We start from the raw sequence: 57,671 nt of genomic DNA, 5'->3' as shown, positions 1-57,671 counted from the left end.
ATGATGCTCACACTCCTTACCTGGACTCTGGGACTGTTCGTAGATATCATGGTATCTCTTATCTACTCCCAGTCGTTCTTCCTGCTCCACGATTTTCCTGATCGTTCGGCAAAAGAGCTACTGGCTACCAGCAGGCGTCTCATGAGAGGCAACAAGTTCAGACTCTTTTACCTGAATGTCTCTTTTATCCCGCTTTACATCTTTGGCGCCATCGCACTGTTCGTGCCCATTCTCTGGGTCAGCGTTTACAGATACGCCTCAACCTGCGCATTCTATCAGGATCTTATTGCCGGCGCAGGCCAGAGTGGCGATACAGAGTAAATTCTTTTTTGGAGAGGTTTATCTATGGACCTGATTGATGCAATCAAAAGTATCGACAAGCCCCACGAGGACGACGTCTTAAACAGGCTCTTTACCCCATGGGGTGAAAACCTTGATAAGGACAATGTTCTAACAGAATATCCGCGCCCTCAGTTCGTAAGGGACAGCTACGTCAACCTTAACGGCTACTGGGATTACTGCATCATAGACAAGCCCTCGGACTTTAAAAACGACCAGCTAAACGCTGCTTTTTCTGATGAGATCCCCGCCCAGATGGACGGCCAGATCCTTGTGCCCTTCTCTCCGGAAGCCATGCTCTCAGGGGTTGAGAAGCGCCTTAATCCAGACCAGTTTCTCTGGTACAAAAGAGATCTTCCCGAATTCAACAGAACTTCCGATACCTCAAGGATCCTCCTGCACTTTGGCGCAGTGGATCAGTTTGCGGACGTCTATATAAATGGCAAATTCATCGGCTCCCACAGCGGCGGATACCTGCCTTTTACTTTTGATATCACCGATTACCTTGAGCTTTCAGATGACAAAAGAGCTTTCGGCAAAAACACACTGTCCATCCGCGTGGCAGACACCAGTGACTCAAGCTACCACTCAAGAGGCAAACAGACCTTAAGACGAGGCGGAATGTACTACACCTGCCAGAGCGGGATCTGGCAGACCGTGTGGTTTGAGGAAGTTCCTGAAATCTATGTAAGACAGGTTCGCATCACTCCAGGAAGCGACTTAAAGAGCCTGTCCATCCTTGTTTCCACCAACAAACCAACTCAGGTGTCCGTCAAGTTCCCTGGACATGAGATGATGAAATCACCAGATGCAGAGGCTCCTTCCGAAAAAGAACAGCTAATTGACAGCTCTTTTTCCTCAGACACATACCCTACAGCAGGCGGAAATGATGGAGAGCCATGCTACTACCACTTCGAGTTCACCATCGACGAGCCACATCTGTGGAGCCCAGAGGATCCGTACCTGTATCCCCTTAGGATCAACGCCGGGGATGACCATGTGCAGTCCTACTTCGCCATGAGGTACTATTCCGTGGAGCCTGACGATGCGGGCATTTACAGGTTCTGCCTGAACCACAAGCCTTACTTTTTGATGGGAGTTCTGGACCAGGGCTACTGGCCAGATGGGCTCTACACCGCCCCTTCCGACGAGGCACTTATTTTTGATATCACGGAGATGAAGCGTCTCCATTACAATATGATGCGCAAGCACATCAAGGTCGAGGCCGCTAGGTGGTACTATCACTGCGACCGCCTTGGCATGATCGTTTGGCAGGACATGGTAAGCGGCGGCTCGTCCTACGCCAAGCCAGTGGTGTCTTACCTGCCCACTCTTTTCCCAAAGGTGTTTGGAAGGATGTCCGATGGACCTTCCCACTACAAGACCTTCTCCCGCGGGGATTCGGAAGGCCGCAGCGAGTGGCTTACAGAGATGAAGAACACCATCCACTACCTCTACAACGTGCCAAGTATCGCAACATGGTGTCTGTTCAACGAGGGATGGGGGCAGTTCAATGCCGCAGGTGCTACGATCCTGGCAAAAGAGCTTGATCCTACCCGTCCAATTGACCAGGCCAGCGGCTGGTTTGATGAAGGAAGCGGACATTTCAGAAGCGTCCACAACTACTTCAGACCACTGTCAGTTGAAGTAAACAGCCACAACAGAGCTTTCGTGATCTCTGAGTACGGCGGACTTGCGTGCCACATCGATGGTCACAGCAGCGTGGACAGGATCTATGGATATAAAAAATACGACACCCTTGATGAACTGGGCGTCGCATATTTCAATCTTATAAATGGTGACATGAAGCCTCTTATCGCCAAAGGCTTATCTGGTGCGGTCTACACCCAGGTCAGCGACGTGGAGGAAGAGGTCAACGGCCTTATGACCTACGACCGCAAGATCACCAAGATCAGTACTGCTCTACCTGTCCGCTAAAGATTCTCTTAAGCTTGTTCTTAACTGAGATGTAGGCAGGTATCAGGAAGGCGTCTGCCAGGATCCAGGCGATGGGGCTTGCAAAGCAGATAGCAGGGAATCCAAATATCGGAACCAAAACCACTGCAACCAGGGTCCTTCCTATCATCTCCATGACTCCTGCAAGGACTGCAAACATGGAAAACCCCATACCCTGAATAAGGAATCTTACTATGTTAACCAACGCCAGCGGAATGTAGAAGGCTGCGTTGATCGTAAGGTAGAGATGAGCGTTATCAAGGCAGGCTGTATCTCCGGAATCAAGGAATATAAGCGCGAAGGTCCTTCCAAAGAAATACAGGACAACGAAAGCTGCTATGGCATATCCGCAGCCAAGTTTGACGGCTGCAACAAGGCCCTGCTGAAGGTGCTCGATCTTTTTTGCCCCAACGTTCTGTCCGCCGTAGGTAGCCATGGTGGAACCAAGAGCGTCAAATGGAATGCAGAAGAACATGCCAACTTTCTGTGCTGTTGTTACAGCTGCTGCCGCATCGGTACCAAGGCTGTTGATAGCGATCTGCAGGATAACACTTCCGATAGCTGTGATTGAATACTGAAGTCCCATGGGAACACCCATGTTCATCAGGATGTGGAAGTGAGAACGATCCAGCTCCCAGTCTTCTTTCTGGAGGTGCAAAAGCTCAATCTTTTTAATGATAAACACAAGGCACATGATGCCAGAAATTGCCTGAGAAACCACGGTTGCAAGGGCTGCACCTGTAATTCCCATGTGGAATGGGATTATAAAGAGAAGGTCCAGACCGATGTTGATGATTGATGCGATTATAAGGAACTGCACAGGATGCTTGCTGTCTCCAAGGGCCCTGATGATACCTGACAGAAGGTTATACATGTAGGTTACAGGGATTCCAAGAAAGATGACGATTATGTATCTGTAGGCGTATTCAAATACGTCCTCTGGTGTATGCATGAAAGTCAGGATCTGTCTGCAGAAAACGCTGACGAGAAACGTCATGACTACAGCAAAGATACAGCAAAGGATAATGGCATGGGATACGAATTTTCTCATGCTCTTATAGTCTCTTGCGCCAAATCTCTGGGCTACAGGGATCGCAAAACCGTTGCAGACACCCATACAGAATCCCATGATAAGGAAGTTTATGGCTCCAGTAGTTCCAACGCCGGTGTAAGCCTCTTTTCCAATAAACCAGGAAACAATGGCTGTATCTATGATGTTATAGAGCTGCTGAAAGAGCATTCCCCAGAATAGGGAAAGGGCAAAGCCCAAAATAAGGGACATTGGATTGCCAACTGTTAAGTCTTTGATTGTTGAAGATTTCTTCATAATATTCCATTCTTTCTTCCAAAAAGCCTGCAATTGCGGTAAAATAGCTATATCTACCAAATCTAACTAATACGGAAGGCAGGCAAAAATGGAAAACGTAAAAGCAGTAGTTTCACTTGGCCACGAGGCCCTTGGCGTTACTACCAATGAACAGATGAATGCCACAAAAGTTACTGCCAAAGCTCTGGCGGATCTTGTTGAAGCTGGTTACCAGCTCATCATCACCCACAGCAATGGCCCTCAGGTCAGCATGATCCACAAGGCCATGACAGAGCTCCACAGAATATATATTGATTATACTCCAGCGCCTATGTGTGTATGCAGTGCCATGAGCCAGGGATATGTCGGCTACGACATCCAGAACTCACTTAAGACTGAGCTCACAAGTCGCGGAATATCTACCCCTGTAAGTACTATTTTAACACAGGTTACTGTAGACCCATACGATGAAGCTTTCTATGCACCAACCAAGGCCATCGGAAGGAACATGTCCAAGGAAGACGCTGATACCGAGGTCAAGAAGGGCAACTTCGTAAAAGAAGAGCCAGGAAACGGCTACCGCAGGATCATCGCAGCTCCCAAGCCAATCGACATCGTTGAGATTGATGCCATCAGGGCACTTGTTGATGCAGGACAGGAAGTCATCGCCTGTGGCGGCGGCGGAATCCCTGTAATCGAGCAGGGTCACGTCCTCAAGGGAGCATCTGCTGTCATCGAAAAAGATGCCATCGCAGGTAAGCTTGCTGCAGACCTTAAGTCTGACAGACTCATTATCTTAACATCAGTTCCTTATGTTTACAAGAACTTTGAAACTCCAGAAGAGGAGCCAATCCTCAAGATGACTGTGGCTGAAGCCCGCCAGTACATTGAGGAAGGCGAGTTCGGAGAAGTTGATATGCTTCCTAAGATCGAAGCTGCCATCGAGTTTCTTGAGAGCAACCACGACGGATCAGTTCTCATCACATCAATCAGCTCCGTTGGCGACGCGCTTAAGGGCAAGGCAGGAACATTCATCACATACGCATGATTCCAAAGAAACAGACCAGTTGTCATCCAACTGGTCTTATTTTTTGCCTTAAATGCCTGTCGCATATTTAGTTTTATCAAACGCTGGTTGCCTGCTCTGTGTTGAACTTAGGGAGCTTTGGAACATTGTCACCTCTGATCTCGATAAGAGGTGAAGCCTTGCCCTCTATGTAATCCCTGGTGATGGTCACCTTTCCGATGTTCTCATCCTTGGGGATCTCATACATGATATCCAGCATGAACTCTTCGATAATGGCGCGAAGAGCTCTGGCTCCAGTCTCTTTTTCCATGGCCTTCTCAGCGATGGCTTCAAGAGCTGTATCGTCAAACTCAAGATCAACCTCATCAAGAGCAAGGAGCTTCTGGTACTGCTTTAAGATGGCGTTCTTGGGTTCCTTTAATATCTTCACCAGCATCTCTTTTGTCAGAGCCTGAAGTGTACAGATGATAGGGAGTCTTCCCAAAAACTCAGGGATCATTCCAAACTTCTTGAGGTCCTCGATGGTGACGTTGGTAAGAAGATTTGGATCATTCTCATACTTGTCCTTGAGGTCCGCATCGAAACCTATGGAAGTCTGCTTGTTGAGCCTCTGGGTGATGATCTCTTCAAGGTCAGGGAAAGCTCCGCCGCAGATAAAGAGAATGTTCCTGGTATTTACTGTTGCCAGCGGAACCATGGCATTTTTGCTGCCGGCGCCAACTGGAACTTCTACATTTGAACCCTCAAGGAGCTTGAGCATTCCCTGCTGAACGGACTCGCCGCTGACATCTCTTGAGGTTGTGTTTTTCTTTTTCGCGATCTTGTCGATCTCGTCGATGAAGATGATTCCGTGCTCGGTCTTCTCAACGTCATTGCCTGCTGCCGCAAGGAGCTTACTTACTACGCTCTCGATATCATCGCCGATGTATCCAGCCTCTGTAAGGGATGTGGCATCAGCAATTGCAAGAGGCACATCAAGGAGCCTTGCCAGGGTCTTAACAAGATATGTCTTACCACTTCCTGTTGGTCCCAGCAAAAGAATATTTGACTTCTCGATCTCTATCTCATCCATTGTGTCTGTTGCAACCCTCTTGTAGTGGTTGTAAACAGCAACGGACATAACCTTCTTGGCCTGATCCTGGCCGATTACGTACTCGTCGAGCTTGGCCTTGATCTTGTGAGGTGATGGAATGTTCTTGATGTCAAAGGCTGGCTTTTCAGGCTTCTCACTCTTTTTCTTGATCTTCTGTGAGTTGGGGATTCCACCCATGTTCATGCCGCCAAGGTTCATTCCGCCGTCATTCTTGCCATCCATTCCAAAGAATCCAAATCCAGGGAATCCGCCTGTATTCTTGTTAAGCTCATTCATCAGGTTTGGATTGTTGAGCAGGTTCTGGTAATCGAACTGGCTCACTGCATCCATGGTCTTGTGCATACAGTCATCGCAGATGCAGATGTTGTTTGGAAGATGGAACATCTTCCCAGCCTTGCTCTCTGGGCGTCTGCACACAAAGCACACATCCTCGTAGTCCTCACGGCGAGCGCTGCTGATGTTGGGATTATCGTCTTTCTTTTCTTCTTTTTTGTCGTCTTTCTTTTCGTCTTTTATATCTACGGACTCGTCGTCAGTGACTTCCCTGAAGTCCATATCGTCTCTGTTATCTGTCATGTGTTTCTCCGATCTTTAAGTAATAACCACACCACTTTCAGACTATTATATTCACTAATTCCATTGTATACAAGTTAATTCTTTATAAAGTCAATCCATGCTCTCGAGGACCAGCCCTACCAGTCCCAAGCCATCATCACTTCTTAACATAAGTAATAAAGTGATTACCATTCTCCTCAAAGAGCTTCTCAGTATCATTCATACCGTACTTATAAACCTGTCCGTTCTGAGGATTCATGAGCACAGTGTTCTGCTGGTTAAATCCAATGAGCAGTACAGAAGATCCGTCGTTAAGCATCACGAGAACAGGAAGATCCTGGTTTACGTAGTAGAGCATAGCCTGCATCGGGCATCCGTCCAGTTCAAGGATCTGAGCCTCTGGCAGAGACTGCTTAAGGATACTTGTTACGCTCTGTCCGCCGTCGCGAAGGGCCTGCACATTTCTGTTGACGCCCTCAAATCTCAGCATCAGGTCAAGACAGACAACCGTAGGATCAATAGTTGTGATGTCTTCATAGCTCTCTGCGGTTCTGGTGATTGACATAATCTGATTGGAATTTAAGAGATTTCCCTTGATCCAGATGTAATCATTGTCATCTCCGATAACCACGCCAGGCTTGTTATAAGCTGTGGATACAGCGTCCGCAGGATGTGTGTAGATATCCACACTTCCGTCAAGCCCATATACGTAATAGAACGGCTTCTCTTTTACATCTCTCTCAATATCAGGCACGATATTCCTTGTGCCCTCAAACAGGGTCTGATTAGGTGTAAGGACCCTGAGCTGCTTGGACTTAATGTCGTTCTTGGTGGTGATCTGAACGATCTTCTCAAACACTTCAACGGAGAGGATCGACAATGTATTGCTGCCAGCCTCAGCCTTCAGTGTGCTGATGATCTGATCGTCGTAAGTAGCCTCAAAGTTCTGGCTCTCCTCGTTCTTAACAACTCTGGTGAGCTTTAGCTGATTGCCGTTTATGGTAACTCCGGTTACGTAAACGCCGTCAGGATGGTAGTTCTCAAGGGTATTACCATCAAGGTCCTCGATCCTGATGTTGTACATTGCGTAGATCGGATTACCAATATTGTCTATTCCAACATCCGCGGAGTGGCAAAGACCGTAAACCAGGTCCTCTCCCATAAATCCCAGAAGGATTATGTAGTCTCCGTTTTCCGCCTTGATATCTGACTTAGCCTTGTTGTTAAGGTTCATAAGGCTAAGGCTCTGAAGGTCACTCTGCCATGCGATGGTGCTCTCCGCCTCAGAGATCTTGTACTCTCCTGCGCCGATATTATCAACCACGGAGCTTGCTGTCTTGGCCCCAAGGTCAATTGCGTAGATATCCTGATCAAGCATGCAGTAAAAGACATCACTGCTGCTAAGGTACGCTATGGAACCAACGTAGCTTGTGAGGATCTCTGCAGACTGCTTGCTCTCAACAAAAGCCTGCTCCTCCACCGCATTGATGGCGGTGTTGTAGTCGTATACTGCAATTCCAACGCAGCCCTCGTGGATACCGCGGTTCATGTAGCCCGCAACGGCAAACTTAACATTGCCCGCCTCATCCACCTTAAGGATCTTGATGGAATGGTTGTCCCATCTGGTCCTTGGGTCATCGTTGTCAACGTCGTAAAATCCAAAGAGATATGCCAGCTTGTTCTCAGTTCCGTTGAACATATAGAGCCTGTTCTCACTGACAAAAGCAAAGGCACTACCGCCGCTGCTCTCCACCAGCTGAAGCTCCGGATCAGAGATGCTAAGAGCGATCGTGTTAGCTCCCACCGCATAAGATGTGGAGTCAAAGATATAATTCATGGTCCTGTCAAAGTTCAGAAGATAGATCCTGTCTGTGGTGTACCTTACGCGGTAGCTCTCAGTTACGTTGTAGAGCCTTGACACCGTTCCATCCTTGACCGTCACTCTGTAAACCAGCCTGTAGCTGCCAGTCTGCCCGTGAAGGTCCGTAACATAAACGTCAGGAGTCGTATGCTTGGTGATATTCATGTCACCCCAGGTCACCTGGTTAAAGCTGCTGTGGATGTTCACCCTGTTAAATGTGGTATTGTCGCCCTCTGAATTGGACTCCAGATACCTGGTGTAATTCTCCTGCATCTCAGTCTTATTGAATGTGGACTCAGAGAACGCCAGCACAAAATCAAGCTCATCTTTCATGTGGCAGAGCTTGTCGTCCTCAGTCCATACAAATCTTGTATAGTATCTTGCCCTTCCAACCTCAGTATCCATCAGCATTACAAGCATGTACTCAGTGCCCGGGGTGATAAGGTCTTTTAGCTGAAAAGAGCCTTCGATATAGTCACTGTTTTCCTTGTAATCCGTGATCAGTGTGTTCTCAACCAGACTGCTGCCATTGATGGTCCTGACTTCAAAGGCAATATCCCAGACCCTGTTTCCAAAGGTGTTGATCTTGTAGGAAACCTCCCTGCCAGCGCCAACAGGCATGATAGTTCCGCGCAGGTAATTAAGGTCCACATCGCTGATATAACCGTGAAGGGGGTTTATCTCTTTTCCATCAGAAACAAGAGTAACGACAGGGAGAGAGGCCTTGGCCATGGGTGCAGACATGTCCGCATTGTCCCCATTCGAGAACCTGCTCACTACCAAAAGAGCTATGATCAGAACTACTACAAAGTAGATGATTTTTAATATTGTTAGTCTAATTGGCTTTTCTCTCATAATTGACTTTCAATTCTCACAAGAGTATTATTTTCGTATGAATAGTCTAACTTTACTTCGAAAACGCTTCATACCGGATGAATGCGTCGAATTAAAAGACGATGTCATTCTTAAACGCACCGATACCATGATTGTGACCAAATGGAAGACCATTAGGGATCGGTGTGATCTTTCAAGCGGTTATTCCTGCTACTATCTCGACAGAGGCTACAAGATCAGCAAGTTTATTAAAAGTGATGGGTCGCTCCTTTGCTGGTACTGCGACATCATTACCTATGAGTACGACGAGGAAAAGAACTCTCTCCTGGTCATAGATCTTCTTGCTGACGTTAAGATATACCCCGACGGCAGGATCCGTGTTGTTGACCTGGACGAGCTGTCCGAGGCCTTTGAGAAGCGCCTCATTGATGAGACTCTTCTTAAAAAGAGCCTGCTCTCCCTGAACAGGCTCCTGGGTGAAATCTATTCCGATGGCATCGAGCCACTGGCTGCTCCTATCGAGGAGCTGATAGCTGCTGGTCCAAACGCCTGACCATAAGCCCTATCAATCAGTAGAATACATGTCCGCCAATATTGATACCGGAAAGTCCCGGTACTGGCGTTCTGAAATATACACAGTTTCCTACATTCGAATAGCCTTTCATAGCTTCATCGGCAGCCTGGTAACAGGCTGCTGTTGCTTTGTCACTGGATAGTGCCAATGCAAGCCTTCCGCTGGCTACTGGAGAAAACTGCTTGTTCTGGTAAATTACTCCCACAACAGTATCTGGATAAACAGAGCTCAGCACTCTGTTGATAACTACAGCACCTACCGCAACCTTGCCCTCGTAGGGCTCAGATCCGGCTTCACAGTAAATAAGGTTTGCAAGAAGAGCTCTGTCTCCGTCTGCAAAATGAACCTCAGAGATGTTTCTCCAGGTGGATGACTTGGCCAGCTTTGACAGCCTCATCTCTTCAGCAAGCTTAGCTTCAAGCTGCTTGATATCTGCCTCCTGGGCCTTGATCTGGTCCTCTAAGGCCTTGGCCTTGGACTCAGCTTCTGAGATATCATTGGCGTACTGCTTGATGGATCCTGAGGTCTGGTTCACAAGGCCTGACACCCTGCTCTGCTCAGCCTGCTCTTTTACCTTGTACTCCTCGAGCTGCTCCCTCTCCTCTTCGAGAGTGGCCTCTTTCTCCTCAATGTACTGCCTGGTCTGCATATATTCGTTGAACATCCTGCGGTCATAGGCTGCAAGCTGCTCGAAGTAATTGTTCTGGTTAAGGAAATTCGCAAAGCTTCCTGTTGTTCCAAAAAGCGTTGCCAGAAGGAGATTGTCCTGCTTCTCATACATGAACTGTATGCGCTTTTTCATGGAGGCGTACTGCTCCTCCTCCTTGGCTCTTGCTGCATCCAGCTCCATCAGGGTATTCTCGATATCCGTTTCCTTGTCCCCTATCTGTTCCTCAAGCTGCTCGATGTTGTTGGAAACCTCTGTAAGCTGGGAATTGAGGTTGTTAAGCTGTCCCTGGAGAGAGCTCTTTTCCTCATTCATCTCTGCGATGTTGTCCTTGGTTCCCTCAAGCTCGCTCTGAGACTGCTGCTTGGCCTTCTTGGCTTCCTCAAGCTGCTTCTTGGTGGCCTCTGTAGCATACACAGTGCTGCTAAAGGCTCCAGACAGGAGTGTGGCTGCCAGCGTGCAAACGACAACCTTCTTTAAAAAGAGCTTTATGAAGTTGTCATGTCTACCTGCTGCCCCACTCATTTTCATATAGCTTAAATTGTTATCTTGATATTCCTTCCACTTGGCTGGTACTGATAGTACCTTACCCCTGCTGCATCGAACATCTTCTTGGACGCTCTTGTTGCAGGAGAATCGCTGTATTTGTCGCTGTCATAAACGACAGTCCTGATGCCGGCCTGGATTATGGCCTTGGCGCATTCATTACATGGGAAAAGAGATACATACAGTTTTGCACCTACAAGACTTCCGCCTCTGTAGTTCAAAATGGCATTGAGTTCGCTGTGGGTGACAAAGGGATACTTGGTGGTGAGCTCGTCGTCGCCCTCCCTCTCCCATGGGAAGTCATCATCTGAACAACCCTTGGGAAATCCGTTGTAACCCATAGAGAGGATGTTGTTATCCTCACTTACAATGCAGCTTCCTACCTGGGTATTTGGGTCCTTGCTCCTCATGGCAGCAAGCTTTGCAACCCCCATAAAATACTCATCCCAGGAGATGTAACCTTCTCTTTTCATACCTGGTCCCCCTTTACTTGGTACCGAAAATCCTGTCGCCTGCATCTCCAAGACCAGGAACTATGTATCCGTGGTCGTTAAGTTTCTCGTCAAGTGCTCCTACGTAGATATCTACATCAGGGTGAGCATCCTGCATTGCCTTAAGTCCCTCAGGTGCTGCGATGATGCACATGAAATGGATCTTGCTGCATCCTCTGTCCTTGAGCATCTGGATAGCTGCTACTGAAGATCCGCCTGTAGCAAGCATAGGATCTACAACAAATATTTCTCTCTCAGAAACATCTGCTGGCATCTTGCAGTAGTACTCTACTGGCTTAAGTGTCTCAGGGTCTCTGTAAAGTCCAATGTGACCAACCCTTGCTGTAGGGATAAGAGCAAGCATTCCGTCTACCATTCCAAGTCCTGCGCGGAGGATAGGAACGATGCAGAGCTTTCTGCCCTTAAGCTCCTTAACTGTTGTCCAGCAGATAGGAGTCTCTATCTCAACATCCATGAGCTGAAGGTCCCTTGTTGCCTCATAGCAGATCAGCATTGCGATCTCGCTGATAGTCTGTCTGAAGTCCTTGGTTCCTGTGTCAGTTCTTCTGATATAACCGATCTTGTGCTGGATCAAAGGATGATCCATAATAACTACTTTGCCCATGCTACGCCTCCCTCATCAATTCTCTAATTTTGCAATCCTGCGGCTGTGCTTCTCAAGATTTGAGAACTCAGTGTCCAGGAAAACATCTACTATCTCATTGGCAAGGAGCTCGCCAACCATTCCACCGCCCATGGCAAGAACGTTAGCATCGTTGTGCTCTCTTGTAAGTCTTGCTGTAGTTGTCTCTGAGCAGAGGGCACATCTGATGCCCTTAACCTTGTTGGCAACAATGGAGATTCCGATACCTGTTGTGCAGATAACGATGCCCTTTTCGCACTCTCCGCTTGCTACTGCCTCAGCTGCTGCTCTTCCGAAGTCAGGGTAATCGCAGGAGTTCTTGTCATAGGTACCAAAGTCCTTGTACTCTATTCCTCTCTCCTCGAGGTGCTTTTTTACTGATTCCTTGCGGTCAAATCCGCCGTGATCACTTGCTATTGCTATCATTTTCTGTCCCTCTTTCCCATTAGTTCTATTATATCAAATCCAAAAGACATTGCGGCTAAAATCAGCCCGTTACAGGCGGATTACATTGTGACCTGCTGCCTTAAGAAGTCTGTTCATGATGGCCTGTCCGATGCCACTGTCGTCAAAGGACTCTGAATACATAACATCCATGTCCTCGTCGTCAAATTCGCGAAGAACCTTAAAGAGCTCGTGGGCTATTGTAGCCTCTTCCTGTCTGTTTCCAACGCTCTTAACAACGTCAGCTCTGTACAGGCTCTTTGTAGCATCTGTGCCGATTACGCCAGCTCTTTTGCCCGCTGCCCTGGCCTCTTTAGCCTTCTCATTGATGTAGGCTACTACTGCATCCTGGCTGCCCTCTACGATAGTAAGCTCGCCCTTTGGAGCGTAGTGGCGGTACTTCATGCCAGGAGCCTTGGGCCTCTCCTTGGAGTTGCCATCTATTATGGTCCTGTCGATATCAACGCTTCCAAGAACCTCGCCAAGCATCTCTTTAGTGATGTAGCCTGGTCTTAAGATCATTGGTGTATCTGAAGTAAGGTCAACGATTGTGGATTCAAGGCCGATTCCAACCTGTCCTCCGTCGATGATCATCTCTATCTTGCCAGAGAGGTCCTCAACGCAGTATCTTGCAACTGTTGGGCTTGGACGACCTGATGTATTGGCGCTTGGTGCTGCGATGTAGCCCCCTGACTGTCTGATGAGTTCAAGGGCTATCTTGTTATTCGGCATTCTGATTGCCACTGTATCAAGTCCGCCTGTGGTCTCGTATGGAACCTTGTCGGACTTGTTCATGATCATGGTAAGAGGTCCTGGCCAGTAGGCCTTAGCCAGCTTACGAGCGGCCTCCGGGATCTCTTTTACGATGCCAGAAACGCTGTCCATGTCGGCAACGTGTACAATAAGCGGGTTGTCCGATGGACGTCCCTTGGCTGCGTAGATCTTCCTGGAAGACTCAGGATTAAGGGCATCTCCCCCAAGTCCATACACTGTCTCCGTAGGAAAAGCCACAAGCCCGCCGCTTCTGATGATATCGCCGGCGCGCTTAAGAGCCTCCATAGCCTTGGCATCTATATTCTCTTCAACTATCTGAACTAACTCTGTATTCATAACCTAAAACTCTTGGCTTTATCAGCCGTTATTTACATAATTTGCAATCGTATCCCAGATATCGCTGGTCTCCATTCCAAGGGACCACTCTGCAATACCAGCAATCCCGCTGGCCTTCATGGAGTCGATCTTTTGTCCGATGGACTCAGCGTCCTCCATCCATATCTGGTGTGTAACTCCGTCATTGCCTGTATATTCGCCGTAGTTCTGACCTGCATCAGAATTCCACTGCATGTCGATGCTGTGGTTTGCGATGTACTCCTTGGCAACCTTCATGGAAACAGCCTCGCTTGAAACCTGTCCGCTCTGAACATGCCAGATCCTTGTGTAGAAAGGAACAGCGTTGATGACCTTGCTTGCATCCACTTCCTTCAGGGTATTGATGATACCGTTTTCTACATATGAAAGAGACGCAACAGATCCAGCCTCCTGTGATCCTGCGTAATGTTCGTCGTAGCCCATGATGATGACATAATCAGCAACCACGCCCTGTTCCTCAAGGTCATAGTAGTCGTTGAAGTTCATGGGAACATAGTTATCAATGGAAAAGACAAGTCCCGCCTTCCTGCAGGCTATAGACATCTCTCTTACAAGCTCAACGTAGCTCTGTCCATCCTCCGCAGCAACCATCTCAAAATCAAGGTTAAGACCGTCAACTCCGGCATCTGTGCAGGCTGAAACAACGTTCCTTATAAGGTTTGCTCTGCTCTCTGCGTGGTTAAGTACTTCGCTTGTAGAGACTTCACTGCCGCCAGTAAAGTTATCAAGAAGAGCCCATACCTCAATGCCTTTGTTGTGGGCTGTATTTACATAAGAAGTAGAAGCATAGCTTCTGATGGAACCGTCATTGCCAGTTACCGCAAACCATGTAGGTGCGATAACGTTAAGGCTCTTGGCACCTGAGATCACTTCTGTGATAGTATCATTGCCCGCAGGCCCTCCGATGTTGTGGAAGCCCAGGTTAATGATATGGTCTCTTGAAATGCCTGTGTACTCTGGCTCAACGTAATCTGTTACAGGGATAGGGCTTCTTGACTTGGTGTCTGAAAGTCTCTTGTTCTCAACCCATCCGATATAAGCGTCATTCGTCTTAACCTTGGACCAGTTCTCAAGCTGCTCAAGGACAACTACTGTCTCGCCTTTTTCAATCTCTCTTAAAATCTCGCTCTTAACACCGCCGCGAAGTCTTACCTGAGTGTTCTTGGTGATGGTAGCTACAGTCTCATCCTCCCAGCTGGATGTGAGCTGCATGTGATTGGCATCTGTAAAGCCCTCGTAGCTGAAGTTGGTAAACTTCTTGACGTAGTCAAGGGCTACGTAAAGAACACCGCCCTCAAGTCTTGTGATGGCATAGTTCTCAGTTCCGCTTCCACCGTCAGTATCTGTCCAGGTGTTTGATCCTATCTCGCTGGTGATAATAGTTGTTGGTGTTGTGTAGATGAACAGATTGTCCATGTCTCCGTCATAGAACCTGTCGTTAAGGTACTTCTGAACGGAATCGAAATCCATGTAATAGTATCCATCTAATATCATTGCATGTTCTTCAATGAATTCGTTGCCAAGAATGATCGGTACATCAGTTGGGGAAGTAACCCCGAAATAGCTATCAAGATCAGCCTTCTCTGTGCTGTATGAATAGCGCTTCATAAACTGCTGCAGCGCAAAAACCCCCGCAAAAACAAAAATAAGGACGATTATAATAATCGCCGGTATAACCTTTTTCTTCATACTCTAGCTCCTTTACAATCGCCCTATATTATAGCAAACTATTTAGTTTACGTCATTACTATATGTATCAACCTATGCGTTGATGGATGGGGTCCTCCAAAAGATTATTTCTACGTGATTTTTCTTGTTTATTTTTATCATAATCCTCGTCTTTGTCTCAGTCCAAAAGGTTTAAAGCCGTGATAAACTCCAATCAGATTTTCCTGAAACGTTTTCTATTCTTTTGACATAAATTAATACATTGAGGCGACAAAGCACAAATCCTTCCACGTGCCACTTTCCGTGACACAAAATATGGTATAATTAATGTAGAAAATACATAATTTTGTTTTTATATCATTTTTATAGATTTGTGTTGATGATTTAATAAATTATAGGGGAATTTCTTGCAGAAACTTTGCAAGACATCTCACCAGAACGGTAAGACATTTGAAAATCGTTGTTTTTCTTTCGATGTATTTCCCTGTATCGCGCCTCCCTTCCGGATCTTAGCCTATGCAGTGGCGCCTCACACAAAATACTATAACAGCCAATTCTTAAGATTTACCGTCGAAATTTCTTAAGATTTACGGCAGAAATTCTTAAGATTTTATGTAGATATAAAGAAATACACTAAATTATGACGATATATCTATTGACATAGAATACTGTATAACTTAGTATCTATGTATTCCAAAGTCAGGAGGTATGCATCATGAAAATCGAGAGAGTTAATGATCACCAGATTAGATGTACACTTACCAGAGATGACCTTGCGAAGCGAGACCTCAAAATTACAGAGCTGGCATATGGCACTGAGAAGGCAAAAGAGCTTTTCCAGGACATGATGCAACAGGCTAATATAGAGTTCGGATTTGAAGCGGAGGATACTCCTCTTATGATCGAGGCAATCCCCATCAATTCCGAGTGTATCGTTCTTGTAATCACCAAAGTCGACGATCCAGACGAGCTGGATACAAGATTTTCTAACTTTGCCCCATCCGTTCGCGATGAGGAGGACGAAGAGGAAGACCTTGATGACGACGATTACTACGACGAGGACTACGACGACGAAGATGATGAAGAGGACGTAATGAGTCTTTTCAAGAGACTTCAGCACAGCAACATGTCCGACTACATGGATTCTTCTCTCAGCCCTCAGTCAGATTCCAAGAAGGTAAAAGAGAAAACTGGCGGCCCTAAAAAGAAAGACCTGCCAGGGAGGAAGGGCTCAAGGATATTCTCCTTTGATTCACTCCACGAGGTTACAAAATTCGCAGCAATAGTTTCAAGGAAATTCAACGGTATCAACACCTTATACAAGAATGAAGTTCAGGGCAAATACTACCTGATCCTTCATCAGGGTGATCTGGATAACACAGTATTTGCCAATATCTGCTCACTTCTTACTGAATACGGTAAAACCGAAATCGGCAGCACAGCTGATGAGCACTATCTGGCAGAGCATTACACAGTAGTAATTAAAGACGCTGCTGTACAGACACTTTCAAAAATCTAATAAAATGAATTGTCCCCCGGGGTTATGAAACCCGGGGGATTTTTAAATTAGTTCTACATTCAAAAAGGCCATGGGGCATTTTATCTGTCCCATGGCCTTAGCTTTTAAACTAGCAAGCTAGACTTGATTTGTTAATCAGTCTTTTCCGTAAAGAGTTACAAGCTTCTCGAGGTAAGCTCTGTGCTCCTTAGCGTGCTCAGCAGCAGCTGCGTTGAGCTTAGCAGCTCTCTCAGGATTCTTGAGCTTAAGTGAAAGGTATCTAACCTCACCATCAAGGAAGCTCTGGAAGTCCTCTGTAGCTGGCTTAGAATCAAGTGTGAACTTGTTCTCTGCCTGAGGATTGAATCTGAACATATCCCAGTATCCTGTAGCTACAGCCTTCTTCTCCTCATCCATAACCTTGTTCATGCCGGCCTTAAGACCCTGGTTGATACAAGGAGCATATGCGATGATAAGTGAAGGTCCTGGATAAGCCTCAGCCTCTTTAATAGCGTTGATTGTCTGCTGCATGTTAGCGCCCATAGCGATCTGTGCAACATATACATAACCATAGCTCATAGCGATTGAAGCAAGATCCTTCTGCTTGATCTCTTTTCCGCCTGCAGCGAACTGTGCAACAGCACCTGTAGGAGTAGCCTTAGATGACTGTCCGCCTGTATTTGAGTAAACCTCAGTGTTAACAACGAGAACGTTAACATCCTTACCAGAAGCAAGTACGTGGTCAAGACCACCAAATCCGATATCGAATGCCCATCCGTCACCACCGAAGATCCACTGTGACTTCTTAGCTGCAAAGTCTTTGTTCTTAAGAACATACTTAGCTGCATCTGAGCTGTCGCTCTTGAGAGCCTCAACGAGCTCATCTGTTGCAGCGAAGTTCTCAGCACCGTTAGAGAATGTATCGAGCCACTTCTGAGCAGCATCCTTAGCAGCGCCGCCAGCAGCTACGATCTCTTCTACCTTCTCCTTGATTGCATCACGGAGAGCGTTCTGAGCAAGTACCATACCCATACCAAACTCAGCATTATCCTCGAACAGTGAGTTATCCCATGCAGGACCCTGTCCCTTAGCATTTACTGTGTAAGGTGTTGAAGGTGAGGAGTTACCCCAGATTGATGTACATCCTGTAGCGTTAGCAACATACATTCTGTTACCAAAGAGCTGAGTAACAAGCTTAACGTAAGGAGTCTCACCACAGCCTGCGCAAGCGCCTGAGAACTCAAGGAGTGGCTGCTTGAACTGTGAGCCCTTGATTGAGCCTTCGCCGAACTTAGCAACAACATCTTCCTTGATTGGAAGTGTAACTGCATAGTCGAAGTACTTCTGCTCGTCCTTATTAGCTGCAATAGCACCCATCTTAAGGGTCTCACCCTTGTTGTTACCAGGACATACATTTGCGCAAGATCCGCAACCTGTACAGTCAAGAGCTGAAATAACAACTGAGTACTTGTATCCATCCATTCCAGCAAGAGGCTTAGTCTGAAGTCCCTCTGGAGCCTTAGCGATCTCATCGTCTGTCATAGCGATTGTACGGATAGCTGCGTGAGGGCATACAAGTGAGCAGAATCCACAACCGATACATGTTGAAGCATCCCATGCAGGAACGTTTACTGCGATACCTCTCTTCTCGTATGCAGCTGATCCTGAAGGTGTAGCACCGTCAACGTATGGAAGACAATCAGAAACCTTAAGTGTGTTACCTTCCTGAGCGTTAACCTTAGCCTGGATGTTGTTTACGAAATCGATAACATCCTTTCTTGATCCCTCAGCCTTCTTGAAGTCAAGACCTTCGTCCTTAGCATCCTTCCAGCTCTCAGGAATCTCAACCTTGATAAGGTTCTTAGGATCTGCACCAGCATCGATAGCATCCCAGTTCTTCTTAACAACGTCTTCACCCTTACGGCCGTATGTCTTCTGAGCAGCGTCCTTCATGAACTTGATAGCGTCTGCTTCAGGAATGATCTTTGTGATGTTGAAGAATGCTGACTGAAGGATTGTGTTGATCCTTGTAGGTCCCATTCCAACTTCAACACCGATCTTAGAACCGTTCATGATGTAGAAGTTGATCTTGTGATCATACATGAACTTCTTAACCTGGCCAGGAATCTCAGCCTCGAGCTGATCTACAGTCCATGGGCAGTTGAGGAGGAATGAACCACCATCAACAAGTTCCTGAACCATGTTGAACTTACGGATATATGAAGGATTATGACATGCTACGAAGTCAGCCTTCTTGATGAGGTAAGTTGACTTGATAGGAGTCTTACCAAATCTGAGGTGAGACATTGTAACACCACCAGACTTCTTGGAGTCATAATCGAAGTATGCCTGAGCATACATGTCAGTGTTGTCACCGATGATCTTGATAGAGTTCTTGTTAGCACCAACAGTACCGTCAGCACCAAGACCCCAGAACTTACAGTTTGTTGTTCCCTCTGGAGTTGTAACAAGAGGAGCACCAGCATCAAGTGAAAGATTTGTTACATCATCCTCGATACCGATTGTGAACTCTTCCTTAGTATCGTTGTTGAATACAGCAACGATCTGAGCAGGAGTTGTATCCTTGGAACCAAGTCCGTAACGTCCGCAGAATACTGGAACTGACTCGAACTTAGTGCCCTTAAGAGCTGCGATAACATCAAGAGCGAGAGGCTCACGATATGATCCAGGCTCCTTTGTTCTGTCGAGAACTTCGATTCTCTTAACAGAATCAGGAATAGCAGCAACAAGTGCCTTAGCTGAGAATGGTCTGTAAAGACGAACCTTTACAACACCAACCTTCTTGCCCTGCTTCTCGAGGTAGTCGATTGTCTCCTCGATTGTATCGTTTACAGAACCCATAGCTACAATAACTACCTCTGCGTTAGGATCGCCGTAGTAGTTGAAGAGCTTGTAATCTGTACCAATCTTAGCGTTAACCTTGTCCATGTACTTCTGAACGATCTCAGGAAGCTCGTTGTAACCAGTGTTGCAAGCCTCTCTGGTCTGGAAGAAGATATCAGGGTTCTGAGCTGAGCCCATCTGGCAAGGATGATTAGGATTAAGTGCGTTAGCCTTGAATGCATCGATTGCTTCATGGTTAACCATCTCGTCGAGATCCTTGTAATCCCAAACTTCGATCTTCTGGATCTCGTGTGATGTACGGAATCCATCAAAGAAATTGATAAAAGGAATTCTGCCTTCGATTGCTGCGCAGTATGCAACAGGAGTTAAGTCCATAACTTCCTGAACACTTGAATCGCAAAGCATAGCAGCACCAGTCTGGCGGCAAGCATATACGTCAGAGTGATCACCGAAGATGTTAAGTGCGTGAGAAGCTACGCAACGAGCTGATACGTTGAATACACCAGGAAGTCTCTCACCAGCTACCTTGTAGATATCAGGGATCATAAGAAGAAGTCCCTGAGAAGCTGTGTAAGTAGATGTAAGAGCACCTACTACAAGTGATCCGTGTACAGCACCAGCTGCACCAGCCTCAGACTGCATCTCAGTAATCTGAACTGTACGGCCGAAAATGTTCTTCTTTCCGGCTGTTGCCCACTCATCTACATGCTCAGGCATAACAGATGATGGAGTGATTGGGTACATAGCGGCAACTTCAGTAAACGCATATGATGCATATGCGGCAGCTTCGTTACCGTCCATGGTTTTCATGTTTCTTGCCATTTTAATTCCTCCTACGTTTTATTTATGAAATTGTTTTGGCTTTTTAAACAACTATCAGTATATGACAGTTGTGTTAGAAATAATTTGATTGGCATCAAAAAGCGCAATCTGCCGCTTACAATAGTAACATTTTTGTCAATGGTTGTCAGCCAATTTATACAATTTTTATCTATTAATCTGAAAAAAGTTTTCGTTTATTCTATTGATAAATCATTTTTCTTATATTATGATAATTACGTAACAAAGCCCGGCGCGGCAAAGCCGCTTTGTTATTCTACATTGGCTTTATATTTTTAACTAATGGAAGGAGATACTATTATGGCATACGTTATTAGTGATGGTTGCATCAGCTGCGGATCATGCGCTGCTCAGTGCCCTGTTTCAGCTATTTCTCAGGGAGATACTCAGTACGTTATCGATGCTGGTACATGCATCGACTGTGGTTCTTGCGCAGCTCAGTGTCCTGTTTCTGCTATCTCACAGGGCTGATAATTACCTAGACAAAACAAAGAGCTTTCAGGTTTATCCTGGAAGCTCTTTTTCTATGCTTATTCTTCTTAATTTGGCGAAGCTCACCTGCTCTTATCCAGGTTTGCAAACTTCGTAAACTGTGGAAGCCACAACAGCTCTACAGTTCCAATAGGGCCATGTCTCTGTTTTGCAATGATGATCTCTGCAATGCCCTTCTTTTCAGTGTCCTTATTATAGTAATCATCTCTGTAGATGAACATTACAACGTCCGCATCCTGCTCGATGGCTCCGGACTCACGAAGGTCAGAAAGCATAGGCCTGTGATCCGGTCTCTGCTCAACTGCACGTGACAGCTGAGAAAGAGCTATAACAGGAACGTTAAGCTCCCTGGCAAGAGCCTTTAAGGATCTTGAGATCTCGGAGATCTCCTGCTGTCTTGATTCTGAGCTTCTGCCTGTTCCACCTGTCATCAGCTGAAGGTAGTCGATGATGATGACCTGAAGATCATGCTCCATCTTGTACTTGCGGCATTTTGAGCGAAGCTCCTGAATGGAGATACTTGGTGTATCATCAATTATCAGCTTGGATGCTCCAACAACTCCGGCGCTCTCAATAAGGTTCTCCCACTCAAGATCTGAGAGGTTACCAGTCCTTATATGCTGTGAATCAACGTGTGATTCCATGGAAAGGAGACGGTTTACAAACTGCTCCTTACTCATTTCGAGAGAGAACATGGCAACGCATTTGTTGTCATGAAATGCCATATGCTCAGCGATGTTAAGGACAAACGCTGTCTTACCCATGGCAGGTCTTGCTGCGATAAGGATAAGGTCTGAAGGCTGGAATCCAGCTGTGTTGTAGTCAAGATCAATAAACCCGGTAGCATTACCAGTAACATTGCCCTTCATTTTGCTGGCCTTCTCAATTCTGTCCAGGGCATTCATAACAACCTTGTCGATCGGAACAAAGTCGCCTGTGTTTCTCTTCTGGGTTATCTGGAATATATTCTTTTCAACATCGTTGAGGATCCCTTCCATGTCATCTGCATCTGTGTAGCAGGTGTTGATGGTATCCTCACTTACATGGATAAGCTTCCTGAGTGTTGATTTTTCAGCAACAATCTGAGCGTAATATTTTACGTTGGCAGATGTAGGTACAGAGTCTACAAGCTCCGCAATGAATTCAGCGCTTGAGATCTGAGGTGACACATTCTTTTCCTTGAGCCTGTTCTGGAGAGTTACGATATCCACCGCACTTCCGTCACGGTCAAGTTCTACCATGGTCTCAAACAGTGTTCCCAGCTGCTTGTTGTAAAAATCCTCAGGAACCACTATCTCAGAAGCTATCTGTATCGCTTCGTTATCTATGATCATAGCACCAACTACGGACTTTTCAGCCTCGATGCTGTTGGGCGCCACTCGTTTAAGCAGGTTTTCTTCTGGCATGTTTACTGTTCCTTTACACTAACCTTTAATGTAGCTGTAACCTGTGGATGGAGCTTAACAGGAATCTCGTACGTTCCAAATGCCTTGATAGGTTCTGGCATCTGAAGTTTCTTTTTATCAATGTCAAATCCAAACTGTGCCTTAGCGGCTGTTACGATCTCTTTTGAGGAAACAGATCCAAATACTCTTCCGCCCTCGCCAGCCTTCATGGTGAGCTGAACAGTCTCTTTTTCAATCTTCTCGCCGTAGGCCTTGGCCTCGTCAAGCTGCTGCTTGGCTACGATCGAATCTCTCTTCTGCTGGTTCTTGAGCTCGTTTAAGTTCTTCTGTGTTGCCTCTACTCCAAGCTTCTTGGGAAGGATCATGTTCCTTGCATAGCCATCTGAAACCTTGACTATGTCGCCCTTCTTACCAAGGCTCTTAACGTCTTCTAATAAAATAACCTGCATTTATAGTTCTCCTTCATCTATCATCTGATCTAATGTTCTCTTAAGTGTAGCGATGGCCTCTTCTGTTGTGACGCCATCCATCTGACAGCCGGCGCTGCTCATATGTCCGCCGCCGCCAAGCTTCTCCATGATGACCTGAACGTTGACTTCATCTATGGATCTTGCACTGACGTAGATCTGGTTCTGATAATCAGTGCATACGAAGCTGGCCCTTACGCCCTTGATGTTAAGAAGCTCGTTGGCTGCCTGAGCGCCTACGATGGTCGGGCTCTGGATCTCTTCGTTTGACAATATGGATATCGCAAACTTGCTGCGGTAGATCTCTGCCTGGCTGACTGTATCGGCCTTGGCCTTATACTCACCTGCATCCTCTCTAAAGAGCTTGCGGACACGGGTTACATCTGCGCCGTTCCTCCTAAGGAAAGCAGCAGCTTCAAAGGTTCTGACACCGGTCTTGTTCATGAAGTTGTTGGTGTCTACCATGATTCCTGAATAAAGGCTGTCCGCCTCTTCGTTGTGGATCTTGACGTTCTCTCCGATGTACTGCAGGATCTCTGAAACCATCTCGCAGGCTGAAGAAGCGTAAGGCTCTACATATGAAAGTGTTGCGTTTTCTACAACCTCTGTACCCTGTCTGTGATGGTCAAGGACCACAATGGTCTTACAGAACCTAAGAAGCTCAGGACACTCTGTAATACTTGGCTTGTTAACGTCTACAACTACAAGAACTGTATTATTGCCAGCAATGTCGATGGCCTGCTGGTTGGTGATGATCATGTCATCCTCGTACTCAGGGTTATTCTTGAACAGGTCAACCAGTGGCTGCATGGAAGTTGTCACGTCGTTTAATACGATGTGGCACTTTCTGTCCAGGGTCTTGGCGATCCTGTAGATACCAACTGATGAACCAAAGCTGTCAACGTCGCCAATTCTGTGACCCATAACGATGACGTTGTCTTTTCCGGAAATGATCTCTCGAAGAGCGTGGGCCTTAACTCTGGCCTTAACTCTGGTACTCTTTTCAATCTGCTGGCTCTTACCTCCGTAGTAGGAGATGTTGTCAGCGCTCTTAACTACCGCCTGATCACCGCCTCGTCCAAGAGCTACGTCGATAGCGTTTCTGGCAAACTCATAGTTCTGAGCATAGGACAGACCATTAAGTCCGATACCGATACTGAGGGTAACCGCCATCTCATTACCGATGTTGACGGTCTTAACATCCTCTAAGATGTCAAACTTCTGCTCCTTGAGCAGCTCGCATGACTTCTTGGGCATTACTACAAAGTACTTGTCCTTCTCGATTTTCTTGGAAATACCGTTGCAGGACGCAATGTACTTGTTGACCTTACGGTCTATAAGAGCGGTCAAAAGAGATCTTCTAACCTCTTCTACGCTATCCAGAGCCTCTTCGTAGTTGTCCAGGTAGATAAGACCTGCTGCAAGAGACTGGTTGTCTACTTCCTGGATAGCCAGCTTAAGAGCTGTCTCATCAAAGAGATACACGGCAATAAGGCTGCCTTCGTAGCTCTCTGCGTCGATAATGTCGCTGTTTGTCGCCATCTCTTTTAACGAGATGCGCTTCATCTTGATGGTGTAATTGCTGTTCTCGTACTCCAGCTCGTAGGAAACTTCCTCAGCTCCCTGTGGGAACTTGTCCATGGTGATTGATGGGAACAGTGAGAAAATGGTCTTCCTAAAGCCCTTGTCCTGGTGAACAACCTTCTCAAAGGCGATGTTGGTCCAAACCACCTTGCCGGAATCGTCAAGAACTGCGTGAGGGAGCTCCAATTCTCTAAGGAGCTTCTTCTGGATCTGACCATACTCCGTGGCAAAACTCACAAGCTCATTCATAATGATGGGCTTGGAATAGAAATTCATATACAGGATTGCAATGAAATAAAGGCCTGTAAAGGCAAGAAGGATCAGCCCTGCGGTGAAATTAACGGTAAAAACAGCTGCATTTACCAGCAAAAGCAGGATCCCAAGATATGTAAAAACCCTAAAGTAGGACCGAAGCCTACCCTTTAATCTGACTCTGTTCTTATTTGCCATTGTCTTGTCCTCTTCCCCAACATTTTGGACATTGAATGAAAAAAATACCTTTTTATAGTATAGCACAAAAATACAGAAAAGCGCAGCAACTTAAGTGCTGCGCCGGAAGTGACTCTTTATCAGATTGTGATGGAATCCTGCATAAGATCGGCAGGTTTTACGTTTGGATTGTGGTAGTGCTCACGCTTGTCGGAAATGGCTCCGATGGAGATAGCACTTTCAGGGCAAAACTGCAGGCAGCTAAGGCACTGTGTGCAGTTGGTACCGATCTTTGCTTTGCCGTTTTCTATGGTAATGTTGCCTCTAGGACAGAGATTTGCGCACTGACCGCAGGCTACGCATTTGTCGCTAACAGCAAATGCCTCTGCTTTCTTAAGGGCCATCTTTGAAAATCCCATGTTCTCAATGGCGTTGAATACGTTAAATGAAGGTCTTCCGGATAAAACCTTGTCTGCGAGGATATCCTCCACGATCTTTGATGACAGGTCCTCACTTCTTGCTTCCGCTTCGCCCACAGTAAGTCTTGGCATCATCATTGTATGTGGGAATAGCCAGATGCAGCTGCAGTGGTGAGTTATCACACTCCAGTACTTAAGAGGGATGATCTTGTGAAGCTTGGCAAGACCTGTTCCTTTGTATGCTGAGCAGGAAGTGACGCCAAAGGTATAGGTCCCTGGCTTTATTCTGATGGCTTTTGCACAGTCAAAGACATCCTCAGGAGCTCCGCCGCCGTAGCATGGGAACACAAAGCCAACGCGCTGTGCATCTGTAATGTCAGGAATCTTCATGTCTTTTTTGATTCTGATAAGCTCGGCTCCGCCAAGACCCTTGGCGATATTCCGTGCAATAGAAAGGCAGTTACCAGTGCCTGAAAAGAAGAAAATCACATTTTTACCCATAAGAAAACCTCCAGAAATATGCTAAAAATAGTTTAGCATTTCCTGGAGGCATTTGCCATCTTGTATCAGGTTGCAACAGCTTTATCTTTTTTCACACAGAGCTCCAAAGCGCCGGTGATAAACAGTATCGGAATAATGAGTCCACATCCAAAGCACACCACGTCGTCCATCATGGCGATGGTCTGAAGTCCAAAGGCCACAAACTGAAGGATGAGGATAATGATCCCGGCGTAAACCAGGTACTTTGCATGGCCTTTGTTATTGATATTGTGTAGGGCATATGCTCCGACAGTGAGCTGCAAGGAGTTAGCCAGAATCTGAACAATAGCTATAGCGATGATCAGGGCTCCGAAAGTAATGTGCCCGATGATGAATTCATCCATGCCATCCAGCATCTCGCCGTATATGGCATCCAGAAGCATTATCAGTCCGCCCACCGCCATCATAATACTGCTGGCCTTTAGTAAACTTATCTTGTTCATGCTCATCTTTTTCATTTCTATCACCTCTACCCTTCACAACGACGCTACTTTTACTCCGTCTTGTATATTGATACGAACGAGATGCTCCTGTGGCATAATTACTTTTTACCAACAAAAAGAGGCGGCTGGCCATGTAGGCCAGTCGCCCCTTCTAATTATTTCATTTTAGGAAAAAGAACTTTCGGATTGATTCAGGCTATCTGGATCAGCCTTCCTCTTCCTCCTCTTTCTTCTTGCCTGTGATCATTACAGTTACTGCAAGTGCAGCTGCAACAACCAGTGCGAATACTCTTCCCATGCTGTATGGATCGTCAGTTCCAGCTCTTCTTGCTCCAAGAACTGCTGGGCCATCCTCAATTCCTCTCTGTGCTCCAAGAACTGCTCCTGGTGCAAGAGCTACAGGTGCATCAGGGATAGTTGTATCGCCACCTGTTGGTGTGTCATCGTCAGGTGCAGCAGTGATTGTGAATGTACCATTTACATACTCAACATTGAAGTTACCCTGTACAGGTTCACCCTCAGGAATGATCTCGTATGTTGTCACAGCCTCACCAGCCTTACGACTAACTGTATACTCAATTGTATCCTGTGCCTCTGCAAGGAGCTCTGCATAATTGTCATATGCTTCGTATTCCTCTGGAAGGCTTACAACAGCTGTAAACTTTGCAGGATCAGCTGTGTTCTGAACCTTGCTTGCATTTTCTGCAGTAACATAAGCTGTTGCATGTGTGATTGTGAAGCTAGCTGGCTCACCTGCTACCAGTTTGAACTGGTCAGAAACGTCCTTTCCAGCTCCATCTACAACCGTAAGATTTGTAGGATCATTAAGTGAATCTTCGTCCATTGTAAGAACATATTCTCCTACGTTCTTAGCTTCACGATCTGCGACTACCTGAACATCAGCAGTTGCATTAAATACTCTGCCATCTTTGTCGTATGATCCATTTCTCTCAACAGCACCGGCTGAAATTGAAAGGAGATCAAGCACTGCATTGCCGATAGCTCTAAATCCGTTAGTAACAAAATCTACTGCATTATCGATGAAGTTATCATCAGATTCATTGTCGTTAGTCACTACATCTGGCTCTGCATCCTGGATGTCTTCAAACTCAAGTCTGTAATCAAACTCGTCCTGAATCTTTCCATTGTATACGCTGTCATCCTTGTTAAGAGGATAAGCCACGATTCTAAGCTTTTCTTCTTCACTTCTTGCAAGGATCTGAAGGGTTCCAATTTCAGGCTCACCTTCTACATAGTCAGTTTCTGCTGCAGTATCCCATGTGATAGTGTAGTCATCATTATCGACTACTCCATCATCAACGTAAGTAACAGTCTTTGAAGTAGTTACTGTAGCTGTCTCTTCACCAACAAGTCCTTTTACTCGTCCAGGTGCTGACAGAGGAATTCCGTCATACTTCTTGGTAGCTGAGTCAGTCTGAACAGTAATAGTCTTAGGAGTTATGTAGAGTTCGCCCTTATCAGTTGTTACACCTGTGAAGAAATCTGTTACATCATCGTTGCCTTTTTTGATAACAAAAGATTTGATCTCATTATCAACTTTGCCTTCTGCAACGTGTGTTACTTCACCTTCAACTGTTGCTACAACTGTGAACATTCCTTCACCATCGCTGTTAGGGAATGCCTTTAAGCTCTCTTCTGTAATACCATTAGCTGTAAGCTTGTGTCCATCGTATGTCTTATGATCTGAAAGAGCCTTAAGAACGATGTTCTTTGTGTTAGGCTTTACGGTAAGTGTTCCAATCTTACCCTTGCCGCCTTCCTTGGTTCCATCATCTACGATGTAGTTGCTCTCCTTTGCAACACCACCCTTATTGAATGTAAGTGTATAAGTATTGTTGTGATTATGAGGCTTGTCAGAATTTACATCAGTCACATTACCTGTAACTGTAAATGTAACGCCTTCTTTCTCATTTCCAACGAATCCTGTTATATCACCTTCACCCTTAAGAGGTAAGCCATCATACTCTTTCTCTGCATCTTCTGTCTTAACGATAAGAGTAGCAGGATTAACAACAATCTTCTGTCCTTCAACGATCTCAATAGCGTTCTGAGCCTTGAGCGCCTCTGTTACATCTGTTCCACTAGCATTAACTACCTTCAGACTTCCAAGCTTAGCATCAACTGGATTATTGCCTGTAGCGTTAACAGCATATGACTTATCTGAAACGCTGGCAGTTACAGTAAATGTTGCAGTGTCAGACTTAACTTCTACGTCTTTAATTGACTTTCCAGAAGTATTGCCTACAGTTACTGTAGCCCAGTGTTCCTCACCATTGTAGACCTCTTCTGTGCCATTACCATTTACAGAAACAACGATCTTGGCATCACTATTACCAACAGTAAGGGTTCCTTTAGTAGCATTAACATTATAGTTACTGTTCTTTACATTACCCCAAACAATTTCGTAAGTGTTATTTTCTGCATGTGGAGTATCAGTGTTAACCTCAGTCTGAGCTCCGGTGATTACAAATTTCACCTTTTCGCCATTTACAAGTGTAATCTCCTTCTCGAACTTGCCGTCCTTGAAGTCAGCTGCAACTGTAAGTGTGCTATCTACTGTCTCTTTGTCATTCTTAGCTGTAATAGTAGCACCTGCTCTAAGAGCCTCACCATTATATGGTCTTGTTGCATCCTCCGTCTGGATATTCAGCTCTGCTGGAGTGATAGTAAGTGTTCCATAAGCATATCCGATACCATCAAACCAATCCTTGAGGTTTGTCTGATGTGCAGTATCTGACTTGAGGTAGATTGCAACTGTTGAAGGATCAACAACGTTGTATACATTGTCTTCAACATTGATCTTATGCGCCTCAACATAGCTTGTCATGCTTGATGATGGTTTAGCAGACGCAACAAAATCAAATCTAGCTAAGAATTTTTTCAACTCATCCTCTGACATACTCTGTGAAGTAGCTGATGCTACAACAAGCTTATTGCCAGATGTAAGTTCTGTACCATCATACTGTTTCTCAGCATCTGGTGCTGTGAATGTAACAGCTATAGTGTTATTTGTAATTGTAAGTGTTCCAAGAAGGTTAGTATCAGCAACTACTGTATAGTTATCTTCCTTAGTACCTTCAGCCCATACGATGTCGCTTGCGTTATATGTGTTATTGTGCTCTTCTCCGCCGACATCTCTGATTGTAAAGCTTGCATTTACTGAAGCTGATTCATTCTTAACAAATCCAATATTGTTGTCAGCATCAGTAATAAATTCAGCATTTTCCCACTTATGATACTCACCATCGAATGGCCAGGAATGGCTTCCTGTCTTAACCTTCAGAGTTCTAGGTGTAATTGTGATGCTTGAACTGAGCTCAATATCCTCATAGTTGTCATTGTGAACAATGATCTTAACATCGTCTATTGATCCATTTTCACCCGTAACATCTGTAGCTGTAGGCTTGACGGAAGAATCTGTAACATTGCGATAGCTAAACTTATAGGAGTCAACCTTATCTCCAGTAGTGATTCCACCTGAAATGGTAAATGTATGAGGATCTCCGTCATATACCTTTGTTTCTGGTGTAACTGTAGGATAAGTATTATCAGGTCTGGTAGCAGGAATAATTGTAAGGAATCCATCAACAGGTGTAGCAAACTCAACATTTGAATAGTTTATAGATTCATATGTGAAGTGCTTAGCTGTAAGACCCATATAATATGTGCCAGCGTTTGTTCCCTTAGCTATAGCCTGCTTTCCAGATGCAAGTGAAACTATAATGCTCTTTTTCTGTTCATCTGTCAGTTCTGCACCAGTAGAGTCTTTTATAGTATATGAATAACCCTCTACTCTCTTCTCAGAACCTGTGTAAGGCTGATTCTCAAGCTTGTTACCAGTAACATATACTGTTACCTTTCCAGTATTCTTGATGATCACCAACTTACCATGTACAGGAGTTACTGTGACATCAAAGTTCTCGTCGTTGTTAGTAAAGTTGTCAGCAGTAAATGTCATCTCATATGTTCCAGCGTTTGTTCCCTTAGCTGTAACCTCTGGATCATCCTGCTTAAGTTTATTCATGTAACTATCAGAGTAAATCTTTAAGCCGTCATTATTAGCAGTCTCATCAATAGAGATATCATAGCCATTTACTGACTGCTCAGAACCTGTGTACTGCTGATTCAACAAATTCCTACCAGTTACAGTAACAGCAACTTTTCTCTTTGTAATGGTGAGCTTACCATCTGATAATACATTGAAAGTAACTGTGTAGTTCGTCTCATCTTTGCTCTTGAACTGGTTAGTAGAAAGACCCATTTCATAGGTAGCAACTGCAGTTCCGTTTGCTTTCTTATTACCTGTAAAAGTAAAGCTATCCTCGTTATAGAAATTCTTATCAACTTTCTTATTATCACCATCAAGGATTTCTACTGCATAGCCTTCTACAGACTGTTCCTTGCCAATATATACTTTTGATTCTGTATTACCAGTAATATTTACTTTAATTGTTGCAGGTGTGATTGTAAGAACACCATCAGTGATTACAAATCTTACCGTAAGGTTAGGATCTGTGTACTTGACTGCATTCTCGCCATCCAATCCCATCTTGTAACCGTCAGTATTAACAGTTGTTCCTTTTGCTACGCCGTCTACATTGACCTTAACATTGTTCTTTTTGAACAGCTTCTTAAGAGCATCAGGAGTGTTCTTATCAACTTCAATAGTGTATCCTGATATACTCTGTTCTTTTCCGTTGTATGTCTTAGTTTCAGAAGCACCAACAACGTTTACTACGATTTCATCTGTCTTTGAAATGGTAAGTTTTCCATCCACTACTACAAATGTAACTGCATAGTTAGTGTTGTTATTTGTGAACTGGCTGCTTGGATTTTCTGGAGTGAATGTTCCCTCAGTAAGTCCAAGAAGATAATCATCAGCACTGTAATTTGTTTCTGTTCTTGTAACTGTAGGACCAGTAAAGTCTGCAGAAACGTTCTCAGCAGGAAGCTTATAATCAACATTTCCAGTTCCTGTTGCAAATGCAGCATCATATCCGCTTATTGTGTGTGACTCTCCATCATACTTAACGCTGTCTGAATGACCTGTAATGTTAATTGTGATGGCCTTAGGTGTTACTGTAAGTGTACCCTTTGTAGCATAGCTCCAAGTGTAGTTAGAAGCCTTGGTGTTACTGTTAAAATCAATACCTGTGATCTCATTAGCAACTTCACCCTGAGAAACGTTTGTTACAGAACTTGCAGTTGTAAATCCAGCAATCTCTCCGCCTTCACCCTCTACAAAGCTTCCATCTGCAATTGATCCCTGTGGCCATGTGTGTGCCTGACCATCATAGGTCCATGACTTGCTCTCAGTAGTAACTTTGATCTCACGTTTAGTAATCTCCAGATATCCGTTTTCTCCATATGCGAAGGCAGGAGTAAATGTTGAGCTGTACTTATCTTTGATCTTGAACTGAACATCCAATGATTCTTTTTCGAATACATCTTTGCTCTTAAGTACCTTCTTAGTACCTGTAATATCAAGGAACTCTTCAGGATTGTTCTTGATCAGAGCGTTGTCAGAATCAATATGATAAGTAACAGTATGCTCTATTCCATCATATTGCTCTGAGTGATGATCATAAGTAACCCAAATATTAACTGCTATGTTACCAATTACTGTTGCAGTTCCTGCCACATAAGTAATCTTATAGAAGTCCTGCACTCCATTTCTCTCAATAACCGCATTCTTAGGAGTTACTGAAGTAGATCCAGCATAAATCAGCTCATCGCCTGTAAATTCAACTGATGATACTTTATCATCACCCTTCAGGCCTTCTACTGTAACAAGGTCTTCTACAGAATCATATTCATCGACAATATTATTTCCATTGAAATCTCTTATCTTGTCAGAAGCCTTGATTGTAATAAGCTTCTGCATGTATACATATCTTTCTGTTTCGCCTTCTGTAATAGTAACTTTTGAAGAAACGCTGTTTCCACCAAGAGTTGCTGTTACTCTATTCTTCACATAACCAGTAACATTAGCGTTTATTGTGTAGAGACTTCCCTTAGGAAGAATCATTGTTTCTGGCTCTGTTCCTACAATCTCATCGCCATCCATATCTACATAGTGAACAGTAAGACGTCCCATCTTATATGGATGATAATAGAATACTATAGTAGGATTAACATCCTCATATGTGAACTCATATGTGAGGACATCCTGCTCTGGATAGAAATCAGTGTTCTTTAAATTGTCAGGAAGAATAGATTTGTCTACCGCTGCTGCATTCTCAGTAACGCTAGCTGTACTTCCTTTCACACCTCTTCTGACAACTGTCTTGGCGACAGAAATAGGATCGGCATTTTCGCTCTCTTTGTAGAGATACTTTACTGTGTAGTCGATAGTTTCAGGTCTGTTCTTATAGTAGAAGATTATTGTATTCTCACCATAATCGAGAGTATGCTTCTTCTCCTGAACATCTGAATAATATCCAACTATATTCAGTGCCTTCTCAGTTATTACCATGCCCTGCTTAAAGTCAGGGTGAGTAACAACCTTTTCCTTTGAAAGTGCAACTTCTTCGTGCTCAGGGTCATCAAAGTATTGCAGGTACTTAACTGTATAGCTGATCTGATCTGGTTTCCACTTAGCATAAACCTTGATGCCAGTTTCTGTTATAGGTAAATGGAAATCAAATACATTTTCACAGCTTGCTTCAGCATACCATCCATCGAATGTGTATCCGGTATGAGTAACTGAGCATGTAATAGGTGAAGCTGTCTCTCCATGCTTAACAGTCTGTGTATCTATTGTCTTATGATCCTTAGGGTTAAATGGATCAACAAAAGTAACTATTCTGTCTGGGAAAGTATAGTTAGCGTAAAGAATCAAGCCTCCCTTAACAGTATACTTACCCCCCTCAGGAGTATATGCAGCTTGACGTGTAGCATCAGTCTTCCAGCCATCCCATACAGCATCTTTTATAGCCATGTTGGCTTTTGACTGATTTTCAAACTGCTGTAAATAGTTTGGATTGCCACCAAGGTTTGTTCCAGCCTTAACAGAAATAGGCTTTCCACCATTCATTGTGGTTCCGTCATAGTCAACAAAAGTAACCTGGTAGGTCTCCGCATCATAGTACATATTAAGAGTAAGGGCTTCGTATGAGGTTACATCTACCTTGTTATTCGTAGGGCTCCAATTTTCGAAGGCATAAGTAACATCAACGATCTCGTCATATGGATCACTCCAATATCCTTCCCAAAACCAAAATCCAGTCGAAACCCATTCGGAACCGTGGTGTACCTTGTTTTGAGCAGAAACACCGGCCTGTTTATAACCATCAATATTATAAAACTCGGAAGTATAGTACACGCCTAGGAATTTTGACTCTACTGAACTGTAAAGGCCGTATGTTTTTCCGTTCTTAGTTTCTTTGGTTTCTGAATCATATCCCTCAAGCCAATAACGAAGTGTTTGCTTCTTTGCACCACTTGCAAAATCATAATAAAACGCCTTGATGATACCTTTCTGTTTATCAACCTGGTTGTATCTAGAATCATGTGGTGAAGGCATAGTCTGAAATGACACTTTTTTATCAAGCTGATCATTAACACCTACAGACCAGCATCCGTTTGTATATGGCTTATTGAATGTTTCCTGGAATGCATCATATATATCAGCACCATACTTTGCTTCAATAGATACTTCTGGGTTCTTTTTGTTTCCGTTTTTGTCGTATCCGACAATCTTATATTTCTTTCTATCATATTTAACAGTTACAACAGTAGAACCATCGGCCTTAAGAATCTCTTTAGATGCTTCTTTGAAAGTGAAATTCTTATCATCAAAAGTCAAAGAATTTGCTGGGATGAGCTTCTTGTCGTTATTATCTTTAGGATCCCATGTTACTTCGGTGTCAATAGTACCCTCTTTTTTCTTAATACCGTCTGTTACTACTGAATAGCCGTCATCGTCAGCATTTTCAGCCATGAAGATAACTCTATATTCAGCCTTTCCAGCCTTCCACTTTGCAAAAAGAACGGTATTATTCTTAAGCTCGTAAAGGCCCTCTACCTTGTCTGAATATCTCTGAGCCTCAGGCTTTTCTTCGTCGTAATTCTCATACCAACCTTCAAATGTATGTCCATTATAAGTAGGCGTAATCTTAGAAAGATCTATTTTTGTTCCATAGAGCTCTGTCATGGAATTAACATAATCTCCACCACAGGTGTCAAACTGAAGGGTAAGATTTGAACGGGTATAGTAGATCTTAACTTCCTGTCCAGCTTCCTGCTTAAGCTCTAATGAATCAGCTTTCTCATAGATAAAGCCTTCAATATTCTTAACTTCAGGAGTAACTGTTGTGCCAGCTTTTCCAAACACAGATTCACGAAGTTCTGTCTGCTCTGTGTAGCCTTCTCCCTTAAGGTTCTTTAACATGTATACAACGTCATAAGTTACATCATGATCAACATAATGAACTATTCTGTCCTCGAGTATACCTACAGGAACAGATCCATCTCTTTCACTTACGTCAACAATCACTTCAAGATCAGCTTCTGTAATTTCAATTGAAGATTTCTCAGGATAATAAATAATTCCATTTCCTTCTTCAACACTTATGCTTGAAGGAGAAATAATACTCTTAGTCTTTCCATCCTTTAGCTCGCTCTTTTCAATCTCAACTGTCTGTTCGCCAATTGGATGCTCTTTACCGTCAAATTCATATACGTACTTTACGCATACTTCGAAGATCTTGATTTCCTCAAGATCTGCAACAAGCTTCATGTCTGATGTTACGGGTGTTCCCGCTGAAATAGACTCTCCGTCGTACTTCCATCCTCTAAAGAAATATCCTGATTTGAAAGGAGCCTCTGGGAATGAAAGGCCATCGTTCTTCTCATAGCCCTGTGTCTGGTATACACTCTCATTTCCCTCTTTATCCTTTATTACATATGTAACAGTAAAATCAGACTGCTCGAAGTTTGCAGTATAAACAGCGCCGTCAAAGATCTGATCTTTATCAGCACTAGGAGTAAATGTGGCACTTGTAGATACCACATTACCGTCTTCATCTGTCCAATTTACACATGTATATCCCTCGTCAGCTTCTGCTTCTGAGCCTGATGCTTCAAGGTCCTCGCCTTCAACAACCTTGATCTTTTCAGTTTCAGGCTTAACTGATCCGTTAGGTCCTGCTTTGTAAGTGATGGTGTAATACTCAGCATCATCCTCACCTTCCTCAGCGTTTTCCTCATTGTCAAGAAGCCCTTTTGTAAGGTCTAATCCCTCGCCTGGTACAGCGATTTTGCGCTCTGCTATTGGATCAATAGGATCCTCATCTAACTTAGGCTCCTCAGCCTTAGGCTCCTCAGCCTTAGGTTCCTCGACCTTTGGCTCCTCAACCTTTGGCTCCTCGACCTTTGGTTCTTCCACGTCTGGCTTTTCTTCAGAAAATGAGAGCTCAGAAATGCTAGGTTCAGATGAATCATCTGAATCTTCATCAATGGTGATCTCATTTGTCTCAGCATAAACCTTAGCACTTGCGAAATCACTGCCAAAAGTTGTAGTGATCAGCGCAATGCTGAGCAGAAATGCCAGAACCCTGTTCCATTTCCTAAACATAAAACTTTCCTCCTCAAAAAACCGTTTCCAGTTACTTAAATATATTGGCAAAGACAGCTTATCCGATCCTCATCTCGGAATTGTTGTCTTGTTGCGCACACTGTGACTCCATGGCTCCATTCATCAGCTTGAACAGTTCAAGCGCACTCCTGAACTTTTCAGATCGATTCTCCTCAGCCCAGACAACCTCTCCCTGCCAGGTGTTGTTGCTGTTGTTCTCGACCTTGATGATGAAGGTTCCTCGGTGTTTATTTCTCTTTTCCAAAAAATCTTTCATATCAATAACTCCATAGGTGCTAATTTTAGTTACACAACTTTAATTTTACTGATTACCCATCATAAGACCCATCATATTATTAAGAAATTTTGAAAAAAGATAAATTTTTTGTGAAAAAAAGTAAATAACACCTTAACCATGCGTCTTTGTGACTGTTCAAATCCAGTTTCACACGACATTTTTCATCTCTGAAAAGATTTTTGTAAAATATACTTGACATATTGCTATTATGGTTTTATTATAAGCTCATGAAAGGAAACGACGTCACCTTTCATAACAACAAACAACACACCTTACAAAGTATTGAAATGGAGGATATATAAAATGGCACTTCAATTATCAGTTGGTTTATTATTTGGAATTATCGTTGGACTTGTAATCGCATTTGTACTTCTCAAGATGGCAAACACCAATCACAGAATGAAGACAGAGTACGATGAGAGACAGCAGCTTATCCGTGGCAAGGGATATATGTACGGATTCTACACAATATTGTTCTATGAAGTGATCATGATGATCCTGGACTTGGCAGAAGTTAATTTCCCAATAGAGCACTACACTATTCACTTTGTCGGAGTTATTTTTGGATGCACAGTTCTTTGTATATACTGCTTATGGAACGATGTGTACTGGGGACTTAATAACAATAAGAAGAAATACTCAGTTATCATAGTTGTTTGCATCATCCTCAATCTGCTTCCTATCATAGGTCAGGCTGCAAACGGAACCCTGGTTCAGGACGGCAAGATTGGCCTTACAACCCTTAACATCTTCGTTATCATCATGATGGCTGCAATTGGCGTTGCTGCTGTAATTAAGAAGCTTGTAAAAAGAGATAGCTCAGAGGAGGAATAATATATGAAGAATTTAAGACTTAAATCCGCGAGAGCTGCTCTGGACCTGTCCCAGGATGACCTTGCTAAGGCATGCGGCGTCTCACGTCAGACTATTAGCGCAATTGAAAAGGGTGACTACAACCCAACCATCAACCTTTGCATCGCAATATGCAAGACCCTGAACAAGACTTTAGATGAGCTGTTCTGGGAAGAATAAAACAAAAAAGATCCGGCAGACCTTTAAAAGTCTACCGGATCTATTATTTTGCTACCAATTATTTAAGGAGCTTCTGACCAGCGAAGATCACGATGCAGGAACCGATAACACCTACGATCAGGTTACCAATAATTCCTGTTCCATGGATTCCTACAAGACCAAGAATAAGGTTTCCAACAAAGCCTCCAACTACACCAAGGATGATATTCCTAAGAAGGCTTCCTTCGTTATTCATGAACTTTCCTGCAAGCCATCCTGCGATTGCTCCAATGATAAGTCCTGTGATAAGACCCATTCCGTTAAACATATCTCTTTTCCCCTTTCTAGAAAACTTTTTTCAGAAAAGAGTATATCACAATTTAGCAGAAAGTGTCACAATCACATCTTTAGAAGTCGGATGCGTTCTGATAGAAGGTCACGAAGCTTCCCTTGGTCTTCTTACTCTCATAGGTGCAGCTGTCAGCGTGCTTGTACAGCTCCTCAAAGGAGAAGTTGTCATCTGGCAAATAGAATGCCGCGCCAACACTGATATTTACTATGGCTCCAGATAGCTCTGGAATATCTATGTTTTCTATAGAGTGGATCAGTCTGTTTATTACCGGTCTTCCAGCTTCGATACTGCAGATGGTCGGAGTATATGCCGCGAACTCATCTCCGCCCAAACGCAGGATAATATCTTTTTCCCTGAATGTCTTACGCATGGCTTCGCCGATAGCCATCAGGACTTTGTCACCGGTGTTGTGTCCGAAGTTGTCGTTGATACTCTTGAAACGATCCACATCAAAGAGGACGAACATTCCACCATCGCCGGTCTTTAGGGCATTCCTAATCTTATCTTCTCCGCTTCCGCGGTTGTTGATCTGGGTTAGCTGATCTATCTCAGCAAGATAGCGGAGCTTATCCCTTGAACGTTTCTCTGTATCAATGTTCTCTACAGCCCAGATAACAGACTTAAGAGTGCCGTCATTTCTTCTCTCAGCTACAATGTAACGTCCGCGGGTCCACATGTGATCAACGTTGAGGAACTCTATACTGATGGTACTCAGAGGTCCAATGCGCTCATCGAGAGTATCAAGGTTCATGAAGTCAATAACTTCGCTCTTTGATCTCTCGTCGCACATGTGACTAGCAATATTTCTCATTATTTCATCAGCAGTACCTTTGTCATCAGCCACGATCTTGGCTGTTCTTGGATCCTTGCATGCAACCACTTCCAGATGGCGGGTATCAAGGTCCACCTTATGCATGGCCATGTAGATGTTAGCTATGCAATCCACGTTATCGTCGGAATTCATGAGCTTTAATTTCTGATTTGTCATACTGTAAACAATTCCCAGAGTTATGAGGATTCCCAGGAAAGATGAGAGCATGACAACTCTTGTGAGCTGTCTTACATCCCTCATGACTGGTTCTGCGCTGGTCATGGTGATAACGGTCCAGGTGTCAGATATCTTTTTCGGGCAAAAGAGATAATCCTCACCGTTATACTTCACCATATAAACTCTGCCACCGCTCTTGCGAAGGCCTATGTAAATTTTCTTGTTATCCGCTTCCTCAGTCTCTCTGTAATTCTTGCCAACCTCGTCAGGAATGGAGTGCGCTATGACAGTTCCGCCCTCGTCAATGATCATGACTTCCTGCTCAGGGTTGTCCCCTGCCACGTCCTCTGTCATCTGTTGCATTCTGCTAAGCCAGATATCTATAGAAATGACACTCTTCTTATCAGACAAGAGCTTTGCTGCAGTTACAACAAGCTTTCCGGTCCTTGCGTCAATGTATGGATCGATGACGACCTTCGTACCGTTGGCATTCATTGCCTCTTTGTACCATACTCTCTCAGTGGGAACATAGCCCGCATCAGGGACCCATTTATCGCCATCCACGTACTGGCCCATTACATAGCCATAGATACCCTTTGTATCTCCGGACATTATTGAATTAAGATGTAGGGATTTTCGCTCAAGATAAGCCTGGACATCGTCTGCGGAATCGCCCTGGGTGATCATGTCATTAACTGTCTCACTGGCAGTATCAACTATAAGGGTCACATTATTGATGTAATCATTGAAGTCTTCTGCCACATCATTAGTCTCAATGACAGTCCTTGACTCAATGTTTTCCATACTAAGCTCATACTCTGTCTTGTAGACAAAGAAAGATACAGCCAGAAAGAACAGTGGCCAGAAAACAAAGGGTATAACTCCGATAAAGCCAAGCTTTTTAAGGAGACTTTTTAGTTCAGTCAGTCTTTTTTTCAAGTTAATTCACCATGTGCTGGTTATCAGGTCATGTGGGGAGCGAAACAAAATGTGACACTCCCACACATATATGATATTACTAACAGTGAATTAATTGTTGAAATTACGAATGTTTTAAGAAAGATTTATGTAATTTTTAGAATTTAGCCAAGCCCGGTATCAAGGGCCATCATAAGGATAAAGCCCAACGCAAAGCAGATGGTTCCTACGTTGGAGTGTTCCCCTTCTGACATCTCAGGGATAAGTTCTTCTACAACAACATAGATCATGGCTCCAGCTGCAAAACTTAAAAGATAAGGCATTGTCGGGATCAGTAGGCTTGAAGCCGCGATAACAAGGATCGATCCTATCGGCTCAACAATTCCAGAGAGCATGCCATACAGGAAGGTTTTCCCCTTTGGCACTCCCTCTCCAAGAAGTGGCATTGAAACGATAGCTCCCTCCGGGAAGTTCTGGATCGCAATACCAAGTGCCAGCGCCAAAGCTCCGGTAAAGGTTATGGTCTCATTTCCATAGAGCCAACCTGCACACACGATTCCAACAGCCATTCCCTCTGGAAGGTTGTGGAGGGTAACTGCCAGTACCAGCTTGGTGGTTTTCCTAAGTCCGCTCTTAGGGCCCTCTTCCTCACTGTTCATGTGCATATGGGGTGTCACCATATCCAGAACAAGCAGGAACAGCATACCAATTCCAAATCCTATAGAAACCGGGATAAAGCCCAGTTTACCCATATCTGTTGTCATATCAAGGGCCGGGAGCAGCAGGCTAAAGAAGGAAGCCGCCACCATGACTCCTGACGCAAATCCCGTCAGCGCCCTCTGCATCTTCTCTCCAATTGCATTCTTGAATAGGAAAACGCTGGCAGCGCCAAGGGTTGTTCCTAAAAATGGTATAAGAATTATCTGCCACATAGAATAACCTCCTGTCCTGTAGCGTCTCAGCTCAGCGCATCAAGCATGTCCTGCGGGTTCTCCGCAGCTTTCACCTTGCCCATGACCTTTACGATAACGCCCTTTTCGTCGATGAGGTAGGTTGTTCTCACAACGCCCATGGACACTTTACCGTAGTTGTTCTTTTCCTTCCACACGTCATATGCTTTCAGTACTTCAAGCTCAGTATCTGACAAAAGAGTAAACGGCAGCCCGTACTTTTCTTCAAACTTCTTGTGGGATGCCACAGAATCCTTGCTCACACCAAGGACCACTGCGCCCTTTTCGCGAAACTGAGGGTAGAGCTCACCAAAACTGCAGGCCTGCTTGGTGCATCCTGAGGTATTGTCCTTGGGATAAAAATAGAGCACCACCTTCTGTCCCTTATAATCTGACAGAGAATGCATATCGCCGTTCTGATCCGGCAGTTTAAAATCCGGTGCCTTTGTTCCAACTTCCAGCATAGTGTTCCTCCTTTGAATGTTTAGAAGTTACTGCCGTTCCAGCCCCAGTCGTCGGAGCCAAAGTAGCGGATGTACATGTGATCTGGAGCTACTCCCAGGATATCCCCGTAGATAGCCGTCAGCTCTTTTGTCATCCTGCTATAGGCATCTGGAGAAGCGCTTCCGAATATCTTAACCTCGATAAAAGCTGTAGGAGCTGAATCGTCGCCTCTGAAGTACATAGGAACATCACCCTCGATAGCAAGCATAAGCCAGCTCTCGCTCTTTCCAGGAATGATCGCAATGGCCTGTCCCAGGCGCTCCTTGAGCTGGATCTCTTTTTCCTTAGGTACGCTTACGTTAGTCTCGGTTGAAATAAATGGCATGGTCGTCCTCCTTTTGGATTATGCTTCTAAATGTGTCTGCTGGCGCTTTATACGTCCAGCACTATGGTAACTGGTCCGTCGTTTACTGACGCAACCTTCATGTCGGCGCCAAAAACTCCGGTACCAACTTCAAATCCCCTGTTTCTGCACTCTGATACCACTAGCTCATAGAGAGGCTCTGAGATCTCAGGCCTTGCTGCGTCGGTAAAGCCCGGACGCCTTGAGCTGCAATCCGCATAAAGAGTGAACTGGCTAACGATAAGGAGCTTCGCGCCAGCATCCTTGGGATTTATATTCATCTTGCCGTTTTCATCCTCAAACACCCGAAGGCCACAGATCTTGTCGGCAATCTTCACCGCCTGCTCTTTGGTGTCATCCTTGTGGACTCCCAGAAGAACCAGAAATCCCTTGTCGATTGAGGAAATCTCTTTTCCATCTATTGTTACTGATGCGGACAAAACCCGCGTGATCACTGCTCTCATATTTCACCCCTCAACAATGCTGTACTGCAAAAACTCATATTTGAGCCTTGTGCCTTCGGCAATACCATCTGGCAAAAGAGCTCTCGCAACAAGCTTCAGTTCATCCGACTCAATATCAGTCCTTCGAAGATTGGCGTAGTCGCCGTCAATACTTGCAACTTCATAATACCAGGTTTCCATTTGTATCCTCCTAATGTTTCGGCTGTTAGTCGCCTATGACAGGCGTATATCCCAGGTACTTCATGATGATCTCAAGGCCTTCCGTTGGTACGCAGAATGTTCCGTCCCTGTGTTTGCAACCCTTTACCACCTCGTCTATGTCAAACCACTTTACTTCTTCAACTTCCTCTTCCTGGAGCTTAAGGCTCTTTTCATCCACGGGCTTCTCGTAAACAAACACAAATGGTACCTCGTTGTCGTGGAACATCTTACCATGAAACTCCATGGCGTAATCTACGTGGAACTTCCCAACAAAAGAAAGATCCTCGTCCGATGCCTTTATCCCCAGCTCCTCAAAGAGCTCTCTCTGGGCTGATTCCAAAGGCTCGTCCCCCGCCTGGATATGTCCCGCTGAGGATGTATCGTACATTGAAGGAAAAGACTCTTTTTCTGCACTTCTCTTCTGAAGAAGGACCTGGTACGAATCTCCCTCCTTCCTTACAACCCACACATGGGCTGTCCTGTGCATTATTCCTTCATCGTGGGCCTTGGAACGGGTAACTGTCTCCCCCGTTGGCACCCCGTTTTCATCTGTTATATCAAATATCTCTTCCATGAATCAGCCTCTCTTGTAATCTGCGGAAACGTCCATAAAGGACCGTTCTCCATTTATGTAATCAGCGTAAGCTGTCTGTGCGTCCTTGCCATGAAACACCTTGCAAAGTCCGCACATGTCGCAGTCCGCAATGCATGGGAATCTTTCCTTTATATATGCTCTCCGCTCCTCTGCTGTGGATTCACTTATCTCTGGTGCAACGCCCATAATGCTCTCCTTAATGAATTTGCCTGTCCTGACGGTATTTCTCCATGTACTCCATGTTGATCTCGCGGATCTCTTTTTTGCCGTCAATGTAGTCCTTATAAATATCCCAGGGACTTCCGCCTCCCAGCCAGCATGACGAGCAGTTCTCGCATCCTCCACCACAGTCCATGGAGTCCTTCACGATCTGCTCCCGTTCCTCTTTAGTTGTATCTTTTATAAGGATTGATTTCATGCAGATACCTCACTATCGAATCCGAACAATTTGCAAAAAGAGCCGGGATAAAAGTCCCAGCCCCAAGCCCTATAGTTTTCTGACCCTCAATCAATTTACAAATGAAGGAAGATTGCATTTATCCATAACAATTTTCTGCTCTTCTACAACATAACAGGAAGCATAATAATCCCAGTCGTCAACATTGGATTTCAGGCAAAGCTTTTCAACTTCATAATCATGAGTCGAAATCCCTAAAAAGCAGAACAGACCTTTTTCTGTTTCGCCACAGCTAAAGACCATCCTATCCTTATTCTTAGCAGCAAACTCTTCTCCCAGCGCTTTCAGACATGAGTTAAAACCTATCTTCTCTCTATCCATAGCTGCCTCCTAGTTAAAAAAATCCTCAAAGGGATCAGCATAAAACTTAGTTATATTTCCAGTATACCATGAGATGATCATACTAGATTTCTGTCCGATCTTTTTAATAAACTCACGATCTTCCCTTGAAGCAGTAATCTCAATGTCAGGATGAGAATGCGCAACCAATTCGTATTTGCCTTGAAGTAACAGCGCTTCCAAATCCTCATCAAAATTGACTTTAGAGTGCTCTCCATGTATTAAAATATCATTATTCTTGCCTCTAAGCAATGCAAACTCATGATCCTCATGAGCGGATAAGTAAGCCAGATCTTCCACTTCAATGCTATTCTTTGGGAAAGATGCAAAGCTACCAGTAACTGGTGCTCTACTCAGCAAGTTCTGCCTATGTGCATTAAGTCCAGCTTCGCCAAATCTTATGGCATTTAAGGCTACCTGAGTGGATTTTGATGACTTAATGAAATCCGATAAAACAAAGAAATCCCTTTCCAACAATACTACTCCTTAATATCATATTACTTTCTCCATCTGTACATGAGGTATCCCATCCTCCATGAATACATCAGATACCACTTCAAACCCCTCTTTTGCATAATACCCAATAGCATATTCCTGAGCTTCCAAATAAATCTTTTTTGCCTTAAGCTGTTCTACCGCAAGTTCTACACCCACATGAAGAATGATTCCTCCAATACCTAATCCGTGCTCAAGTGTAACAACCCTTCCTATCTGAGCTATACCAGCTTCCTCATCCTTCCAAAAAACTCGAAGACATCCAGCTACTCTACCATTTTCGTTCCAGCAAAATACATGGATTGCATCCTGATCTTTATCGTCAAGGTCCTGATAAACGCAGTCCTGTTCAACAACAAATATCTCTGATCTTGTCTTGAGTATTTCGTACAGCTCATTTGTGCTTAAGTCCCTAAAATGCTTTACAACCAATTCCATAAAACTATGTTTTCCCTTCGTTATTTTTTTCTACACTTTTTTCCTTCTGATAATGGATCTCTAACAATTTCATCGCGGGTCACACTACCATTTTCCTCGAGCATCTTTTCAATTCTGGTATAATAGGCAATCAACCTAAGCACGTAATCAGGCATCTTCCGTCGTCCTGCCTCCCACTCTTCTAAAGTTCTAAGCGGAATCCCCATGTACTCAGAAAACTCTTTCCTATTCAAATTCAGATCTTCCCTAACACCCTTTAATATCTTGATCTGCTCGCCTAATTCTGCTTTTTTATGTTCCTGCTCCATATTCCCCTCCACACAAAAACCACACATTGCGTGTAGTAACAATAACACACATTGCGTGGTTTATCAACATCTTTCAAAACAGCCTCAGCTGTTCGTATTCGCTATCCCTCTTAAGCTCTGGCATTGGGGATCTTATCATGTCCATGGCAGCGGATGGATCTCCAAGGAAATCCCGCACTGCTCCGGCTTCTATCATAACTGGCATGCGGTCGTGGACCGGCTGCATTGACTTGTTGGCGTCGGTAGTCAGTATCACAAAAGAGTCTTTGTTGTCGCTAAGATCATAGACTCCCGCAAGGTAGATAGGGTGGCCATCCAGGCGCCTGAAGGTGAATCTGGTCTTGTCTCTGTCCCACTCATAGAACCCTGCTGCCGGAAGAATGCATCGCCTGAGCCTTAAGCTATCTGCAAACATTGGCTTTTTGTCCGCCTCTTCCGCTCTTGCGTTGATGATAAGCTTCCCATCTTTTCCCCTGATGCCCCAGAACAGCTCCGAAAAAGAAATCTCTTTTCCCGAAGCTCTGTTCCAGATAATCCCAGGAGTTGTGGTCCCAGGGGTGATGTCTCCGGTATCGGCGAAAAATGCCCCTGTTGCTATCTTAAGATCCTCTTTGACTTCAAATACGGTTTTATCGCTGTAGTAATATTTGCAGCACAAAGCTTAGTCTCACTTTCTGTTGAGTCTGTACCCAACCACAGCGCCGATGATGCCGCCGATGATGTGGGACAGATTGGAAATGTCGTCCTGGACAAAGAGTCCGTCGTAGATCTGCTGCCCAAGGAAGATGATGGCCACCAGGATAAAGGTCAGCGGAATCTCGCCCTCCTTGAAACTTGTAAAGGATGTCAGCAGGATGAATGCGAACACAACTCCGCTGGCTCCGCAAAGAGCCACGTTCCAGAACAGCACATAGTTTACGATTCCGGTTACAAGGGCTGTTATCAGGATGATCTGAAGGAGCCTCTTTGAACCATACTTCTCTTCAAGCATTGGCCCCAGCAAAAGAATGTACGCTGAGTTTCCAATGTAGTGGTCCCAGCCGCTGTGTCCCAGCACGTGAGTAAAGAACCTCACGTAGGTTAAGGGATCCAACAATGATGAGTGATATGACATGAACAGCAGCTGATTGCTAAGTCCGCCTGTAAGAAATCCCAGCACCAGTACTGCAAAGCACACAAATATGAATCCCAGTGTCACTGGTGAATTGAATGTTATCTTGAACTTTTTCATCTCTATTATTTGTATCCTTTTCTCTCTTTAGCTTTTTCTATAAGTAAGGCGGACTCGTCGAGAGCTCCAGCAAGATACTCTTCCTGCCACTCTCTTCCGGCCTTTTCTTTTCTCTTGATCTCTGCCCAGGCTGCGTGGAGCTCCTCATCATTAGCATAAGTCACTCCGCTAAACACGTGGGGATGACGGCGCACCATCTTCTCATTGATCGTACGGGCAACATCATCGAAAGTAAAGTAGCCTTCCTCCTCCGCCATAACAGCGTGAAACATAACCTGAAGAAGTAAGTCTCCAAGCTCTTCCTTGAGGTTCTCAGGATCCCCTGTCTTATCTAAAATGTTGATCCCGCTTACAACTTCCGCCGCTTCCTCAATGCAGGAAGCCTTAAGGCTGTCGTGAGTCTGAGCCTTGTCCCAGGGACATCCGTTCTCACTTCGAAGAGTCTCAACTATTTCCTTTAATCTGTCTATCTCAGCTCCCATTTTTCATACTCCTCCACCTATCCTCCATTATAGCAAAAAAAGACCAGGCAATTCACTGCCTGGTCGTCAAAATAGTTGTTTTCATCATTCAAGAGCATCGTATACTTTTACACCGTCCAAATATGAAACTAATACATTATCTGTATTGTAGTCGTTAAGGATATTTACATTAGCGTGTACACCATATGGTTCCAAAGCATCATACAATACTGTTGCAATGGAAGTTCTTATGGTTTCTGTCATATTATCCCATTCTTTCTTATCTACTAATCCTGCAGCTACTCCGTAAGCGCCTGCCGCAACTCCATCCTGCCACAAATTCAATGTCACCATATTACCTTTTTTATATATTGAGTAGTTCTTTCCAAAGCTACTCTTTACCGATGCTTCAGTCACCGTCATTATGAGCGAAACCGCTTCTTCATCAGAAGTCCCACCTGCTGCATAAACTGTGTTACTGCCAACAAATAGCACCCCAAAAAGCATCATTACTATTGAAAAAACAGCTATATTTCTCTTTACAGTTATCCTCATTAACACACCCTCACTTTCCGTTACTCTTTTGCAACAAAAAAGCACTGCTTCGCCAGCAATGCCTCTTCATATCTTCTGCAACTGGCTGACTTGGAAACAAGTCCCTATAGCTTTGTGTCGCCGGATCACTCCGGTTTTACCCTTTATTATGTTGTCTGTTTTACCGAGCTCTGTAGGTGTTATTATATCGTCGTCATTCAAGAAATAAAACAAACTCAGAGTAAAAAGATTATTAAAATATCATAACTATTATTCCAAGCTCTCCATAACTCTGGCAAACTCCTTCTGGAAGCGGTTGTCTTCTTCACTGTGCTTTCTTGCCGCTTCTTCCAGCTGCTCCTTTGACAGAATTTCGGAAGACACGAACTTAAGCTTATCTGCTGCCTTCTGGGTTTTAAGGACAATTTGCTGTGAGCTTCTGCCAACCATAAGTAGCTTCATGGCCTCTTCATCAGTCAGATACCCACTGGTGATTATCCCAAATGTTTCGTAGATGGTGTCGTTGGCTATGGGGCCGATTATGAGGTCATACTCTTGGTAAATATCAGGCTTAACTCTGCGGTTTGCAAAGATATATTCAAACCACTCTTTATCCCGAAGAAGAGTCTTGACCTTTAGGCTACTGTCATCCAGCTGGTACTTATTGACTATTACGTCACTTCCTGGCTGCTGCCTTACCCATGAGCAGGCAAAGTCTCTGTCATCAGTGGTATAGAAGCCCTGACCAAAGTCAGCATTCTTCCTGCCGTGATGCACATCTGGCTTCTCTATAACCTGGTACCCTGCATGGTATAAAGTGATCATATTGTATCCTCTTATAAAGTTAACCAATCATATCAGCTACTGATGAGCTCAGAACCTCTCTGCACTCTTTAACCAGAGACATATCGCTGCAAAGGATAAGGACTTCGTTCCAGCAGGTAGCAACTTCATCCTCAAGAGAGTCGATGTCCTCGATGCCCCACATTACAGCAAAGTCGTCGTATCCAGATACATCGTTAAATCCATTGAGCTCCTGGTCCATCTCCTCGAAAGTGCTGCGCCAGATATCTGATTCGCCGCAGAATACCACGTTCTTGCAGCCTCTTGCAAGGATCATCTGTGCAGTCTCTCTCATGATGGATGCGTCTGCTGTCTCGTCGCACACGATGATAACTGTGTGATTGGACAGGTCTCGAAGATCTCTGCGGTTTCCTAAAGCTCTTTTCCCGGCAAGGGCAAAAGAGATATTCTGCTTAACTACATTATCTGTGTAAAGGTACTGTGTCATAACGTCCCTCCTTATGTTCAAACGGTTTACAACTTTTTTCTTCTATCTGACAGTACCATTTAAACATTAATGGTGGGTCGTTTATCGGACTCTATTTCAATGCATCGCTTACAATATCGCAGTGATCAAAAGCAAGGTCTGACAGTGTAATGGTCAGGTCATCCGCTGTAAATCTAAGATCTCCTGTGCCTTCACCGCTTATCACAAACCACTTGGCATCCGCTGCATCGTCTGCGGCTATCGGCTTAACCTTAGCTGGATCAACCATGGCCTTGTATGCTGCTGTAACCGTCCATCCTCTTGGGTCTCTGCCTGGCTTACTGTAAATGCCAACAAGAGTAAGGTCCTTGGCATCCATCTTAATGGTGGTCTCCTCTTCGAGCTCCCTTGCTGCGCTCTCTTCTATTCTTTCACCCTTCTCGGAAAAACCTCCGGGTAGAGCCCACTTTCCAAGGAAGGGGTGGTTGCCCCTGCGGATCAGGAGAATTTTCTTTTCCCTCTCATCTGTGATGATGCAGATGTCTGCTGTAAGGGATGGGCGCTCCCAGTCCCCAGGATTGTATCTCTCAAGAAATTCTGCTTCCGTCAGGCCATTTTTGTCGCGAATTGGTTCCATGGTTTACTCCTATCAAAAAAAGTCCGTCGTGATTGCAATAATAGTATACCATTTTTACTCCGTTTATCTTAAAGCGGGCCTCCGCCTTTTGCTCCGGGTAGAGCTTGACCATCTGCATTCTGTCTGATGAAGCTGCTGCCAAAAATGAGATGTAGTGGTCCTTAGTCATCACATGGTCCACAGAAACATAGTACTCATCCTCTATGCGCTCCACTGTAACCTTGTGCTGGTCATCCGCAGGTTCTGCCGTTAGAGGCGAAAGCTGGATCCCATGGCATGTGATCACGGATTCGCCCATGCTGTGGATCACATTTCCGCAGACAGGACATACATAGAATTTTGAGCGCAGCATGTTAGCGGACACGTTGGCGTTCTGAATGGCGTTACCTGAGATCAGCTCTGTGACTGAAATCCTGAACACATCCGCGATGGGCTCAAGGAGCGTGATATCAGGATACCCTTTTCCTGTCTCCCACTTGGAAATTGTTTTATCAGTAACTCCCAGCTTGTCTGCGAACTGCAGCTGAGTCATCTTATTCTTTTCCCGGAGCTCTTTTATTATGGCTCCTGTTACATATTGGTTCATTTCTTTTTCCTCCATGAACAAATAGTAACCCGCTTCATATAAATAGGCTACCTACGAAAAGTAGAGTCACATTTATCCTATGGTAAGAAGATCTCCGAAAGCTTCGATCTGAGCGTCCTTTTTCTCATCCGGAATGAGCTTTGGATCAAGGAATGAAGCCTTCGCGTCAAAAGAGCTGATCCCAAGGTACTTAGCAAGCTTCTCGAAAGCCTGGTCAGCACCCTTAGCTGTCTGGCATGCGAAAGCAGCAATCTTCATACCCTTAAGGGCAGCCATGTTCTCTGCGATAAATGTTCTGATGGGTGGTGTAAAGGTAGAAGCCCAAACTGGGAATCCAAAGATTACCCTGTCATATTTTGTCAGGTCAACTTCATATTCCTGAAGCTTTGGTTTTTCTGACATCATGGCGCTCTTTCCGCCCCATACGAACTTGGCAAAGCCCTTGTCTGCGTATGCCTTCTTGGGAACGAGCTTAAGTACGTCAGCGCCTGTCTTTTCCTTAATACGGTTCACTACATATTCCGTATTGCCTTCTAGTGAATAGTAAACTATCAGATCTTTCATTTCTTTTCCTCTCTATATACTAATTTCCTTTTCCCTCAGGTAACAGAATAACCAAATAAAAAAACAGGCTGAATATTTTCACAGATTCACCCTGTTTTTACACTGATTTATTTAATTAATTCGTTGGCTCTTTTACCTGAGTATCTCGTCGATGGTGGATACGGTACTGAAACTTCCGGAGTGGCTGGCGATTATCTCCTTCATAAGTGGAAGTTCAAAGTAACTGATATAGCAGATCAGAGTGTTGTTCTCGCCTGCGATGGCGCCGCGGGAATCCATGATGGTGCAGGTCTTGTTGAGCTTTTTCTTGATGTCAGCGATGATGCCATCAGGATCCTGGGTGATGATGGTGATCTGCTTGATGGATTCGAAGTGGTCGGTGTAGTGGTCGATAACGGTTGTCGCAACAAAGTACACCAGAAGGCTAAGGAGCGCTGCTGTGGCATCGATAACTGCAAAGACAGTGAGGTACACAAAAAGGTTAAATGCCAGGAGCACTGGGGTCATGCTGTAGTTGCGCCCCGTTATGTCCGAGAGCTTTTTTACTATGATATTGGCAAGGATCTCAGAACCGTCGATACAGCCACCGTTTCGAAGGATCAGTGAAAGTCCCGCTCCAAGAATGGCGCCTCCAAAGGCAACAGCCAGGAAGTGCTCGGTGTTTATTTCAAAGGGAATGTTCTCAAAAAAGTCCAGGCCAACCATGTAGACTACAGATCCCACTGCGGCCTTGATGGTGAACTTTCTTCCAAGAAAGACGTATCCTGCGACCAGGAAAGGAAGGAATACGAAAAGCACGCACAGAGGCAGCTCGAACCCAGTGACTTTATGAATGATGATGGCAACGCCCGCTGTTCCGTAGTCTATGGCGTCGTTGGGAAGAAGGATCAGGGCAACTGAAAAGCTGGCCATGATGGCTCCCAAGATGATCAACATGTATGACAATATGCCTTGTTTCTGCTTTTTCTTCATGTTTTATATGCTCTCCGCCTTGGCTCTATGGCCGTGATGTATATATAGTATAGCATGACTTTTATGCTTAATCGTTAGATATTCTGCGGTTTATGGGAATTTAATTTATAGGATTTTTCGAATGTTTTATACACTTTTTAGAATATATAGTGTATATTGAAATCAGAAGATACAATATGTTGTGGTGATTGTTCATTGGTAACAAGGAGGTGCTTATGAACATAGATGCGATGACAAATAGAAGGGATATGAGATTTTTCGTCGAAGCAGCCATGGCCATGACAAACGAGTCCGGACAAGAAGAAACGCCATCTGCAATAATAAGCTCCATTTCGTTCTCCACAATGCTGGAAAACGCCATCAAAATGGAACTGCTTAAAGAACATTGATCAAGCGTGCGTCTTCCCAGCGCACTGCTATATAAAACCCATACATGCCATTTTGCATGCCTCCATGAAAAAGGCGGTGCTTACGCATATCATAAATATGCCTAAGTACCGCCCTCTCCTTTTTTATAGAAGTTCAAGCACCAGCTTGATAAAGAATACTGTAAGGACCATTATCAGAATCGGCTTAACTATCTTTGAGCCGTTCTTCTCAAACCTTGATGCTCCAAGGTAATTTCCCGCAATATTGAAACAACCTGCTATTATTCCCAGTGGCAAAAGAACCTGTCCGTTGATGAGGAAAACCACCAGCGCCGCAAAATTCGTAGACAGATTGATGGCCTTCGTAAGACCGTTTGCTGTAGTGAGCTTAAGCCCGCCAATCCCTGTCAGTATGAGGATCAGAAATGATCCCGTGCCCGGCCCATAGAAACCATCATAAACTCCTATGAAAAGAGCTGCCAGCGCGCAGATCAAAGTTGTCACTCCCTCTGAATGGGTCTTGTTTGATTCAAACACATCCTTCTTGGTCAGAACATACAGCCCTGTAAGAGGGATTACGATCATCAGAATGATCTTGAAGGCCCTATCCGGAATGATAAGGGCTATGTTAGCTCCGATGGCAGAACCGATAAGCGCGCAGGGCACGCAAAAAAGCGCCATCTTCCAGGGCACAAAACCGCTCCTGGCGTATTTCGTTGTAGTTACTGAAGTTCCCATTATAGAACTCATCTTATTGGTGGCAACACAGTTGTGAACCGGAATCCCGGTCAGCAGATAAGCCGGAAGCGATATAAGACCTCCTCCACCTGCCACAGCGTCCACAAATCCCGCAAGGAATACCAGCGGGCAAATGATCAGATACTTACTTAGCATAAATTCTCCGTCGATGATCACTTAGTAGTTCATCATATAATAATATTTTTATCCAGCTTTGGAAGGTTGTTCTTGTGGATCAGCATTAGAAGTGCTTCTTTCGCCTTAAGGGGAACATCAGGATCCACATACTCTTTAACAACTCCGTCTTTAATGGCAACGACGTTGACGCCGTATTTTTGCCTAAGGTTTAGCTCTTTTAACGACTTCCCAACCCACTTCTCCTTGGGAAGCATCTCGATAAGGCAGATATCCTCACTGACCTCAAAATACTCAAGGAAGTTGCTGGCAATAAGTCCCCTCGCGGTCCTGATGCCACTCTCTTCCTCAGGGAAGATGACTTCGTCTGCTCCGATCTTGGACAGAACAGTTCCCATTCTCTCGTTGCTTGCCTTAGCCACAACCCACTTAACACCGCTCTCCTTGGATACCATGGTGCACATGATGCTGGATTCAAGGCTCATTCCCATGGCAACCACAGCGCAGTCGATATTGGATATTCCAAGGGCCTTGATGGCTGCAGGGTCTGTAAGATCCGCTTCAATGGCAGATGTAGCCTTTGCTGAATAGGCCTCAATGATATCAGGGTCGTTATCAACAACCATAACATCTGCGCCGCTCTCTATCAGCTTGTCAGCCACTGCCTGTCCGAATTTTCCAAGGCCGAATATTGCAAATGATCTGTATTTCATAAAAAGAGCTCCTCCTTAACCTACAATGAAGTGTCCATTTGAAAATCTGATGTCGTTCTTGTCTGAGCGTCCTGTGCTAAAGAACAGCGCCATAGAAATAGGTCCTATTCTACCAGCGTACATTCCGATCATTACCACGATCTGTCCAGGAACATTAAGGCTCGATGTCAATCCTCTTGAAAGTCCTACCGTTCCAGTAGCACTGAATATCTCATAAGCTGCAGAAAGCGCAGGCACGTGGCAAACCTGCATCAGCACCATCAGAAGCACAATGCTCAGCATAAGGTTTGACATAACGATGGCACTGGCCTTGTTTATCAGCTTTTCCGACACAGCCCTGCTAAACACAACGGGCTCCGTCCTGTTCCTGATAAATGAAAAGACATTCAGCATGACCACAAATATCGTCACAGTCTTGATACCACCCGCTGTACCAACAGGAGATCCACCCACAAACATGTACATAAGACCCGCGATGCAGGTTGAGGGCGTCAGCGCCTCCTGGGGAACCGTTGCAAATCCCGCAGTCCTGAAGGTTATGGACTGGAAGAAGCTTGCAAGGATCTTATTTCCCACGGACATATTTCCAATAGTGTCAGGATTATTCCATTCAAACAAAAGAACTAACAGCGCTCCTGAAATGATAAGGAACAGCGTAAGGTTAATAACGAGCTTAGTGTGTACCTCAAGCCTCCTCCAAAAGGCCCTCAGTCCGATCCAGCGCTTTGAAGATCTCTTTATATTCTCGATAACATCAAACCACACTACATATCCGATACCACCAAGGACGATCAGGGTCATGGTGATAAGATTAACCGGAAGATTTGTCTGATAATCAATAAGTGAGTTAGGTCCCATAACATCCATTCCTGCATTACAAAAGGCAGAAACTGAATTAAAGATGGACACCCACACACCCTTTAATGGCCCAAACTTTGGCACAAATATAAAGGCGTACAGTACAGCTCCAATCCCTTCAACTATCAGGGTATCTTTTATTACTCTCCTAAGGAACTTAATGAGACCAGAGATTGTATCAAGGTTGTAATAGTCCTGTATGAGGATCCTGGTCCTTAGGGAGAACTGCTTTTTCATCATCATCATAACTATGGAAAACAGCGTTATGACTCCGAATCCACCGATCTGTATCAGCACCAGGATTATCAGCTGTCCAAAGAAGCTCCAGTGTGAAAACGTATCAACTACCACCAGCCCCGTTACACATATGGACGTTGTAGCTGTGAACAGCGCTGTCAAAAAAGAAGTCTCTTCCCCCCTAGCTGTTGCGAAAGGAATCATCAGTAGCAGCGCCCCAACAAATATTGCCAGTAAAAATCCCAGAACGATTATCTGGGTTGATGTCATTCTATTTTTATCTATCTTATTTTCACTAATTACACGCAAGGTCTTAACCCGCCTCCTACTCTATCCTTCTACACTACCAAGGAATGAGCTTATTCGCAATAAAAGAATACAAAAAAACAGATTGAACCACATAAGCGATTCAATCTGTTATTAACTGTAAGTAATAAATTACTCAGCTACGTATGGCATAAGTGCAAGATGACGAGCTCTCTTGATTGCAGATGTAAGCTCTCTCTGGTGCTTAGCACAGTTGCCTGTAATTCTTCTAGGAAGGATCTTGCCGCTCTCAGAAACGAACTTCTTGAGCTTAGCTGTATCCTTGTAATCAATTACATTGTCTTTGCCACAGAATACGCAAACCTTTTTTCTTCTGTGCATTCCGCCCTTTCTCCTTACAGGAGCATCGGATCTATCAGACTTTGTGAAAGCCATTGCTAATTCCTCCTTATCAATTAAAAGGCAGCTCCTCTTCAATTCCGTCTGGAATATTCATGAAGCCATCGCCTGCTGCAGTGGGTGCAGGATCATTGGCAGGAGCACTTGAACTGCTGTAGTTGTCGCTGTAGCTGCCACCATTAGATGATGCATTCTTGCTCTCAGCGAATTCCTGCTCTTCTACAACCACTTCTGTTGTGTAGACTTTGACGCCATCCTTGTTAGTGTAGGAACCTGTCTGGATCCTGCCAGTGATGAGCATCTTTGTGCCCTTCTTGAGGTACTTCTCAGCGAACTCTCCGGCTCTGCCGAATGCTACACAGCTAATGAAATCTGCTGTCTGCTCGCCATCGCCATTGTTACGACCACGTCTACGATCAACTGCAAGAGTGTATCTTGCGATTGCCATAGGCTCGCCGCCCTGTGAATATCTTACCTCTGGGTCCTTTGTTAAACGTCCACATAAAATAACTTTGTTCATTTTTCGTCCTCTTCTATTTAAGCCTCGTTCTTAACGCATAAATATCTGATGACACCATCCATGATTCTCATACGAGCTTCGATCTCAGCAGGAGCTGTAGGCTCGCCGTCGAACTGGATGAAATAGTAGAAGCCTTCTGTCATTTTCTCGATCTCATAAGCGAGCTTCTTCTTGCCCCACTCATCGACGTTGGTTACCTGACCACCGTGTTTCTCGATAGTTCTCTTAACCTTCTCGATGACAGCGGTTCTTGCGTCGTCTTCGATCTTTGCACTAACAACAACGGCTAATTCGTATTTGTTCATGCTATTGTTACCTCCTTTTGGTCTCTGGCTACTTGTATCAGTCAAGTAGCAAGGAATTTATCACAGAGTAGTATGTTACCATACTTCGTTTCCAAAAGCAAGGGATTTTATTTAATTCCCTTGACGTTTTTTTCCACGTCCCGCCTTGGTAACATCACCTGGTGACCGCAGCCGAGGCATTTTAGTTTAAAATCTGCCCCAACCCGCAAAACTTCCCACTCAGAACTTCCGCAAGGATGTTGTTTCTTAAGTTTTAAAATATTGCCAACCTGAATGTCCATATATTACAGTTCAATACCCTGGAGCGATGCAAGTTCAGTAAACAGTTCTCCGATCTTTCTATTTATCACCAGAGTATTCTCAGCTTTTCTAACATCAATCTGATCTCTGTTAATGATGACCAGCTTGTTGCCCCTGAAATAGTTGATAAAGGAAGCAGCAGGATATACTGTAAGTGATGTTCCGCCGATGATGAGCATGTCTGCTCTGGCAATAGCATCAATTGCTCCTGAAACCTGGTCATCAGGAAGACCTTCCTCATAAAGAGTGATATCAGGTCTTACAACGCCTCCGCAGCTACACTTTGGAATAGGCTCCTTTGATTCAAAAATGTAATCAGACGGGAACTCTTTTCCACAGCTCATGCAGTAGTTCCTGAGGGCGCTACCATGAATCTCGTAGACAACCTGGCTTCCTGCCTTCTGGTGAAGACCATCAATATTCTGAGTGACGATGGCTTTTAATTTGCCCTGCTTCTCAAGAGCTGCCAGATACTTATGAGCATTGTTTGGCTCAATGTTTCTGGTGTCCATTTTCTGTCTGTGGAACTCATAGTAAACCTTGGGCTCATAAACAAGACAGCTGTGGCTAAGAAGATATTCTGGCTGATACATATCAAATCTTACGTCGTGCTGATTGTACAGACCATCCTTACTTCTAAAATCAGGGATTCCACTCTCTGTGGATACTCCTGCGCCGCCAAAGAAAACTACATTGTCTGATGCTTCAATAAGTTCTAACAATTTCTCAACATCACTCATCCTGTCGCCCTCCAAGACTTAACTATTAAAAACCTGCCTTCTTAAGAAGATCTGCAAGAGAAGTTGTAGCCTCTCCCTCGCTCTCAAACTCTATCTTCTCCTCAGTTATCTCAGTTGCTGCGATCTCTTCAAGTGCCTTCATGCTAAGGCTGAGCTTGCCATCCTTGATGGCTGTTACCTTAACCTTGACCTTATCTCCAACCTTAAGGACAGATGAAGGATGTGCAATTCTCTGATTAGAAATCTGTGAAATGTGAACCAAACCTGAAAGTCCATTTCCAAGATTGATGAAAGCACCATAGTTCTGAAGACTCTCAACTACGCCTTCTGTAACAAGGCCAACCTCAACATTTGAAACCATCTCAGATCTTCTGGCATCAGCCTGCTCTTTGAGATACTCTCTTGCTGAAAGTACAAGCTTGTTGTTTTCTTTGTCAGCTGTAATTACCTTAACCTTAAGGGTCTTGCCAACAAACTCAGGGATCTTGTCCTCTTCTACATAGTTAAGGTCAAGCTTGGATGCTGGGATAAAGCCTCTGATTCCCTCAAGGAATGCAACTGCACCAGCCTTAACAGCTTCAGATACCTTAACATCTACATACTCACCAGACTCAAGAAGCTCCTTGAGCTTGTCCCATGACAGAACCTGGGTTGCTTCCTTTTTAGATAAAAGAATATTTCCCCTTCCATCATCTGTGCTGACAACTGTAGCGGAGATCTCGTCTCCAACAGCTATGTCTCTGTGGATATTAAACTTGGGATCGTTGCTAAGATCCTCAACCTTGATAATACCCTGGGTGTAATACTTAAGATCCAAAGTAACTTCTGTGTCAGACACATCAATTACTGTTCCTTCAAGAATATCCCCCTCTTTTACCTTGCGGAAAGATCTCTCGATCTCATCCTTAAAATCGTTCATTGTTTCTTCTGCCATACCATACCTCCAATTGAAAACTAGATAAATTATAGCACAAAAAAACCATGAATATTGAATATTCATGGTTTTTAGAGGTGACAGGCGGATTTGAACCGCCGCTCAAGGTGTTGCAGACCTATGCCTTACCGCTTGGCTATGTCACCAGATGATGACTCCGACGAGAATCGAACTCGTGTTACCGCCGTGAAAGGGCGATGTCTTGACCGCTTGACCACGGAGCCTAATGCTTAGCGGACACGCTGTCGCTATAGCTCCCCCTGTCGGACTCGAACCAACGACACTTCGGTTAACAGCCGAATGCTCTACCGACTGAGCTAAGGAGGATTATTACTTCTGATGATACAACAATACCATGCTCTCGCATGGTACCTTTCTTTGTACCTTCAAAACCGAACACTGAAATCTCTTGGATCCTATCTTGCTTTCTTTGGATAAGCCCTCGACCTATTAGTACACATCAGCTGAACATGTTACCATGCTTACACCTTGTGCCTATCTAACCTC

The 57,671-nt window shown here is 44.6% G+C and carries 59 protein-coding genes, 3 tRNA genes and 1 riboswitch (1 of these 63 running past the window's edge); of the genes, 9 read left to right on the top strand and 53 right to left on the bottom strand.

Features of this window, described 5'->3' with window-relative positions:
- On the top strand, positions 1-321 hold the 3' portion of the coding sequence (locus tag D6855_RS14960) for a DUF975 family protein (RefSeq protein WP_120742536.1). The gene continues 411 nt to the left of window position 1, outside the view; 321 of the gene's 732 nt are visible here — the last part of the coding sequence; its start codon lies off the left edge, out of view; the stop codon is at positions 319-321.
- A 24-nt stretch (positions 322-345) separates the two neighbouring features.
- Positions 346-2,277: a glycoside hydrolase family 2 protein gene (locus D6855_RS14955; RefSeq protein WP_120742534.1), complete on the top strand. Its 1,932-nt coding sequence runs from the start codon at positions 346-348 to the stop codon at positions 2,275-2,277.
- On the opposite strand, the gene D6855_RS14950 is transcribed toward D6855_RS14955, so the two are convergent.
- Positions 2,252-3,622, bottom strand: a complete 1,371-nt coding sequence (locus D6855_RS14950; protein WP_120742532.1) for an MATE family efflux transporter — start codon at positions 3,620-3,622, stop codon at positions 2,252-2,254. The two genes, D6855_RS14955 and D6855_RS14950, sit on opposite strands and share 26 nt — an antisense overlap.
- An 88-nt stretch (positions 3,623-3,710) precedes the next feature.
- Between D6855_RS14950 and arcC the strand changes: the two genes are divergently transcribed.
- Positions 3,711-4,649 carry a carbamate kinase gene (gene arcC, locus D6855_RS14945; RefSeq protein ID WP_120742530.1) on the top strand — a complete coding sequence of 313 codons (939 nt, stop codon included), beginning with the start codon at positions 3,711-3,713 and terminating at the stop codon, positions 4,647-4,649.
- Between the two features lie 76 nt (positions 4,650-4,725).
- On the opposite strand, the gene clpX is transcribed toward arcC, so the two are convergent.
- Positions 4,726-6,297 carry an ATP-dependent Clp protease ATP-binding subunit ClpX gene (gene clpX, locus D6855_RS14940; RefSeq protein ID WP_120742528.1) on the bottom strand — a complete coding sequence of 524 codons (1,572 nt, stop codon included), beginning with the start codon at positions 6,295-6,297 and terminating at the stop codon, positions 4,726-4,728.
- A gap of 136 nt (positions 6,298-6,433) precedes the next feature.
- The gene (locus D6855_RS14935) at positions 6,434-8,992 is read right to left on the bottom strand and encodes a hypothetical protein (RefSeq protein WP_147368152.1); all 2,559 of its coding nucleotides are present in this window, start codon (positions 8,990-8,992) and stop codon (positions 6,434-6,436) included.
- 37 nt (positions 8,993-9,029) lie between these two features.
- On the opposite strand from D6855_RS14935, the gene D6855_RS14930 reads away from it, so the two are divergent.
- On the top strand, positions 9,030-9,524 hold the full coding sequence (locus D6855_RS14930; protein ID WP_120742524.1) for a DUF402 domain-containing protein: 495 nt from the start codon (positions 9,030-9,032) through the stop codon (positions 9,522-9,524).
- A 16-nt stretch (positions 9,525-9,540) separates the two neighbouring features.
- Here D6855_RS14930 and D6855_RS14925 read toward each other — a convergent pair whose 3' ends face one another.
- From D6855_RS14925 to D6855_RS14900, 6 genes are all read right to left on the bottom strand, one after another.
- Positions 9,541-10,743, bottom strand: coding sequence for a cell wall hydrolase (locus D6855_RS14925; protein ID WP_243111969.1), 1,203 nt, complete (start codon positions 10,741-10,743; stop codon positions 9,541-9,543).
- Positions 10,744-10,748: 5 nt separating this feature from the next.
- Positions 10,749-11,231, bottom strand: a complete 483-nt coding sequence (locus D6855_RS14920) for a deoxycytidylate deaminase (RefSeq protein ID WP_120742520.1) — start codon at positions 11,229-11,231, stop codon at positions 10,749-10,751.
- A gap of 13 nt (positions 11,232-11,244) precedes the next feature.
- Positions 11,245-11,874 carry a uracil phosphoribosyltransferase gene (gene upp / locus D6855_RS14915; protein WP_120742518.1) on the bottom strand — a complete coding sequence of 210 codons (630 nt, stop codon included), beginning with the start codon at positions 11,872-11,874 and terminating at the stop codon, positions 11,245-11,247.
- A gap of 15 nt (positions 11,875-11,889) precedes the next feature.
- Positions 11,890-12,318, bottom strand: coding sequence for a ribose 5-phosphate isomerase B (gene rpiB / locus D6855_RS14910; RefSeq protein WP_120742516.1), 429 nt, complete (start codon positions 12,316-12,318; stop codon positions 11,890-11,892).
- Between the two features lie 69 nt (positions 12,319-12,387).
- Positions 12,388-13,446, bottom strand: a complete 1,059-nt coding sequence (locus tag D6855_RS14905) for an L-threonylcarbamoyladenylate synthase (RefSeq protein WP_120742514.1) — start codon at positions 13,444-13,446, stop codon at positions 12,388-12,390.
- A gap of 21 nt (positions 13,447-13,467) precedes the next feature.
- The gene (locus tag D6855_RS14900) at positions 13,468-15,174 is read right to left on the bottom strand and encodes a glycosyl hydrolase family 18 protein (protein ID WP_120742512.1); all 1,707 of its coding nucleotides are present in this window, start codon (positions 15,172-15,174) and stop codon (positions 13,468-13,470) included.
- A 694-nt stretch (positions 15,175-15,868) separates the two neighbouring features.
- Here D6855_RS14900 and D6855_RS14895 point away from each other — a divergent pair.
- Positions 15,869-16,672, top strand: coding sequence for an adaptor protein MecA (locus tag D6855_RS14895; RefSeq protein ID WP_120742510.1), 804 nt, complete (start codon positions 15,869-15,871; stop codon positions 16,670-16,672).
- Between the two features lie 135 nt (positions 16,673-16,807).
- Here D6855_RS14895 and nifJ read toward each other — a convergent pair whose 3' ends face one another.
- Complete coding sequence (nifJ, locus tag D6855_RS14890) at positions 16,808-20,338, bottom strand: pyruvate:ferredoxin (flavodoxin) oxidoreductase (protein WP_120742508.1); 3,531 nt, start codon at positions 20,336-20,338, stop codon at positions 16,808-16,810.
- A gap of 318 nt (positions 20,339-20,656) precedes the next feature.
- On the opposite strand from nifJ, the gene D6855_RS14885 reads away from it, so the two are divergent.
- Positions 20,657-20,827 carry a DUF362 domain-containing protein gene (locus D6855_RS14885; RefSeq protein WP_120742506.1) on the top strand — a complete coding sequence of 57 codons (171 nt, stop codon included), beginning with the start codon at positions 20,657-20,659 and terminating at the stop codon, positions 20,825-20,827.
- Between the two features lie 83 nt (positions 20,828-20,910).
- Here D6855_RS14885 and dnaB read toward each other — a convergent pair whose 3' ends face one another.
- The 7 genes from dnaB to D6855_RS14850 all read right to left on the bottom strand — a co-directional run bounded on the left by dnaB (position 20,911) and on the right by D6855_RS14850 (position 36,011).
- Positions 20,911-22,254 (bottom strand): replicative DNA helicase, encoded by a 1,344-nt coding sequence (gene dnaB / locus D6855_RS14880; protein WP_120742504.1) that lies wholly within the window; start codon positions 22,252-22,254, stop codon positions 20,911-20,913.
- Between the two features lie 2 nt (positions 22,255-22,256).
- Positions 22,257-22,703 (bottom strand): 50S ribosomal protein L9, encoded by a 447-nt coding sequence (gene rplI, locus D6855_RS14875; protein WP_120742502.1) that lies wholly within the window; start codon positions 22,701-22,703, stop codon positions 22,257-22,259.
- Positions 22,704-24,755, bottom strand: coding sequence for a DHH family phosphoesterase (locus tag D6855_RS14870; protein ID WP_120742500.1), 2,052 nt, complete (start codon positions 24,753-24,755; stop codon positions 22,704-22,706).
- Between the two features lie 119 nt (positions 24,756-24,874).
- The gene (locus tag D6855_RS14865) at positions 24,875-25,654 is read right to left on the bottom strand and encodes an EFR1 family ferrodoxin (RefSeq protein ID WP_120742498.1); all 780 of its coding nucleotides are present in this window, start codon (positions 25,652-25,654) and stop codon (positions 24,875-24,877) included.
- A gap of 65 nt (positions 25,655-25,719) precedes the next feature.
- Positions 25,720-26,151, bottom strand: coding sequence for a hypothetical protein (locus D6855_RS14860; RefSeq protein WP_120742496.1), 432 nt, complete (start codon positions 26,149-26,151; stop codon positions 25,720-25,722).
- 190 nt (positions 26,152-26,341) lie between these two features.
- The gene (locus tag D6855_RS14855) at positions 26,342-35,734 is read right to left on the bottom strand and encodes an InlB B-repeat-containing protein (RefSeq protein WP_120742494.1); all 9,393 of its coding nucleotides are present in this window, start codon (positions 35,732-35,734) and stop codon (positions 26,342-26,344) included.
- A 58-nt stretch (positions 35,735-35,792) separates the two neighbouring features.
- The gene (locus D6855_RS14850) at positions 35,793-36,011 is read right to left on the bottom strand and encodes a hypothetical protein (protein ID WP_120742492.1); all 219 of its coding nucleotides are present in this window, start codon (positions 36,009-36,011) and stop codon (positions 35,793-35,795) included.
- 324 nt (positions 36,012-36,335) lie between these two features.
- On the opposite strand from D6855_RS14850, the gene D6855_RS14845 reads away from it, so the two are divergent.
- Both D6855_RS14845 and D6855_RS14840 read left to right on the top strand, forming a co-directional pair.
- On the top strand, positions 36,336-36,866 hold the full coding sequence (locus tag D6855_RS14845; protein WP_120742490.1) for a hypothetical protein: 531 nt from the start codon (positions 36,336-36,338) through the stop codon (positions 36,864-36,866).
- A 3-nt stretch (positions 36,867-36,869) separates the two neighbouring features.
- Entirely contained in the window at positions 36,870-37,064 is a 195-nt protein-coding gene (locus D6855_RS14840) for a helix-turn-helix transcriptional regulator (protein WP_120742488.1), read from the top strand.
- A gap of 58 nt (positions 37,065-37,122) precedes the next feature.
- Here the strand turns inward: D6855_RS14840 and D6855_RS14835 are convergent, their stop codons facing one another.
- The 24 genes from D6855_RS14835 to D6855_RS14720 form a co-directional block, all read right to left on the bottom strand.
- Positions 37,123-37,371: a GlsB/YeaQ/YmgE family stress response membrane protein gene (locus tag D6855_RS14835; RefSeq protein WP_199712463.1), complete on the bottom strand. Its 249-nt coding sequence runs from the start codon at positions 37,369-37,371 to the stop codon at positions 37,123-37,125.
- Between the two features lie 79 nt (positions 37,372-37,450).
- A complete protein-coding gene (locus D6855_RS14830) occupies positions 37,451-39,322 on the bottom strand; it encodes a sensor domain-containing diguanylate cyclase (protein WP_120742486.1) in 1,872 nt (623 codons plus the stop codon).
- A 143-nt stretch (positions 39,323-39,465) separates the two neighbouring features.
- Positions 39,466-40,233, bottom strand: coding sequence for a ZIP family metal transporter (locus D6855_RS14825; protein WP_120742484.1), 768 nt, complete (start codon positions 40,231-40,233; stop codon positions 39,466-39,468).
- 26 nt (positions 40,234-40,259) lie between these two features.
- Complete coding sequence (gene bcp, locus D6855_RS14820) at positions 40,260-40,715, bottom strand: thioredoxin-dependent thiol peroxidase (RefSeq protein WP_120742482.1); 456 nt, start codon at positions 40,713-40,715, stop codon at positions 40,260-40,262.
- A 20-nt stretch (positions 40,716-40,735) separates the two neighbouring features.
- Entirely contained in the window at positions 40,736-41,080 is a 345-nt protein-coding gene (locus D6855_RS14815; protein WP_120742480.1) for a phenylpyruvate tautomerase MIF-related protein, read from the bottom strand.
- Positions 41,081-41,127: 47 nt separating this feature from the next.
- Positions 41,128-41,562 carry a D-aminoacyl-tRNA deacylase gene (gene dtd / locus D6855_RS14810; RefSeq protein WP_120742478.1) on the bottom strand — a complete coding sequence of 145 codons (435 nt, stop codon included), beginning with the start codon at positions 41,560-41,562 and terminating at the stop codon, positions 41,128-41,130.
- 3 nt (positions 41,563-41,565) lie between these two features.
- A complete protein-coding gene (locus D6855_RS14805; RefSeq protein ID WP_120742476.1) occupies positions 41,566-41,742 on the bottom strand; it encodes a chorismate--pyruvate lyase in 177 nt (58 codons plus the stop codon).
- Positions 41,743-41,767: 25 nt separating this feature from the next.
- On the bottom strand, positions 41,768-42,337 hold the full coding sequence (locus D6855_RS14800; protein WP_120742475.1) for an NUDIX hydrolase: 570 nt from the start codon (positions 42,335-42,337) through the stop codon (positions 41,768-41,770).
- A gap of 3 nt (positions 42,338-42,340) precedes the next feature.
- Positions 42,341-42,544 (bottom strand): hypothetical protein, encoded by a 204-nt coding sequence (locus D6855_RS14795; protein ID WP_120742473.1) that lies wholly within the window; start codon positions 42,542-42,544, stop codon positions 42,341-42,343.
- 10 nt (positions 42,545-42,554) lie between these two features.
- Positions 42,555-42,776, bottom strand: coding sequence for a hypothetical protein (locus D6855_RS14790; protein WP_120742471.1), 222 nt, complete (start codon positions 42,774-42,776; stop codon positions 42,555-42,557).
- A gap of 90 nt (positions 42,777-42,866) precedes the next feature.
- The gene (locus tag D6855_RS14785) at positions 42,867-43,136 is read right to left on the bottom strand and encodes a hypothetical protein (RefSeq protein ID WP_120742469.1); all 270 of its coding nucleotides are present in this window, start codon (positions 43,134-43,136) and stop codon (positions 42,867-42,869) included.
- A gap of 9 nt (positions 43,137-43,145) precedes the next feature.
- Positions 43,146-43,628, bottom strand: coding sequence for a hypothetical protein (locus D6855_RS14780; protein WP_120742467.1), 483 nt, complete (start codon positions 43,626-43,628; stop codon positions 43,146-43,148).
- A gap of 18 nt (positions 43,629-43,646) precedes the next feature.
- The gene (locus tag D6855_RS14775) at positions 43,647-44,087 is read right to left on the bottom strand and encodes a GNAT family N-acetyltransferase (protein ID WP_120742465.1); all 441 of its coding nucleotides are present in this window, start codon (positions 44,085-44,087) and stop codon (positions 43,647-43,649) included.
- Positions 44,088-44,107: 20 nt separating this feature from the next.
- On the bottom strand, positions 44,108-44,395 hold the full coding sequence (locus D6855_RS14770; RefSeq protein ID WP_120742463.1) for a helix-turn-helix domain-containing protein: 288 nt from the start codon (positions 44,393-44,395) through the stop codon (positions 44,108-44,110).
- A 73-nt stretch (positions 44,396-44,468) separates the two neighbouring features.
- Entirely contained in the window at positions 44,469-45,053 is a 585-nt protein-coding gene (locus tag D6855_RS14765) for an SOS response-associated peptidase (protein WP_120742461.1), read from the bottom strand.
- 9 nt (positions 45,054-45,062) lie between these two features.
- On the bottom strand, positions 45,063-45,626 hold the full coding sequence (locus D6855_RS14760) for a rhomboid family intramembrane serine protease (RefSeq protein ID WP_120742459.1): 564 nt from the start codon (positions 45,624-45,626) through the stop codon (positions 45,063-45,065).
- Between the two features lie 5 nt (positions 45,627-45,631).
- Positions 45,632-46,108, bottom strand: a complete 477-nt coding sequence (locus tag D6855_RS14755; protein WP_120742457.1) for a MazG nucleotide pyrophosphohydrolase domain-containing protein — start codon at positions 46,106-46,108, stop codon at positions 45,632-45,634.
- Between the two features lie 84 nt (positions 46,109-46,192).
- A complete protein-coding gene (locus D6855_RS14750; RefSeq protein ID WP_120742455.1) occupies positions 46,193-46,642 on the bottom strand; it encodes a hypothetical protein in 450 nt (149 codons plus the stop codon).
- A 73-nt stretch (positions 46,643-46,715) separates the two neighbouring features.
- A riboswitch (cyclic di-GMP riboswitch) is annotated at positions 46,716-46,793 on the bottom strand.
- A 98-nt stretch (positions 46,794-46,891) separates the two neighbouring features.
- The gene (locus D6855_RS14745) at positions 46,892-47,446 is read right to left on the bottom strand and encodes a DUF3990 domain-containing protein (protein WP_120742453.1); all 555 of its coding nucleotides are present in this window, start codon (positions 47,444-47,446) and stop codon (positions 46,892-46,894) included.
- Between the two features lie 19 nt (positions 47,447-47,465).
- On the bottom strand, positions 47,466-47,912 hold the full coding sequence (locus D6855_RS14740) for a hypothetical protein (RefSeq protein WP_120742451.1): 447 nt from the start codon (positions 47,910-47,912) through the stop codon (positions 47,466-47,468).
- A 91-nt stretch (positions 47,913-48,003) separates the two neighbouring features.
- Positions 48,004-48,528, bottom strand: a complete 525-nt coding sequence (locus D6855_RS14735; protein ID WP_120742449.1) for an NUDIX domain-containing protein — start codon at positions 48,526-48,528, stop codon at positions 48,004-48,006.
- Positions 48,479-49,114 carry a helix-turn-helix domain-containing protein gene (locus D6855_RS14730; protein WP_120742446.1) on the bottom strand — a complete coding sequence of 212 codons (636 nt, stop codon included), beginning with the start codon at positions 49,112-49,114 and terminating at the stop codon, positions 48,479-48,481. Before D6855_RS14730 ends, D6855_RS14735 begins: the two co-directional genes overlap by 50 nt.
- 72 nt (positions 49,115-49,186) lie before the next feature.
- A complete protein-coding gene (locus D6855_RS14725; RefSeq protein WP_120742444.1) occupies positions 49,187-49,678 on the bottom strand; it encodes a flavodoxin family protein in 492 nt (163 codons plus the stop codon).
- A 132-nt stretch (positions 49,679-49,810) separates the two neighbouring features.
- Positions 49,811-50,650 (bottom strand): YitT family protein, encoded by an 840-nt coding sequence (locus D6855_RS14720; RefSeq protein ID WP_120742442.1) that lies wholly within the window; start codon positions 50,648-50,650, stop codon positions 49,811-49,813.
- Positions 50,651-50,865: 215 nt separating this feature from the next.
- Between D6855_RS14720 and D6855_RS16735 the strand changes: the two genes are divergently transcribed.
- On the top strand, positions 50,866-51,039 hold the full coding sequence (locus tag D6855_RS16735; RefSeq protein ID WP_158589554.1) for a hypothetical protein: 174 nt from the start codon (positions 50,866-50,868) through the stop codon (positions 51,037-51,039).
- Between the two features lie 123 nt (positions 51,040-51,162).
- Here D6855_RS16735 and D6855_RS14715 read toward each other — a convergent pair whose 3' ends face one another.
- The 12 genes from D6855_RS14715 to D6855_RS14660 all read right to left on the bottom strand — a co-directional run bounded on the left by D6855_RS14715 (position 51,163) and on the right by D6855_RS14660 (position 57,491).
- Entirely contained in the window at positions 51,163-51,912 is a 750-nt protein-coding gene (locus D6855_RS14715) for a sulfite exporter TauE/SafE family protein (protein WP_120742440.1), read from the bottom strand.
- 32 nt (positions 51,913-51,944) lie between these two features.
- Positions 51,945-52,604, bottom strand: coding sequence for a potassium channel family protein (locus D6855_RS14710; RefSeq protein WP_120742438.1), 660 nt, complete (start codon positions 52,602-52,604; stop codon positions 51,945-51,947).
- A gap of 15 nt (positions 52,605-52,619) precedes the next feature.
- Positions 52,620-54,008 carry a TrkH family potassium uptake protein gene (locus D6855_RS14705; RefSeq protein ID WP_243111966.1) on the bottom strand — a complete coding sequence of 463 codons (1,389 nt, stop codon included), beginning with the start codon at positions 54,006-54,008 and terminating at the stop codon, positions 52,620-52,622.
- A gap of 129 nt (positions 54,009-54,137) precedes the next feature.
- Positions 54,138-54,401, bottom strand: coding sequence for a 30S ribosomal protein S18 (gene rpsR, locus D6855_RS14700; protein WP_024866345.1), 264 nt, complete (start codon positions 54,399-54,401; stop codon positions 54,138-54,140).
- Positions 54,402-54,417: 16 nt separating this feature from the next.
- On the bottom strand, positions 54,418-54,885 hold the full coding sequence (locus D6855_RS14695) for a single-stranded DNA-binding protein (protein ID WP_120742436.1): 468 nt from the start codon (positions 54,883-54,885) through the stop codon (positions 54,418-54,420).
- Between the two features lie 17 nt (positions 54,886-54,902).
- Positions 54,903-55,190, bottom strand: coding sequence for a 30S ribosomal protein S6 (gene rpsF / locus D6855_RS14690; protein ID WP_024866343.1), 288 nt, complete (start codon positions 55,188-55,190; stop codon positions 54,903-54,905).
- Positions 55,191-55,297: 107 nt separating this feature from the next.
- Positions 55,298-55,471 (bottom strand): DUF951 domain-containing protein, encoded by a 174-nt coding sequence (locus tag D6855_RS14685; RefSeq protein WP_120742434.1) that lies wholly within the window; start codon positions 55,469-55,471, stop codon positions 55,298-55,300.
- A gap of 3 nt (positions 55,472-55,474) precedes the next feature.
- The gene (locus D6855_RS14680) at positions 55,475-56,230 is read right to left on the bottom strand and encodes an NAD-dependent protein deacylase (RefSeq protein WP_120742432.1); all 756 of its coding nucleotides are present in this window, start codon (positions 56,228-56,230) and stop codon (positions 55,475-55,477) included.
- A gap of 25 nt (positions 56,231-56,255) precedes the next feature.
- The gene (locus D6855_RS14675; protein WP_120742430.1) at positions 56,256-57,164 is read right to left on the bottom strand and encodes a S1 RNA-binding domain-containing protein; all 909 of its coding nucleotides are present in this window, start codon (positions 57,162-57,164) and stop codon (positions 56,256-56,258) included.
- A gap of 75 nt (positions 57,165-57,239) precedes the next feature.
- Positions 57,240-57,310 (bottom strand) — tRNA-Cys (locus tag D6855_RS14670).
- A 6-nt stretch (positions 57,311-57,316) separates the two neighbouring features.
- Positions 57,317-57,388, bottom strand: a tRNA-Glu gene (locus D6855_RS14665).
- 30 nt (positions 57,389-57,418) lie between these two features.
- Positions 57,419-57,491, bottom strand: a tRNA-Asn gene (locus D6855_RS14660).
- Positions 57,492-57,671: the final 180 nt, after the last annotated feature.

It is taken from the genome of Butyrivibrio sp. CB08 (assembly GCF_003625485.1).
Lineage (GTDB): Bacteria > Bacillota > Clostridia > Lachnospirales > Lachnospiraceae > Butyrivibrio.
This window is presented reverse-complemented; position numbering and strand designations above follow the sequence as displayed.

Coding starts and splice junctions, on each gene's coding strand:
- D6855_RS14885 (WP_120742506.1), top strand. CDS start 20,657: ATGGCATACGTTATTAGTGATGGTTGCATCAGCTGCGGATCATGCGCT.
- D6855_RS14710 (WP_120742438.1), bottom strand. CDS start 52,604: ATGAAATACAGATCATTTGCAATATTCGGCCTTGGAAAATTCGGACAG.
- D6855_RS14740 (WP_120742451.1), bottom strand. CDS start 47,912: ATGACACAGTACCTTTACACAGATAATGTAGTTAAGCAGAATATCTCT.
- D6855_RS14860 (WP_120742496.1), bottom strand. CDS start 26,151: ATGAAAAAGATGAGCATGAACAAGATAAGTTTACTAAAGGCCAGCAGT.
- D6855_RS14835 (WP_199712463.1), bottom strand. CDS start 37,371: ATGTTTAACGGAATGGGTCTTATCACAGGACTTATCATTGGAGCAATC.
- upp (WP_120742518.1), bottom strand. CDS start 11,874: ATGGGCAAAGTAGTTATTATGGATCATCCTTTGATCCAGCACAAGATC.
- rplI (WP_120742502.1), bottom strand. CDS start 22,703: ATGCAGGTTATTTTATTAGAAGACGTTAAGAGCCTTGGTAAGAAGGGC.
- D6855_RS14755 (WP_120742457.1), bottom strand. CDS start 46,108: ATGGGAGCTGAGATAGACAGATTAAAGGAAATAGTTGAGACTCTTCGA.
- D6855_RS14935 (WP_147368152.1), bottom strand. CDS start 8,992: ATGAGAGAAAAGCCAATTAGACTAACAATATTAAAAATCATCTACTTT.
- D6855_RS14950 (WP_120742532.1), bottom strand. CDS start 3,622: ATGAAGAAATCTTCAACAATCAAAGACTTAACAGTTGGCAATCCAATG.
- D6855_RS14785 (WP_120742469.1), bottom strand. CDS start 43,136: ATGGATAGAGAGAAGATAGGTTTTAACTCATGTCTGAAAGCGCTGGGA.
- D6855_RS14800 (WP_120742475.1), bottom strand. CDS start 42,337: ATGGAAGAGATATTTGATATAACAGATGAAAACGGGGTGCCAACGGGG.
- D6855_RS14855 (WP_120742494.1), bottom strand. CDS start 35,734: ATGTTTAGGAAATGGAACAGGGTTCTGGCATTTCTGCTCAGCATTGCG.
- D6855_RS14845 (WP_120742490.1), top strand. CDS start 36,336: ATGGCACTTCAATTATCAGTTGGTTTATTATTTGGAATTATCGTTGGA.
- D6855_RS14770 (WP_120742463.1), bottom strand. CDS start 44,395: ATGGAGCAGGAACATAAAAAAGCAGAATTAGGCGAGCAGATCAAGATA.
- rpsR (WP_024866345.1), bottom strand. CDS start 54,401: ATGGCTTTCACAAAGTCTGATAGATCCGATGCTCCTGTAAGGAGAAAG.
- D6855_RS14850 (WP_120742492.1), bottom strand. CDS start 36,011: ATGAAAGATTTTTTGGAAAAGAGAAATAAACACCGAGGAACCTTCATC.
- D6855_RS14825 (WP_120742484.1), bottom strand. CDS start 40,233: ATGTGGCAGATAATTCTTATACCATTTTTAGGAACAACCCTTGGCGCT.
- D6855_RS14695 (WP_120742436.1), bottom strand. CDS start 54,885: ATGAACAAAGTTATTTTATGTGGACGTTTAACAAAGGACCCAGAGGTA.
- D6855_RS14760 (WP_120742459.1), bottom strand. CDS start 45,626: ATGAAAAAGTTCAAGATAACATTCAATTCACCAGTGACACTGGGATTC.
- D6855_RS14675 (WP_120742430.1), bottom strand. CDS start 57,164: ATGGCAGAAGAAACAATGAACGATTTTAAGGATGAGATCGAGAGATCT.
- D6855_RS14745 (WP_120742453.1), bottom strand. CDS start 47,446: ATGATCACTTTATACCATGCAGGGTACCAGGTTATAGAGAAGCCAGAT.
- dnaB (WP_120742504.1), bottom strand. CDS start 22,254: ATGCCAGAAGAAAACCTGCTTAAACGAGTGGCGCCCAACAGCATCGAG.
- dtd (WP_120742478.1), bottom strand. CDS start 41,562: ATGAGAGCAGTGATCACGCGGGTTTTGTCCGCATCAGTAACAATAGAT.
- D6855_RS14720 (WP_120742442.1), bottom strand. CDS start 50,650: ATGAAGAAAAAGCAGAAACAAGGCATATTGTCATACATGTTGATCATC.
- D6855_RS14925 (WP_243111969.1), bottom strand. CDS start 10,743: ATGAAAATGAGTGGGGCAGCAGGTAGACATGACAACTTCATAAAGCTC.
- D6855_RS14895 (WP_120742510.1), top strand. CDS start 15,869: ATGAAAATCGAGAGAGTTAATGATCACCAGATTAGATGTACACTTACC.
- D6855_RS14865 (WP_120742498.1), bottom strand. CDS start 25,654: ATGGGTAAAAATGTGATTTTCTTCTTTTCAGGCACTGGTAACTGCCTT.
- D6855_RS14750 (WP_120742455.1), bottom strand. CDS start 46,642: ATGAGGATAACTGTAAAGAGAAATATAGCTGTTTTTTCAATAGTAATG.
- D6855_RS14790 (WP_120742471.1), bottom strand. CDS start 42,776: ATGAAATCAATCCTTATAAAAGATACAACTAAAGAGGAACGGGAGCAG.
- D6855_RS14930 (WP_120742524.1), top strand. CDS start 9,030: ATGAATAGTCTAACTTTACTTCGAAAACGCTTCATACCGGATGAATGC.
- D6855_RS14685 (WP_120742434.1), bottom strand. CDS start 55,471: ATGGACATTCAGGTTGGCAATATTTTAAAACTTAAGAAACAACATCCT.
- D6855_RS14815 (WP_120742480.1), bottom strand. CDS start 41,080: ATGCCATTTATTTCAACCGAGACTAACGTAAGCGTACCTAAGGAAAAA.
- D6855_RS14735 (WP_120742449.1), bottom strand. CDS start 48,528: ATGGAACCAATTCGCGACAAAAATGGCCTGACGGAAGCAGAATTTCTT.
- D6855_RS14920 (WP_120742520.1), bottom strand. CDS start 11,231: ATGAAAAGAGAAGGTTACATCTCCTGGGATGAGTATTTTATGGGGGTT.
- D6855_RS14795 (WP_120742473.1), bottom strand. CDS start 42,544: ATGGGCGTTGCACCAGAGATAAGTGAATCCACAGCAGAGGAGCGGAGA.
- D6855_RS14955 (WP_120742534.1), top strand. CDS start 346: ATGGACCTGATTGATGCAATCAAAAGTATCGACAAGCCCCACGAGGAC.
- rpiB (WP_120742516.1), bottom strand. CDS start 12,318: ATGATAGCAATAGCAAGTGATCACGGCGGATTTGACCGCAAGGAATCA.
- D6855_RS16735 (WP_158589554.1), top strand. CDS start 50,866: ATGAACATAGATGCGATGACAAATAGAAGGGATATGAGATTTTTCGTC.
- D6855_RS14730 (WP_120742446.1), bottom strand. CDS start 49,114: ATGAACCAATATGTAACAGGAGCCATAATAAAAGAGCTCCGGGAAAAG.
- D6855_RS14900 (WP_120742512.1), bottom strand. CDS start 15,174: ATGAAGAAAAAGGTTATACCGGCGATTATTATAATCGTCCTTATTTTT.
- D6855_RS14870 (WP_120742500.1), bottom strand. CDS start 24,755: ATGGCAAATAAGAACAGAGTCAGATTAAAGGGTAGGCTTCGGTCCTAC.
- D6855_RS14725 (WP_120742444.1), bottom strand. CDS start 49,678: ATGAAAGATCTGATAGTTTACTATTCACTAGAAGGCAATACGGAATAT.
- D6855_RS14805 (WP_120742476.1), bottom strand. CDS start 41,742: ATGGAAACCTGGTATTATGAAGTTGCAAGTATTGACGGCGACTACGCC.
- D6855_RS14840 (WP_120742488.1), top strand. CDS start 36,870: ATGAAGAATTTAAGACTTAAATCCGCGAGAGCTGCTCTGGACCTGTCC.
- clpX (WP_120742528.1), bottom strand. CDS start 6,297: ATGACAGATAACAGAGACGATATGGACTTCAGGGAAGTCACTGACGAC.
- D6855_RS14905 (WP_120742514.1), bottom strand. CDS start 13,446: ATGAATACAGAGTTAGTTCAGATAGTTGAAGAGAATATAGATGCCAAG.
- arcC (WP_120742530.1), top strand. CDS start 3,711: ATGGAAAACGTAAAAGCAGTAGTTTCACTTGGCCACGAGGCCCTTGGC.
- nifJ (WP_120742508.1), bottom strand. CDS start 20,338: ATGGCAAGAAACATGAAAACCATGGACGGTAACGAAGCTGCCGCATAT.
- D6855_RS14715 (WP_120742440.1), bottom strand. CDS start 51,912: ATGCTAAGTAAGTATCTGATCATTTGCCCGCTGGTATTCCTTGCGGGA.
- bcp (WP_120742482.1), bottom strand. CDS start 40,715: ATGCTGGAAGTTGGAACAAAGGCACCGGATTTTAAACTGCCGGATCAG.
- D6855_RS14775 (WP_120742465.1), bottom strand. CDS start 44,087: ATGGAATTGGTTGTAAAGCATTTTAGGGACTTAAGCACAAATGAGCTG.
- D6855_RS14680 (WP_120742432.1), bottom strand. CDS start 56,230: ATGAGTGATGTTGAGAAATTGTTAGAACTTATTGAAGCATCAGACAAT.
- rpsF (WP_024866343.1), bottom strand. CDS start 55,190: ATGAACAAATACGAATTAGCCGTTGTTGTTAGTGCAAAGATCGAAGAC.